Raw genomic sequence first — 54,034 nt, 5'->3', positions numbered from 1 at the left:
CAGGCCGGTCCACAGGACCGTCGGACGGGCGCGCTGATCGGCCCGCTCGGCCATCCAGTCCATGGTGCCGTGGGCGCCCTCGGCGAGCCAGGCCGAGAGCCGGCCCGGGAGATCCGGCAGGCGGTCGGGCCGGGTGACGCGCAGGCCGCAGAAGCCCAAGGCTTGGGCCCGGGTCTCGACAAGGCGGCGCAGATCGGCGCCGCTATGGATCCGCCGGGGCTTCAGAAATCCAGATCCGCGTAGTGGGCCGATGGCGGCATGCCGGGCACCCGGTCGGCCAGCAGGCCCCGGAAGGAGGGCCGCGACTTGACCCGGGCATACCAGTTCCGGGCCATCTCGTCCTCGTCCCAGGGCACGTCGCCGAGATAGTCGACGCAGGAGAGATGGGCGGCCGCGGCGAGGTCGGCATAGGTAAGGTTGTCGCCCGCGATCCAGCGCCGCCGGGCGATCAGGTAGCCGATATACTTGAGGTGGTATCGGACATTCGTGCGCGCGGCCCGGATCGCGTTCATGTCCGGTGGCCCCCCGCCCTCCTGGGCGGACATGAAGCGCTTCGAGATCTTCTCGTTGACGAGGTAGCCGGTCACCTCGGATTCGAACTTGACCAGGAACCAGTCGAGCAGGCGCCGCACCTCGACCCGGTCCACCGTGTCGTCCGGCATCATCCGCCGCCCCGAAAGGCCGAGCCCGCGGGTCTCGTCGAGATACTCGGCGATCACCCCGGCCCCGGGGACCACGAGACCGGCCTGCTCCAGCAGCACGGGGGTGATGCCCGCCGGGTTGATCAGCAGGAAGTCGTCGCGCCGCTCCCAGGGCCGCTCCTCGAACAGAGTCGGCTCCATGCCCATCTCGGCGAGCACGAGACGGATGAATCGGGAATTCGCGCAGAAGGGAAAGTGGTAGAGGGTTGCCATCGCGGCCGTGAGAGCGCTTCGGTCTGCCGGCGCGGCCGGTCCCGCGTCGTCGGCCCTGCACCGCGGGTCTTCAGCGCGCAGGACTTCGAGACGAGCGTTATTGCCCGACCGTTGCTGAGCCCTTAACACGCGCAGCCGGCCCCGGTAACCGCCCGTCAACCCTGACGCGCGAAGCCTCCGGCACAACGCATCAGATGGTTCGCGGCGTGCCCTGCCTGGGCCGGCGCGCGCCCGTGGCACGAGGCGCGACGATGGATCCGGCAAGCATCGGCAAGGCAATCATCCTCGCCGTGGTGGAGGGCGCGACCGAGTTCATCCCGGTCTCGTCCACGGGGCACCAGCTCCTGGTGGGCCATTTCATCGGCTTTCACTCACCCAACAACACCTTCGAGGTGCTGATTCAGCTCGGCGCGATCCTGGCGATCCTGGCGGTGTATTTCCGCCGCCTGGTCGGCATCGCCACCGCCCTGCCGAACGATCCCAAGGCGCGCCGCTTCGTGCTCGGCATCCTGGTGGCGTTCCTGCCGGCGGCGATCATCGGCGGCATCTTCTCCAAGATGATCAAGGCGTATCTGTTCAACCCCTGGATCGTCTGCGCGACCTTGGTCGCAGGCGGGCTGGTGCTGCTCGTCGTCGACGATACCGACCTCGATGTGCGCAAGACCGACGTCTACGACTACTCGCTGCCGATGGACCTGAAGATCGGCATCTTCCAGTGCCTCGCCATGATCCCCGGCGTGTCGCGCTCCGGGGCCACCATCGTCGGTGCGATGCTGATGGGCGCCGACAAGCGCTCGGCCACCGAGTTCTCCTTCTACCTCGCCATGCCGACCATGGCGGGTGCCTTCGCCAAGGACTTGCTCGACAATTACAAATTCCTGTCCGCCGACGATGTCGGCCTGATCGCGATCGGCTTCGTCGTCTCGTTCATCTCGGCCCTGTTCGTGGTGCGGGTCCTCCTCGACTACGTCTCCCGGCACGGCTTCTGGCTGTTCGCCTGGTGGCGGATCATCGTGGGCGCGCTGGGTTTCGCGGGATTGATTATTTTTGGCTGACGCGGGCCACCGTCGGGTGATTGCCACCGGCGAGGCGGTGTGCGACGCAATCCGGTGAAAGCGGCGCACAAGATGCCGCGCCCTGGGACGTTCCGATGGAAGACAGACCGCTCGCCGAACTGTTCGAGCCCGCCGACCGGGCCCGTTGGCTCGGCCTCGTCGAGGGCGTGCTGAAGGGCGCCGATTTCGAGAAACGGCTGGTCTCCCGGACGGCCGACGGGCTGCGGATCGAACCGCTCTACGGCGCAGCGGAGCCGGCCGATCAGCCGATGCGTGCGCCGGGACCCTGGCGGATCGCCCAGCGGGTCGACCATCCGGACATCACCGCCGCCAACACGCAGGCCTTGGCCGACCTGGAAGGCGGCGCCGACGCCCTGGTCCTGGCCTTTGCCGGCGCGCCCGGCGCCCGCGGCTACGGCCTGACGGCGGCGAGCGTCGAGGACCTCGATACCGCCCTCAAGGGCGTGATGCTGCCGCTGATCGCCCTGCGCCTCGATGCCGGCAGCCAGGGGCTCGAAGCCGCCCGGCTCGTGAAGGCCCTGGCCGAGCGGCGGGGCGAGGACCTGTCGGACTACGATCTCGACCTCGGGATCGATCCCGTGGGTGTGCTGGCGGCGACCGGCAGCCTCGGCGCCGTCTGGAGCGAGATCGCCCCGCGCCTGGCCGAAACCGCGTCGGAGCTTGAAGCGGCGGGTTTCAGGGGCCGGGCCTTCCTCGCCGATGGCCGCCCCTATCACGAGGCGGGGGCGGGCGAGGCGGCCGAACTCGCAGCCGTGCTCGCCACCGCGCTCACCTATCTCCGGGCCCTCGAAGCCGCCGGCCACGACCTCGCCACCGCCCGGGACCGGATCGCGGTGCTCCTGGCCGCCGATGCCGACGAGTTCGTCACCGTCGCGAAGTTCCGGGCGATGCGCCGCCTCTGGGCGCGGGTCGAGCAGGCCTGCGGCCTGGATCCGAAGCCCCTGCGGCTGCACGCGGAGACCGCGTGGCGGATGATGACGAAGCGCGACCCGTTCGTGAACCTCCTGCGCACCGGCCTGGCGGCGGCGGCGGCCGGCATGGGCGGCGCCGACAGCGTCGCCGTGCTGCCCTACACGCAGGCGCTCGGGCTTCCCGACGCCTTCGCCAGGCGGGTGGGGCGCAACAGCCAGGTCGTGCTGATCGAGGAGTCGCACCTCGCCCGGGTCGGCGATCCGGCGGCCGGCGCGGGCGGATTCGAGGCCCTGACGGCGGATATCGCCGAGGCGGCCTGGGCGGCGTTCCAGGCGATCGAGGCGGAGGGCGGCATCGTCGCCTCCCTCAGCGTCGGCAAGCTGCAGCGGCGGATCGAGCTGACCCGTGAGGCCCGGGCGAAGGACGTGGCGACCCGCCGCGCAACGCTCACCGGCGCGAGCGAATTCCCGAACCTCGCGGAGAAGCCGGTCACCGTGCTCGACGTGCCGCCCCCCGCCGCCCCCGGGGGCACGAATTTCGGCGCGGGTTCGGCGGTCGCCTGCGATGCCCTGCCGTCCCAGCGGCTGGCCGAACCCTACGAAGCGCTGCGTGACGCCTCCGATGCGTGGCTCGCCAAGACCGGGCGCCGGCCGGCGGTGTTCCTCGCCAACCTGGGTGCGGTGGCGGCGTTCAACGCCCGGGCGACCTTCGCGGCCAATGCCTTCGCGGCGGGCGGCATCGAGGCGGTGTCCAACGACGGCTTCACCGAAGCCGCCGCCGTGGCGACCGCATTCCGCGAGTCCGGTGCCACGCTCGCCTGCATCTGCTCCACCGATGCACTTTATGCCGAGCGCGCCGTCGAGACCGCACAGGCCCTCGCGGAGGCGGGCGCCGGGGCGATCTACCTCGCTGGAAAGCCGACGGAGCCGAGCGAGCCGCTGAAACAGGCGGGCGTCCACGCCTTCCTGCACGTCGGCTGCGACATGCTGGCGCTGCTCAACGGGGCGCTGCGCGCGGCCGTGCGGGCCCCGTCGCCGCAGCAGACCGCCTGACGCCGCAAAGCCCCCGAGTCGAACCGAAGCCGATGACGCGCCTCGTCGCCGCCCTTCTGATCCTCGCCTGCACCGGCCCAGCCCGGGCGCTTCCGCGCGGAGCCGCCGTTCCGGACCGGTTCGACGGCACGTGGAGCGTCGAGATCGTCACCGAATCGGGCGCCTGCGATCGGGCCTACCGCTATCCCGTCCGCATCGAGCGCGGGCGGGCGCGGTTCGTGGGAACGGCCTTCACGATCCAGGGGAGCGTCGCTGGGAACGGTATCGTCCGTGGCTCGATCTCGGGCGGTGCGGCCACGGCCGACGTGCGCGGGCGACTCGGCCGAAACGGATTCGGGGCCGGCACCTGGGTCTCCTCCGGCGCGCTGGAATGCCGCGGGCGCTGGAACGCCGAGCGTCGCGGCTGAGGCCGGGCGCAGAAAGGGCGTCCGCTCGGATTTCCCCTGAAATCGGGCACCTCCGCGGCATCGTCAGCCCCGTTCCCGACGCATTCCTGAGCGAATCCTGAACGCGGTTCGGATACCCGACGAGGCCGCCCGCATGAAAACTTCGATCCTCGCCTCCCTCTCCGTCCTGGTGCTCGTCTCGACGGCGCAGGCGCGGCCGCATCGGCACCCCACGGGCCCGACGGTCAACCCGGTGGAGGCCGAGACGGTGCTGGAGCCGCTCCGGCAGGCGGCCACCGCGTGCTTCGCCGATACCGTGCTGTCAAACCCGAAGGCCACCGCCGAGGCCCGGGCCGGCCGCTGGTACGAGGCGGTGGGCATCACCGGCTTCCTGTGCCGCCCCGAGGTCGCCGCGATGATCCAGGCGCACGATCGGCTCTACGGTCCGAAGACCGGCGAGCGTTATTTTAAGGGCGCCTACGCCAAGCACCTCGACCAGCAGCTGGCCGAACGGCTCCAGCCGATGCTGGCCCGCAAGGCCGTCGCCAGCGCCGAGCCGCCGGCCGACAAGGGCGCCGAGGACACCGCGTCGGGCAACTGACGGGGGCCGCGGCGCCTCGTTCTGGAGGAAGCCCGCATGCCCTACGAACTCCATTACTGGCCGATGATCCAGGGGCGCGGCGAGTTCGTCCGCCTCGCCCTGGAGGAGGCCGGCGCCGACTACGTCGACATCGCCCGCCGGGACGACGATTCGGGCGGCATCGCCCCGATGCTCGAACGGCTCTCGGACCCCACGAACCCGCGGCCACCCTTCGCGCCGCCCTTCCTGCGCGACGGCGATCTCGTGATCGGACAGACCGCCGCGATCCTCCTCCATCTCGGGCCCCGTCTCGGGCTGGTCGGTGCCTCGGACCCGGACCGCATCTGGACGCACCAGCTCCAGCTCACCATCGCGGACGCGGTCGATGAGGTGCACGACACGCACCACCCGCTCGGTGTCGACCTGTACTATGCGGAGCAGAAGCCGGAGGCCCTTCGTCGGGCCACGGCGTTCCGAGTGACCCGCATCCCAAAATTCCTCGGCTATTTCGAGCGCATCCTGACGGCCAATCACGGCACGCGCCTGGTCGGTGCGGACCTGACCTATGCCGACCTGTCGCTGTTCCAGCTGGTCGACGGGTTGCTCTACGCCTTCCCGAAGGCCGCCGCGGCGGCTCTGCGCGATGCGCCCCATGTGAAGCGGCTGCACCAGGCCGTGTCGCAACGCCCTCGGATCGCGGCCTATCTGGCGAGTGAGCGGCGCATCTCGTTCAACGAGGACGGGATCTTCCGCCGCTACCCGGAACTCGACGTTTAGGGGGGGCGGGCGCTCCGCGAGACCGTGCCGGACGGGGGTGACGGGTCCCTCTCCCGCCCGGGCTACCGGATTGGCACGTCTCAGCCTGACGCCAACACTCTAAAAACAGAGCGCTTTTCCCCTCCCCCTTGCGGGGCTTGGTCAGGGGTGGGGGTGGCTCAGAAGGCACCGCCGAACTCAATCCTGCACCACCGCCACCGCCAATGCCTCCCGCACGGGGGAGGAGAGAACGTGTCGGCCAGCGATGGGTGAACATCGCCGTCACCACCGGGGAGGCTAACGCGCAGGTCCGATCCCTTGGCCGGTCCTCGCACCGGCGGAGTATGGTCCTGTTCCCGCGGGACGGGCGATCGGGAGCCTTCAGAACGGCAGCTTCATGCCGGGCGGCAGCGGCAGACCCTTGGTCAGCTCGGCCATGTGCTCCTGCATGGTCGCCTCCGCCTTGCCGCGGGCGTCATTGCAGGCGGCGACGATCAGATCCTCGAGGATCTCGCGCTCATCCGACACCATCAAGGACGGGTCGATGCTGACCCCCTTCATCTGACCCTTGGCGGTCATCGTGACCCGCACCGAGCCGCCGCCGGAGGCACCGGTGACCTCGATCTGGTCCATCTCGACCTGCAGGTTGGCCATCTTCTCCTGCATGGCCTGGGCCTGCTTCATGATGCCCATCAGGTCGCGCATGCGAGTCTCTCCCCGTCGTCTGATGGTGTGATCTGGGTCCATATCGGCCGGCGCGCTCCGGGGCGCCGAACCGACCTTCAAGGATCATCGTCCTCGACCTCGTCCACCCGCGCGGCGTCACCCTCCCCCAGGATATGCTGCTCGGCGGTCGGAAGCGCCTCGGCGGCGGTCTCGCGGACATCCACGATCTCGGCGCCGGGGAAGCGCGTCAGCACCTCGCGGACGAATGGGTCGGCGGCGGCGTTCTCGCGGCGCGTCTCGGTCACCGCCCGGGCGGCGGCGTCGCGAGTCGGAGCGCCCTCTTCCTTCGAGAGGGCTACGGCCCAGCGCCGGCCGGTCCAGCGCTCGATGGCGGCTGCGAGGTCGGTGGCGAGGCTCGGCCTTCCGCCTTCCGCGAGGCGGAACTCGATCCGCCCCTCCTCGAAGCGCACCAGATGGATGTCCCGCTCCAGGGCCGTCCGCAGCAGGATGTCCCGGTTGGCATCCGCCAGGGCAATCAAATCCTCGAACCGGCCCAGGCGCGGCGTGGGCGGCGCGACGGGGGCCGGCCGCGCGGCCGGGGCGGCCAGCGCCACCGGGGCGGCGGCCGGGAGCGGCTCGGCCGACACCGTGCGGGGTGCCGCAGCCAGGGCGGCCGAGCCGCCGCCGCGCAGGTCGGGGATTGGCGGCAGGGCCGGACGCCCCGGCGGAGGCGGTTCGTCGGCAGGCGCGCCGGCCGCCTCGGCCCTTAAGTGGCGCAACGCCTCGTCGGGGGTCGGCAGGTCGGCCGCGTAGGCCAGGCGCACGATCGCCATTTCGGCCGCCGCCAACGGGCGCGGCGCGGCCTGGACCTCGGGGATCGCCTTCAGCAGGATCTGCCAGGCGCGCGACAGGGCGCGGATCGAGAGCTTGTCCGCGAACTGGCCGCCGCGGACGCGTTCGGCCTCGCTGAGCGTCGGGTCGGCGGCGGTCTCCGGCACCGCCTTCAGCCGGGTCACGAGATGCGTGAAGGCCGCGAGATCCGAGAGAACCACCGACGGATCGGCGCCCGAATCGTACTGCGCCCGCAGCTCCGCGAAGGCCGCCGGCACCGAGCCGCGCATCACCGCCTCGAACAGGTCGAGGATCCGGGCGCGGTCGGCGAGCCCGAGCATGTCGCGCACGCTCTGTGCTGAGACCGTCCCGGCGCCGTGGGCGATGGCCTGATCGAGGAGGGAGAGCGCGTCGCGGACCGAGCCCTCGGCGGCGCGGACGATCGCGCCCAGGGCCTCGTCCTCGGCCTCGACCCTTTCCGCCGCGCAGACCTTGGCGAGGTGCGCGTGCAGGACCGGCGCCTCGACCCGGCGCAGGTCGAACCGCTGGCACCGGGACAGGATCGTCACCGGGACCTTGCGGATCTCCGTAGTGGCGAAGACGAACTTGGCGTGGGGCGGCGGCTCCTCAAGCGTCTTCAGGAAGGCGTTGAACGCCTTCTCGGAGAGCATGTGGACCTCGTCGACGATGTAGACCTTGTAGCGCGCCGAGACCGGTCCGTAGCGGATCCCGTCGATGATCGCCCGCACGTCGTCGATGCCGGTATGCGAAGCGGCATCCATCTCCAGCACGTCCATGTGCCGGGATTCCATGATCGCCGCGCAGTGGAGGCCAAGGTCCGGCATCGACACGGTCGGGCCGGTATCGGGCTGGCCGGCGCGGGCGTAGTTCAGGCCCCGGGCCAGGATGCGGGCGGTGGTGGTCTTGCCGACCCCGCGCACGCCCGTGAGCATCCACGCCTGCGGGATGCGGTTGGCCGCGAACCCGTTGGCGAGGGTACGCACCATCGCGTCCTGGCCGATCAGGTCGCCGAAATTGGTGGGGCGGTATTTGCGCGCGAGCACCCGATAGGGCGTCGCCGCGGCCGGGGGCGCTGGAAACCCGGGCAGGCCCGGCTCGTCGTCAGGCGTGCCGGTCGAAGCGTCCATGCCGGGTCGGGATCGGGCTGCCGCGCGCGGGAAAGAGGTGGGAGGCTGGACGAAGACCCGCTCGGTCTCGTTAGGGCTGCTTCCTTCCGGACCTGACCCGGTTGGCGAGTGAAACGTCCCTCGCCAACCCCCCGCCGGCTATATGGCCGGGGCCCGGCCCGAACGCAAGCGCCGCCTACTCGGCCTCCCGCTTCACCACGGCGAGCGTGTTCGGATCGAGCTTCAGGTCGACATGCCGGCCGTTGGCGTCCATCGCGTCGTCGACCGCGATCATCCCGTCATCGAGCTCGATCTCTTTCCACTCGGTGATGCCCTGCTGGCGGAGGACGGCCTCGACCTTCGCGAGTTGATCGGGTGGCAGCTTGGCGTCTGCCCGGGCGGCGGCGGCGAGGCCGAGGAGGAGCGTGAGGGCGAGGAGGGGCGTGGCGCGACGCATGGCTGTCTCCGATCGGTCGGCGGTTTCCGGCTGTGAACAGGAATGCGCGACCCCGGGTTGCGTCGCTGGGGCGGTCCTCTTGAGGGCCATGCGATTCTCCCGCACATCTGAGGGGGCCCGGCCCGATGCCGCGAGGAATGTTCACCGATGGTCATCCGCGTCGCCACCGTCGCCTTCGAGGGCATCGAGGCGCGGGCGGTGGACGTTCAGGTCCAGATCATCCCGGGTTCGGTGGTGTTCAACGTGGTCGGCCTGCCCGACAAGGCGGTGGGGGAATCCCGGGAGCGGGTGCGCGGCGCGCTGATCGCCTCCGGGCTGGCGCTGCCGGCCAAGCGGATCACCGTCAATCTCGCCCCGGCCGACCTGCCCAAGGAAGGGTCGCACTACGACCTGCCGATCGCGCTGGGCGTCATGGCGGCGATTGGGGCGATCCCGGCCGATGCGCTGGCCGGCTATTGCGTCCTCGGGGAATTGGCCCTCGACGGGGGCATCACCGCGGTCAACGGCGTGCTGCCGGCCGCCATCGCGGCGGGGGCCCGCGGCCTTGGGCTGGTCTGTCCGGCCGCCACCGGGCCTGAGGCGGCCTGGGCCGGGGGCGATCTCGACGTGCTCGCCCCGCGCTCGCTTATCCAGCTCGCCAACCACTTCAAGGGCAGCCAAGTCATGGCCCGGCCGGAGCCCTCCGTGGCGAGCCCAGCCGGGCCGCTGCCGGACCTGGCCGACATCAAGGGCCAGGAGGGGGCCAAGCGCGCCATCGAGGTCGCGGCGGCCGGCGGCCACAATCTGCTGATGAACGGGCCGCCCGGGTCCGGCAAGTCGATGCTGGCCGCCCGGCTCCCCTCGATCCTGCCGCCGCTCGGGCCCCGCGAGCTGCTCGACATCTCGATGATCCAGTCGGTGGCCGGCGAGCTGAAGGAGGGGGCGCTCTCGGACCGACGGCCGTTCCGTCAGCCGCACCATTCCGCCTCGATGGCGGCCCTGGTCGGCGGCGGCCTCGGCGCCCGCCCGGGGGAGGTCTCCCTCGCCCATGGCGGGGTGCTGTTCCTGGACGAGCTGCCGGAATTCACCCCCCAGGTGCTCGACAGCCTGCGCCAGCCCATGGAGACCGGCGAGGTGATGATCGCCCGGGCAAACCACCGGGTGACCTATCCGGCCCGGTTCCAGCTGGTCGCGGCCATGAACCCGTGCCGCTGCGGACAGGGGCTGGAGCCGGGCTACACCTGCCGGCGGGGCCCGAACGAGCGCTGCATGGCGCAGTACCAGGGGCGGATCTCCGGCCCGCTGATCGACCGGATCGACCTGCGCATCGAGGTGCCGGCGGTCACGGCGGCCGACCTGATCCTGCCGTCGCCCGCCGAGGGCTCGCGCGAGGCGGCCTCCCGGGTGGCGTCGGCGCGCGCGCTCCAGACGGCGCGCTACGCCGGGCGCGGCCTGCCGGCGGCCACCACCAACGCCACCTGTCCGGCGAACCTGATCACCGAGGTGGCGAGCCCCGACGCGGACGGGGCTGCCCTGATCCGGCAGGCGGCCGAGACCATGCGGCTCTCCGCCCGGGGCTTCCACCGGATCCTCCGCGTCGCCCGGACACTCGCCGACCTCGACGGCGAGGCGCAGGTGCGCCGGCTGCATCTCGCCGAGGCGCTGTCCTACCGGGGCCGGGGCGACAATGCGGCGGCGGCCGCTTGAGCGGGGTTTCGAGCGGCCCTCACCGCGACCTGGCGGTCTCGGTCGGCCAGCACAGTGCCGCCGGCCGCAAGGACGTGAACCAGGATTTCCACGGCCTGCTGGTTCCGACGCCGCCGGCGCTCGGCCTGAAGGGCATCGCGGTGGCGCTCGCCGACGGGATCAGCAGCAGCGCGGCCGGCGCGGCGGCGAGTGAGACCGCGGTCAAGAGCTTCCTCAGCGACTACTACGCCACCCCCGACACGTGGTCCGTGAAGAACGCCGCGCAGCGGGTCATCGCGGCGGCCGATTCCTGGCTCTACGCCCAGACGCGGCGCGGCCGCGATCCCCACGATGCCGACCGGGGCTACGTCACCACTTTCGATGCCCTGATCCTGAAAGCCCGCACCGCCCATCTCTTCCATGTCGGCGATGCCCGGATCTGGCGCGTGTCCGGCCGCTCCCTGGAACAGCTCACCGAGGATCACCGCGTGGTGGTCTCTGCGGCGGAATCCTATCTCGGCCGGGCCCTCGGCGTGACCGGCCGCGCGGAGATCGACTATCAGACGCTCGCCATCGCGGGCGGCGACATCTTCGTGCTCACCACGGACGGCGTCCACGACTATGTCCGGCCCCGGGAGATCGCCGCCGCGATCGCGGCCGCCGGCGACCTCGATGCGGCGGCGGCAGCCATCATCGCGGCCGCGCTCGCGTCCGGCAGCCCGGACAACCTGACGATCCAGATCGTGCGGGTCGATTCCGTGCCGGAGGGCGCGCCGGCCGACCTGCTCGGGGATGCCGAGGGGCTCGATCCCGCGCCGCTGCTCGATCCGCCGGCCGAGTTCGACGGCTACCGGCTCCTGCGGATCCTCCACTCGGGCCCCCGGAGCCGCGTCTACCTCGCCGTCGAGGCGGAGACCGGGGTGCGGGTGGCGCTGAAGGTCCTGTCGCTCGATCTGCGCGATGATCCCGCCCAGCGCCGCCGCTTCGTGATGGAAGAGTGGATCGCGCGGCGCATCGACCACCCGCACGTCCTCAAGGCCCAGCCGCCGGCACGCCGCCGCAGCCACCTCTACACGGTCATGCGTTATGTCGAGGGTCAGACGCTTACCCAGTGGATGCACGATCACGCATCACCCGAATTGGAGGCGGTGCGCCGTCTGGTCGAGCAGCTCGCCCGGGGCGTCCAGGCCTTCCACCGCCTGGAGATGATCCATCAGGACCTTCGGCCCGACAACGTCCTGATCGACGCGGCGGGAATCGTGCAGGTGATCGATTTCGGCGCCGCCAAGGTCGCCGGGGTCGTCGAGGGCGATCCCCGGATCGACCCGGGCGAGATCCTCGGGACGGTGCAGTACACCGCGCCGGAATGCTTCCTCGGTGCGCCCTCCACCGCCGCGTCCGACGTGTTCGCGGTCGGCGTCATCGCCTATCAGATGCTGACCGGGCGGCTCCCCTACGGCGATGCGGTGCCGCGGGCACGGACCCCGGCAGCCCAGCGCCGGCTGCGCTACGCCTCGGCGCTCGGGGTGCGGCCGCTGCTTCCGGCCTGGGTCGACGGTGCGCTGCGGAAGTCCGTGCACCCGAACCCGCTGCGGCGCTATCAGGCCCTGTCGGAATTCGTCCACGATCTCCGGTATCCGAACCCGGCCTTCACGGATGCCCGGCCGCCCGCCCTGCTGGAGCGCGATCCGCTCGCGTTCTGGCGGTTGCTGTCGCTGATCCTCGGGATTGTCGCCCTCACCCTGGCAGGCATCCTGATCGCGCAGTCGCCGCGGTGACGGGCGGCCGCTCAGGCCGCCCGTCAGCGGGGATCAGGCCGCGATCGCCTGGGCGGTCGGTCCGGCCGCGCGCACATCGGAATCGACATGCGTCTCGAACCGCTTGAAGTTGTCGTCGAACATCTTCACCAGGCGTGCCGCCGTCTCCACGAAGGCGCCCTTGTTGCCCCAAGTCTTCACCGGGGTCAGGATATGCGGCTCGACGCCCGGGACCGAAACCGGCACCGCGAAGCCGAAATACGGATCGCGGCGGAACTCGGCCTGCGACAGCGAGCCGTCGAGGGCTGCGCTCAGCAGGCGCCGGGTGACGCGGATCGGCATCCGCCGTCCGGTGCCGACGCCGCCGCCGGTCCAGCCGGTGTTGACCAGCCAGCAATCGACGCTGTGCTTGGCGATCAATTCGCGCAGCAGGTTGCCGTAGGTGCTCGGGTGCCGGGGCATGAACGGGGCGCCGAAGCAGGTGGAGAAGGTCGCCTCGGGACCTGTGAGGCCGCGCTCGGTGCCGGCGACCTTGGCGGTGTAGCCCGACAGGAAGTGGTACATCGCCTCGGCGCCGGTCAGCTTGGCGATCGGCGGCATCACCCCAAAGGCGTCGCAGGTCAGCATCACGATGTTCTTCGGATGCCCGGCCCGGCCGGTGGCGCTGGCATTGGCGATGAAGTCGAGCGGGTAGGCGCAGCGGGTGTTCTCGGTGAGCGAGGCATCGTCGAAGTCCGGCGCACGGGTGACGGGATCGATCACCACGTTCTCCATCACCGTGCCGAAGCGCTCGGTGGTGGCGTAGATCTCCGGCTCGGCGTTGCGCGACAGGCGGATGGTCTTGGCGTAGCAGCCGCCCTCGAAGTTGAAGATGCCCTCGTTCGACCAGCCGTGCTCGTCGTCGCCGAGCAGCTGGCGGGAGGAATCGTTCGACAGGGTGGTCTTGCCGGTGCCGGAGAGGCCGAAGAAGATCGCCGAGCCGCCCTCGGCGTCGAGCGCCGCATTGGCCGAGCAGTGCATCGGCATCACGCCCTGACCGGGCAGGATGTAGTTGAGGTAGGTGAAGACCGATTTCTTCATCTCGCCCGCGTAGGCCGAGCCGCCGATCAGCACGAGCTTCTTGGCGAAGTCGATGGCGATCACGGTCTTGGACCGGCAGCCGTGCCGGGCGGGATCCGCCTGGAAGCTCGGCAGGTCGATGATGGTCATGTCCGGCACGTAGGCCGCGATCTCGGAGCGGTCCGGCCGGATCAGCAGGTTGCGGATGAACAGCGAGTGCCACGCGAACTCGGTGAACACCCGGGCCTTGACCCGGTAGGCGGGATCGGCGCCGCCATAGAGGTCCTGGGCGAACAGCTCCCGGCCCGCGGCATGCGTCAGGAAATCCTGGCGCAGGGTCTCGAACTGCCCCGGCGTGATCGCGCCGTTGTTGTCCCACCAGACCTCGCTCTCGGTGCTGGCGTCGCGCACGACGAACTTGTCCTTGGGCGAGCGGCCGGTATGGCTACCGGTGGTCGCCACGAAGGCGCCGCCGCGGGCGAGCTGGCCCTCCTTGCGGGCGAGCGCCTCCTCGTAGAGGCGTGGCGCCTCGAAGTTCCAGTGGACGGCCTTGAGGTCGCGGAAGCCGGCGGCCTCCGCGCCATGGGCCGCGTTGTGATCACCGATGTTGGTCAAGAGCGTATCTCCCGGGCCCCTGTTCGACCGTCGACGCGACTGAGCCGGACGGCTTCACCGTCCGGAATTGCCGGGGAGACGTCCGCGCGGTCGTACAGGTCCGCCGCGCGCAGGATCTCCGTTCCCCGGTCGCTTCCCGTCTCTCCACTGAGTAGGCGGCGAAGCTTCGCTGTCATTATGGGCTTCATCTGCGGCCCGCAACGTGTCGGACCTGGCTCGATCACAGTTGCGGGCGCAGGAACCCCCGTCTGTAAGCAGTCACCCGCATCGACTTGCCGGCCCGAACGCGCGGATGCGCTCTGGAATACCCACATGCCAGGTCGCCGCTCGGGGTGGGCGCTCATGCACCCTTGCATGAGGGCCGGCGCGGGCTAAGCCCGTGCCGGACAACTTCCATGCGGCGCGCCCGATCCGCGCCTGTCGATACCCGCCGAGAGGCACGATGCCCCAAGCCGTCGCTGGCCCCGAAATCGAACGCCTGATCCAGCTCCTCGCCCGCATGCCCGGTCTCGGACCGCGCTCGGCCCGGCGCGCCGCGCTGCAGCTCATCAAGCGGCGCGACACGCTGCTCGGGCCGCTCGCCGACGCGATGCGGGTCGCGGCCGAGCGCATCGTCGTCTGCACCAGTTGCGGCAACGTCGATACGTCGGAGCCCTGCACGATCTGCCGGGACGCCGAGCGCGATCCCACGACCCTGGTGGTGGTGGAGGACGTCTCCGACCTCTGGGCGCTCGAACGCTCCGGAGCCGTCAAGGCCCGCTACCACGTGCTCGGTGGCGTCCTCTCGGCGCTCGACGGGGTGCGGCCGGAACACCTGAACCTCGCGAGCCTGGTGGAGCGCGTGGCCCGGCCCGAGGTCACGGAGGTCATCCTGGCGCTCAACGCCACCGTCGACGGTCAGACCACCGCCCATTACGTCACGGAATCGATCCGGCATTGCGACGCGAAGGTCACGCGCCTTGCCCACGGCGTCCCGGTCGGCGGCGAGCTGGATTATCTCGACGAGGGGACGCTGACGGCCGCGATCCGGAGCCGGACGGCATTCTAGCGGCGGCGCCGGCCGAACCGCCTGTCCCCGCGGCGGTATTTGACCGGTCTTCACCCGCATCCTATTCGACGCTCGGCCCGGATCCGACCCGGCGCTGTCCCTGCCGGTTTCCGAAATGACCATCCGCCCGCTCGTCATCCTCCCCGATCCCGTCCTGCGCCGCATCTCCGATCCGGTGGGTCCGATCACCGGCGAGATCCGGACCCTCGTGGCCGACATGTTCGAGACCATGTACGACGCGCCGGGCGTCGGGCTCGCGGCGATCCAGGTCGGGGTGGCGAGGCGCGTCGTGACCATCGACACGTCGAAGGAAGAGGGTGTCCGCAAACCGCAGGTGTTCATCGATCCCGCGATCGTCTGGTCCTCGGCGGAGATGCGCGTCTACGACGAGGGCTGCCTGTCGATCCCCGAATATTACGGCGAGGTCGAGCGGCCCGACCGGGTCCGCGTGCGGTTCCGCGGCCTCGATGGGGCCGAGCAGGAGATCGAGGCCGAGGGGCTGCTCGCCACCTGCATCCAGCACGAGATCGACCACCTCAACGGCGTTCTGTTCATCGACCATCTCTCGAAGCTGAAGCGGGACCGGGTGATCAAGAAGTTCACCAAAGCGGCCAAGCGCGACGCGGCCTGAGCCGGCCATGCGCGTCGTCTTCATGGGCACCCCGGACTTCGCCGTGCCGACGCTCGCGCGGCTCGCGCAGGACGGGCACACCGTCGTCGCCGTCTATACCCGCGCGCCCGCCAAGGCGGGCCGCGGCATGAGCCTGCGCCCCTCCCCGGTCCATACCCTGGCCGAGACGCTCGGCGTGCCGGTGCTCACGCCCGTCACCCTGCGCACGCCGGAGGCCGCGGCGGCGTTCGCCGCGCACCGGTCCGAGGTCGCGGTGGTGGTGGCCTACGGGATGCTGCTCCCGCAGGTTATTCTCGACGCGCCGACACACGGCTGCCTGAACCTGCACGGATCGCTGCTGCCGCGCTGGCGCGGGGCGGCGCCGATCCAGCGGGCCGTGATGGCGGGGGATGCCGAGAGCGGCGTCGGCGTGATGCGGATGGAGGCCGGGCTCGATACCGGGCCGGTCGCCCTGGAGGCGCGGCTCCCGATCACCTCCGGCATGACCGCCGGCGCGCTGCACGACGCGCTGATGCCGGTGGGCGCCGACCTGATGGCCCGGGCCCTCGTCCTCCTGGAACGGGGCCAGCTGACCTACACGCCGCAGCCGGACGACGGCGTGGTCTACGCGCACAAGATCACCAACGACGAGGCGCGGATCGACTGGACGCGTCCAGCCGATGAGGTCGCCAACCGGATCAATGGTCTCTCGCCGGCCCCGGGCGCGTTCTTCGAGGCCGATCTCGGCAAGGGATCAGAGCGGGTGAAGGTGCTCCGCGCCACTTCGACCGAGGGCGCGGGCGAACCCGGGACCCTGCGCGATCCCGATGGCACCGTCGCGTGCGGCGTCGGCGCAGTGCGGCTGCTGGAGCTGCGCCGGGCCGGGAAGGGCAACAGCGCCAGCGGGCCGGAGTTCGTCCGCGGCGCCCGCCTGGCGCCCGGCGCCCGCCTCGGCTGATGCCCCGCTATAAGCTCGTCATCGAGTATGACGGCGGCCCGTTCTGCGGCTGGCAGCGGCAGGCCGAGGATCCCACGGTCCAGGGAGCGATCGAGGCCGCGATCCTGCGCTTCTCCGGGGAGCAGGGCCGGCTCACCTGCGCCGGCCGGACCGATGCCGGCGTGCACGCGATCCACCAAGTGGCCCATCTCGACCTCGCCAAGGACTGGCGGACCGACACGGTCCGCGACGCGCTCAACGCCCATCTGCGGCCGCAGCCGGTGGCGATCCTCGCGGCCGAGCGGGTTCCGGACGGCTTCGACGCCCGCCATTCGGCGATCCGACGGCACTATCGCTACCGGATCCTGAACCGGCGCAGTCCCGCGGCCCTCACCCGGTCCCAGGTCTGGCACGTGCCCTGGCCCCTCGACGCCGATCTCATGCACGCGGCAGCCCAGCGCCTCGTCGGCCATCACGACTTCTCGGCCTTCCGCGCCGCCGAGTGCCAGGCCAACAGCCCGATCCGCACACTGGAGCAGCTCGATGTCGTCCGCGGGCCGATGGCGCTGCACGACGAGATCGTAGTCGCGACCTCGGCGCGCTCCTTCCTGCACCATCAGGTCCGGGCGATGGTCGGAACGCTGATGCTCGTGGGCTGCGGGCGGCTCTCGGCCGACGACGTGGCCGACATCCTCGCCTCCGGCGAGAAGCGCCGGTGCGGGCCGCTGGCGCCGGCCGCCGGACTGACCTTCGTGGGTGTGGATTACGAGATCGGGAAATAGGCCTCCAGCACCCGCCCGTAGATCGCCGTCAGCCGCTCCAGATCGGCGACCGCCACGCACTCGTCGGCCTGGTGCATCGTCTCGCCGACGAGGCCGAACTCGATCACCGGGCAGGCATCCTTGATGAAGCGGGCATCCGACGTGCCCCCCGTGGTCGACAGCGCGGGCGTCAGGCCGGTCTCCGCCCGGATCGCCTCGGAGACGAGGGTCACGAAGGAATCCGGCCGGGTGAGGAAGGCCGGCGCGTTCGAGGGCTGAAGGTCGAGGCTGAAGCGGACCGCATTCCCGGCCGCCTGCTCCAGGCGCCTGCGTATCTCAGCGCCCAGGCTCTCCGCCGTCCAGTCGTCGTTGAAGCGCACGTTGAACGTCGCCCGCGCGGTCGCAGGGATCACGTTGGTGGCGGGATTGCCCACGTCGAGGGTGGTGAATTCGAGGTTCGAGGCATCGAAATGCGCCGTCCCCCCGTCCAGGGGTTCGGCGATCAGCGCCGAGGCGAGGCGGAGGAGGCCCGGTATCGGATTCTCGGCCTTGTGCGGATAGGCGACATGCCCCTGCCGGCCGAGCACCACGAGCTTGCCGGTGAGCGAGCCGCGGCGGCCGATCTTGATCATCTCGCCGAGCCGGCCCGGATTGGTCGGCTCGCCGAGCAGGCAATGGTCGAAGCGCTCGCCCCGGTCGCGCGCCCAATCGAGCAGCTTGACGGTGCCGTTGACCGCCGGCCCCTCCTCGTCGCCGGTGATCAGGAAGGCGATGGAGCCGGCAAAGTCGGGTCCGCGGCGCTCCAGGAGGGCCAGCGCCGCCGCGAGCATGCAGGCGATGCCGCCCTTCATGTCGGCGGCGCCCCGTCCGTACAGCATGCCGTCGGCCACCGCCCCGTCGAACGGGCCGTGGCGCCAGGGGACATCGCCCGCCGGGACCACATCGGTGTGGCCGGCAAAGACCAGGCACGGGCCGCCCCGGCCGATCCGCGCATAGAGGTTCGGCGTGTCGGGATAACCCGGCTCACCGAAGACCGGCCGCTCAATCGCGAAGCCCGCGGGCCGGAGCGCGTCGGCGACCACGTCGAGGGCACCGCGATCCTCCGGGGTCACGGAGGGGCAGCGGATCAGGGCCTGCGCGAGGCGCAACGCGGCGTGCGGGGCGTCGTGATCAGCCGGCATGGACCCGTCCTCGGCGGCCGAGAATGCCGCGCGGACCGCTTACCCCGAAGCGGGCCGCGCCGGGAATCCCGGGCGGAACTCCTACTTGGTGACGACCACATGTGCATCGCCGTGGCGGCGCTGCACCGAGACGGTGACGTCGTCGTCGTAGCGCTGGAACCGCAAGTCGAGGCGTGAGTCCCCGAGCCTGACGTTGAAGAGCGTCACGCCGTCGAGGAAGGCCGGGAGGATCGGGTTCTTCAGCCCGACGCGGTTGCGCGCGTGGTCGAGTTCCAGGCCGAGGCAGGCGGCCAGGAACGCGAAGGGCGCGGCGGCCGCCCAAGCCTGCGGGCTGCAGGCGACGGGGTAGGCCACGGGTCCGCGCTGCTTGCGGCGCATGAAACCGCAGAACAGTTCCGGCAGGCGCTTCTGATCCTGATAGAGCGAGGTGTCGAACATCCCCTGGAAGATGCGCGCGGCCTCGTGCTTGCGGTCGTAGCGCGCCAGACCCATCGCGATCAGAGCGTTGTCGTGCGGCCAGATCGAGCCGTTGTGGTACGACATCGGGTTGTAGCGCGCCTCGCCCCTGGCGATGGTCCGCACGCCCCAGCCATTAAACCCATCCTTGCACAGCAGCGTCTCGGCGACCCGCGCCGCCCGCTCGGGCTTGGCGATGCCGGTGAACAGGGCGTGGCCGGCATTGGACGAGCGCACCGCGCATTGCGTCTTCGCCCCGTCGAGGGCGAGGGCGTAGGTACCGATCTCCTCGTTCCAGAACGCCGCGTCGAATGCCTCGCGCAACGCCGCCGCCTCCCGGGTCAGGCGCTCGGCCATCGGATCGTGCCCGAGCAGGGCCGCGAGCTTCGCCATGCCGTGCTTGGCCGCGTAGACGTAGCCCTGCACCTCGCACAGCGCGATCGGGCCCTTGGCGAGTTGCCCATCGGCGTGGAAGATCGAATCGTGGCTGTCCTTCCAGCCCTGGTTCTCGAGGCCCTTGTCGGTGTCGCGGGCGTATTCCACGAAGCCATCGCCGTCGCGGTCGCCGTAGCGGTCCATCCATTCGAGCGCGAGTTCGAGCGCCGGCCAGATCGACCGGACGGTCTCCAGGTCTCCGGTGACAGCGTAATACTCCCAGGCCAGCATCACGAATAGCGGCGTGCCGTCGATCGTGCCGTAATAGTGCCGGAACGGCACCTCCCCGAGCATCGCCATCTCACCGCGGCGTGTCTCGTGCAGCACCTTGCCTGGCTGGGCGTCGGCGGTGGGGTCCACGGCCTTGGCCTGGGTGGAGGCGAGATAGCGCAGGACGCCGCGAGCGAATTTCGGGTCGATCCACAGGGCCATCATCGCCGTGATGATGCCGTCGCGGCCGAACACCGTGGAGTACCAGGGGATGCCGGCGAACGGGTAGATCCCCTCCGGCGTGCGGCTCGCCAGCATGTAGAGATCGGCCGTGGCCCGGCACAGGCCCTCGTTGAACTGGTCGTTCGAGGTGATGATCGTGGTGATCCCTGCGGTGAGGGTGCGCAGGTCGCGGCGGGAATCCCGGTAGGCGCGGGCGAAGATCATGCCTTCGCCAAGGTCCTTCGGCTCCCGTCGGGCGCCGCCGGCATTGGCCGCCAGCGTCAGCTTGGCGGCCGCATCCTCACCGACCATGGTGTCGCTGGGCGGCTTGGTGAAGGCACGGTGGGCCTCGAACGTGACGCGGATGAACAGCGAGGTCTTGCCGCCCGGGGGCAGCGCCACCTCGAAGGCGACGCGGCCGGGCTCGATCAGGTCCGGCTTCGGGCCGAAATGCAGGCCTGTGGTCCGGACGATCTCGTCGAGCCCGACGTAGCGGAACTGGACTTCCCGGTCGCTCGCCACGAGGACGCCGCGCTTGCCGCGCTCCTTGCGGTCGGTGCCGCGGACCTCGAACAGGTCCCGGTAATCCGCGTCGAAGCTGACGGCGATGCGCAGGCGGCGATGCTTGGAATCGAAGGAGCGCAGGCCGATCCGGTCGTAGCAGGCCCCGCGGAACAGGAACTTGGTGCGCTCGATGGCGATCGTCTCGCGGGGGATCGCGGTCTCGTCATGGGCGTCGAGGCGGATGTCGGGCGTCGTCATGTCGACGCTGAGTGCGCCGTTGTCGTCCTGCATCACCGAGGAGAGCATCAACGGACGCTGCCCCTCCACCGTCAGTTCGAGACGGGACAGGTAGCGCGTATCCTGGAAATACAGGCCCTCCGGGCCGGGCTGGACGCCGATATCGCCGTAGGAATCCAGGACGCCGAACGCTTCGCCGAACTTCAACGACCGCAGGGGCCGTTCCACCAGGGAGGTCTGGGCCTCGATGTGATAGGGCGGGAGCACGTCGTCCGCGTCCTGGAAGCCCTGCGCCACGCGTCCGGCGCTCGCCGCCGTCCGAACCGTCGCATCGTGGGCTGCCGCGCTGTTGTCCGCCGCCATGCAGGGCATCTCCGGTGTCGTGAGGGTGTGAATCGAGAAGGCCGCCGCATCACTCCTGATGCGGCGGCCCTCGTTCACCTAACGGATGAGTCGCCTGAAAGATGCTAGGCCGGCCCGGGGGGAACCCGCAAGCCCGATGCCGCCAATCAGGCCGGCATCGCGGCGACCGCGATGGCCGGCCGCGCGGACCCGTTCACCTCAGCGTATTGCGGCCTGAACCCCGAGGTCGGCAGCTTGATCACGTCCGCACCGCGGGCGGCGAGCTCCTGGTAGGCGGCCACGTACTTGTTGACCATGCATTCGGCGGTGAAGTGACCCTCGAAGTGGCGACGCACGCCGGCGCGGCTCATGGCCTTTGCCTTGTCGACCGCCGCCACCGCCTCGTCCATCGAGGTGCAGAGCACACCGCTCACGCCGTCCTTGATCACCTCCGGAACAGACCCGTTGCGGAAGGCGATCACCGGCGTGCCGGCCGACATCGCCTCGATCATCACGAGGCCGAAGGGCTCCGGCCAGTCGATCGGGAAGGCGAGGGCCAGGGCGTTGCCGAGGAAGTCCTTCTTCTGCTCCTCGTTGATCTCGCCGATGAACTCGATCAGCGGGTGATGGATCATCGGCTCGATGACCTCGTCCCAGTAATCCTGGTCGGCCTTGTCGACTTTGGCGGCGATCTTGAGGGGTGTGCCGGAGCGGATCGCCATCTCGATGGCGCGATCGGGCCGCTTCTCGGGGGAAATCCGGCCCAGGAACGCGAGATAGCCGCCCTTGGCCTCGGGGTAGAACGGGCAGTTCTGGGCCGGGAGGCCGTGATGGATCGTCGCCAGCCAGTTCGAGGTCGGCGGCATCGGCAGACGCTGGTTGTCGGAGATCGACACCAGGGGCATCCCAGTGAAGGTCCGGTAAACCGGCATGAAATCCGGCACGTCGAGGCGACCGTGCATCGTCGTGAGGCACTTATGGTTCAAGTCCTCGAACATCGGATATTGCAACAGATCGATGTGGAAATGGAGGATATCGAATTCGTGGGCACGCCGGTGCACCTGATGCAGCATCGCCAGGTGGCTGGCGGTATGGTCTCGATAGCCGAGCAGGCGCAGGCCCTCGGGCGTGCAGGCGGCGAGCTTGGCGCCCGTCTGGGAGTCGCCACTGGCGAACAGCGTGACCTCATGGCCCTGGCGGACCAGTTCTTCCGTAATCCAGCTGACGACGCGCTCGGTGCCGCCGTAGAACTTCGGAGGAACGGCCTCCGACAACGGAGCGATCTGGGCAATGCGCACGAAGTGTCTCCTGAATGGCCGAATTTGACGGGGAGGCTAACCCTGCCGGCCTGAGCGGGACATGAATGAAACAGACGGCCAAGGTTATGGTTCCTGGCCGCCCGCCTGTCGCCTCCTCTTTTGTGCGGTGCGGGCGCTGTCCCCGCATTCCCCGAATCACGAGGACGAAAACCGATCTCCGCACGTGGCGGGCGCCCGCGCGCCCAGGGTGCGCGTGGCCGCCCGCTCCGCTCCGCTGCTGAGACGTTGCCGACGCGTCGGCTTTCTGTCATAAGCCGCCCCGCGTCGAACCGCCCGGCCGATTAGGGCTGCCGTGGCGGCTCGTGCTGCTCCACCAGAAGCATCAACGCGCGATCCTCATCCGACCCTCACGGGTCGGCCCCGGGGAATTTTTGCGCAACGGAGAGCCAAATGCCCAAGCTGAAGACCAAGTCGGGCGCGAAGAAGCGCTTCAAGATCACCGGCACCGGCAAGGTGATGTACGCCCAGGCCGGCAAGCGCCACGGGATGATCAAGCGGACGACCAAGCAGATCCGCAACCTGCGCGGCACCACGACCCTGTTCGAGGGCGATGCCGCCAACGTGAAGAAGTACTTCCTGCCGAACGCGCGGTAAGTCTTCGATACAAGTTGCCACTGTCTTTCGTCGAAACCAGGAGATAACCGATGGCCCGCGTCAAGCGCGGCGTGACCAGTCACGCGAAGCACAAGAAAGTTCTGAAGGCCGCCAAGGGCTATTATGGCCGGCGCAAGAATACCATCCGCATCGCCAAGCAGGCGGTCGAGAAGGGCATGCAGTATGCCTACCGTGACCGCAAGAACAAGAAGCGCACGTTCCGCGCCCTCTGGATCCAGCGCCTCAACGCGGCAGTCCGCGAGCACGGCCTGACCTATTCGCGCTTCATCGACGGCCTGGCGAAGTCCGGAATCATCGTCGACCGCAAGGCGCTGTCGGAACTCGCGATCCACGAGCCGGCGAGCTTTGCCGCCGTCGTCGAGAAGGCGAAGGCCGCGCTGCCGCAGACCACCGCCAAGGCCGCCTGATCCAGGCCCGGGGCGAGACGGACGGAAGGCGCGGTTCCCCCGGGGGCCGCGCCTTCGTCGTTTGTGTGGTCCCGCCCCGCGCTTGCGCCCGGGCGCGCAACGCGCGAGAGCACGCCGCGACGGCAGACTCCGCCAACCCTGCTCGAAGACAGCAATGACCGATCTCGACACCCTCGAACGCGACCTCCTGGCCCAGGTGAGCGCGGCGTCCGACGAGGCCGCCCTCGACGCGGTTCGCGTCGCGGCACTCGGCAAGAAGGGCAGCGTCTCGGAACTGCTGAAGACCCTCGGTGCCATGACGCCCGAGGAACGCAAGGCGCGCGGCCCCCTGATCAACGGCCTGCGCGACCGGGTGCAGGCCGCCGTCACGGCGCGCAGGGCGGCACTGGCGGAGGCGGCCCTGGAGGCGCGCCTCGCCTCCGAGCGGATCGACGTGACCCTGCCGGTCCGCGAGGCGCCGGAGGTGCGCGGCCGGATCCACCCGATCTCCCAGGTCATCGACGAGATCACCGCAATCTTCGCCGATATGGGATTCGCGGTGGCGGAGGGGCCCGATATCGAGACGGATGAGCTGAACTTCACGGCGCTCAACTTCCCGCCCGGCCATCCGGCCCGGGAGATGCACGACACCTTCTTCCTGGCCCCGGACGCCGCGGGCAAGCGCAAGGTCCTGCGCACCCACACCTCCCCGGTGCAGATCCGGACGATGCGGTCGCAGACGCCGCCGATCCGGGTGATCATCCCGGGCCGGACCTACCGGCACGATTCCGACCAGACCCACACCCCGATGTTCCATCAGGTCGAGGGGCTGGTGATCGACACCAGCGCCAACATCGCCAACCTGAAATGGGTGCTGGAGGAGTTCTGCAAAGCGTTCTTCGAAGTCGACAGCGTGAAGATGCGCTTCCGGCCGTCGTTCTTTCCCTTCACCGAGCCGTCTGCCGAGGTCGACATCCAGTGCTCCCGCAAGGGCGGCGAGATCCGCTTCGGCGAGGGCGAGGATTGGCTCGAGATCCTGGGCTGCGGGATGGTCCATCCGAACGTGCTGCGCAATTGCGGCCTCGATCCGGATGCCGTGCAGGGTTTCGCCTTCGGCGTCGGCCTCGACCGCATCGCCATGCTCAAATACGGCATGCCGGACCTGCGCCCGTTCTTCGACGCGGATGTCCGCTGGCTCGACCATTACGGATTCAGGCCGCTCGACGTGCCGAGTCTGGTCGGCGGGCTGACGGGGTAAGCTACAAGATACGCTCCGGTCCGGGAGACAACCGATGCTGAAGGACACCGACGTCCGGTCCGTCGCTAACGAGATCTTCTCGCGCGCCCTCGGGCCGGACCGCTTCGATCACCTCGATGTAGAAGTCGGCTCCGACCATTACGGTGATCCGTCCTTGTTCGTGGCGTTATACTTCCGTCCGGGCGTCGATCCGCGCGATGTCACCGACATATCGAATGCGCATGCTGATCTGCGACGGCGCCTTCTCGATCTCGACGAGGAGCGCTTTCCCTATCTGCGCAAACATTTCGCCAACGACGAAATCCTCGGAGATGACGGGCTGGAAGCGATCTGATGGCGCGTTCGAGGAACACGCTGGTAGCGGATCTGCTCGAAGTCGCCGATACGCTGGCCGCTCAGAAGGGTCGGCAGAATCTGCGCAAGGCTGCGATGCGCCGAGCGGTGAGCAGTGCCTATTATGCGGCGTTTCACGAACTTTGCTATGTCTGCGCGGATCAGATCGGCGTGTGGACCAAGGGGAACGATCTCCGCGATCCGGTCTATCGTATGCTTGACCATGGGATCGCGCGCTCGCGCCTGACGGGCAAGGAAGCAGCTGCGATCTCGTCCGACATCCTTCGGATCGGTACGCTCTTCAAGGATCTTCAGGAAGCGCGACACAGCGCCGACTACAAATCTTCTGCCATGACGGTCAGCGAGGACTGGACGCTCACGCAGATCGCGGAGGCCCGGCGGATCGTCGAACTTATCGAAACGCTCACACCGGAAGACCGATTGAAACTTGCGATCCTTCTCATCGTGAAGGCGCGCTGACGCATGCAACAAGAACAGACACCATGAAATTCACCCTCTCCTGGCTCAAGGATCACCTCGACACCGAGGCGTCCCTCGACACCATCGCCGAGACGCTGACGCGCATCGGGCTCGAGGTGGAGGGGCTCGACGACAAGGCGGCCGCGCTGAAGCCCTACGTCGTGGCGAAGATCCTCACGGCCGAGCAGCACCCCAATGCCGACCGGCTGCGGGTCTGCGCCGTGGATGCGGGCGCCGGCGCTCCCGTGCAGGTGGTCTGCGGCGCGCCGAACGCCCGCGCCGGCCTCGTCTCGGTCTTCGCGCCGCCGGGCACCTACGTGCCGGGCAAGAACATCACCCTGTCGGTGGGCACGATCCGCGGCGTCGAGAGTCACGGCATGCTCTGTTCGGGGGCCGAACTCGGGCTGGGTGAGGATCATGACGGCATCCTGGAACTCCCCGCCGACGCGCCGGTGGGCCAGGGTTACGCCCTCTATGCCGGCCTCGACGATCCGGTGATCGAGATCAACCTGACGCCGAACCGGCCGGACTGCACCTCGGTCCACGGCATCGCCCGCGACCTCGCCGCCGCGGGGATCGGCACGCTCAAGCGCAAGACCCTGCCCGCGCTGCGCGGTGAAGGCCCCTGCCCGGTGGAGGTCGAACTGGCCTTCGAGCCGGCCGACCGGCATCTGTGCTCCCTCTTCGCCCTGCGGCTGGTGCGCGGCGTGAAGAACGGCCCCTCGCCCGCCTGGATGCAGGCGCGGCTGCGGGCGATCGGGCTGCGCCCGATCAACGCGCTCGTTGACATCACCAACTACATCACCTTCGACCGCGGCCGGCCGCTGCACGTCTTCGACGCCGCCAAGGTGTCGGGTGCCCTGACGGTGCGCCGGGCCCGCGAGGGGGAAAGCCTGCGCGCCCTCGACGGCCGCACCCACGCCCTCACCGGCGAGACCGTGGTGATCGCCGACCGGCGCGGCGTGGAATCGATCGCGGGCATCATGGGCGGCCAGGACTCGGGCTGCGACGAGACCACCACGGACGTGCTGATCGAATCGGCGCTTTGGGATCCGGCCAACATCGCGCAGTCGGGCCGGCGCCTGGGAATCATCACTGACGCCCGCTACCGGTTCGAGCGCGGCGTCGATCCGGCCTCCACCCTGCCCGGGCTCGATCTGGCGACCCGCCTCGTGGTGGATCTGTGCGGCGGTACGCCGAGTGAGGCGCGGGTCGCCGGCGAGGCGCCCGAATCCGAGAGGATCATCGATTTCCCCTGGACCGAGGTCCGCCGCCTCGCCGGCCTCGATGTGCCGCGCACCGAGGCGAAGCTGATTTTGGAGACGCTGGGCTTCCACGTCTCCGGCACCGGCGACCGGGTGAAGGTTCTCACCCCGTCCTGGCGTCCGGACGTGGAGGGCAAGGCGGATCTAGTCGAAGAGATCGTGCGGATCGCCGGGCTCGACCGGATCGTGCCGAAGCCCCTGCCACGTCTCGCCGGAGTCGGCGGATCGCTTCTCACCGTGATGCAGAAGCGCACGCGGACCGCCAAGCGTGCTCTGGCGAGCCGCGGCTTGATGGAGGCCGTGACCTGGTCCTTCGTCCCGCACACCGATGCCGTGCTGTTCGGCGGCGGCGGTGCCGATCTGGCGCTGGCCAATCCCATTGCCTCGGAACTGTCGGACATGCGCCCTAGCCTGCTGCCCGGCCTGCTCCGCGCGGCGCAGCGCAACGCCGACCGCGGCCACCCGGATGCCGCTTTGTTCGAAGTCGGTCAGTGCTTCGCCTCCGATGAGCCGGAGGGTCAGACGATCCGCGCCGCGGCGGTCCGCCGGGGCAGTGCCACCCTGCAGGGCGCCGGGCGCCACTGGGACGGATCGGCCAAGACGGTGGATGCCTTCGACGCCAAGGCCGACGCCCTGGCGCTGCTCGGCAGCCTCGGCGTGCCCACGGGCGGACTCCAGGTCACCGCCGGGGGACCGTCCTGGCTGCATCCCGGCCGCTCCGGGACGCTTCGCTTCGGCCCCAAGACCGAGATCGGCTGGTTCGGCGAGGTGCATCCGCGGACGCTGCAGGAACTCGACCTCAAGGGCAGCCTCGTGACCTTCGAGATCGTCCTGGACGCGCTGCCCCCGCCCAAGCACAGGCCGACCAAGACCAAGCCCGCTCTGGTGCTGTCCGAGTTCCAGCCCCTGTCGCGGGACTTCGCCTTCGTGGTCGGCCGCGACGTGCCCGCCGGCGACATCGTCAAGGCCGCCCAGGGCGCAGAGCGCAAGCTGGTCACCGGGGTCGACGTGTTCGACCTCTACGAGGGCCCGGGCGTCCCGGCGGGATCGAAATCCGTGGCCCTCGCGGTGCGTCTGCAGCCCGTGGAACGGACCTTGACCGATGCCGAGATCGAGGCGGTGAGCGCGAAGATCGTGGCCGAGGTCGTGCGCCGGACCGGCGCCACGCTCCGGAGCTGAGGAGCGCCGGATGGATCGGATCGCCCTGCTCATCGCGGATCTCGCGGCGGCCGAACACCGGCCGACCGCGGCGCTGCGGGAAGCCCTGACTCATCCGGAGGCGGTCGCCGAGGCGACTTTGCCGTTGCTCGAGGCGGCAGCCGATGAACGCGAACTCACCCCGGAGGAGACCAACCTCGTCTTCTGGGGCCTGCACGTCATGGCCCAGGCCCGGGACGTGCGCGCCCTCGGACCCCTCCTGCGCCTGCTGCGCCAGGACGAGGAAAGCCTCGACGCGGTGCTCGGCGACGCCCTCACGGCGACCCTGGCGAAGGTCCTGACAAGCCTGTTCGATGGCGATCCCGCGCCGCTGTTCCGCCTGATCCTCGACAGCACCGTCGATGATTACGCCCGGATGGCGCTCCTCTCGGCCTGCACCTTCCTGACACTGGAAGGTCGGATCGACCGCGCCGCAATGCACAACCTCTTGGTCCGCTTCGACGACGCCCAGGCGGCCGTCGAAGCGGCGCCGGTCTGGGTCGGCTGGGAGGAGACGATCGCGCATCTCGGCTTCCGGGACCTCGCACCCCGGGTCGCGGCAGCCCGCGCGGACGGACGTATCACCGACGAAGTCAGTGACGCCGACTGGTTCAAGGAGGCCCTGCGCAAGGCCGAGGCAAAGCCCCAGGACCGGGACCGGCTGGGCCCTTACCAGTACGGTTATCTGGACGATGCGATCGAAGCGCTCGACTGGACCGTCGAGGGGGCGGGAGAACCGCAGCGCAACCCGTTCAAGGATGTCGGGCGCAACGATCCGTGCCCCTGCGGCTCGGGCAAGAAGTTCAAGAAATGCTGCCTCGGCAAGGAGGAGGCCGAAGGGCCCTGGATGCCGCCGGGGCCGTTATTCGGCTGAACGACCCGTACCGCTGAGCGGATTGTCCGGATCCCAGCCGTAGCGCAGGGTCTCGAACCGCATGGAGCGGGCATCGACCATCAGCAGACGCCCGACCAGCGGTTCGCCGAACCCCGCCACGGCCCGGATCACCTCCATGGCCATCAGCGAACCCATGACCCCGGCGAGCGCGCCCAGAACCCCGGCCTCGGCGCAGGCGGGCACGCTGCCGGGCGGTGGCGGGTTTGGAAACAGGCAGCGATAGGTCGGGTTCGGTGTCCCGTCGGGGCCGGTCTCGTGTGCCCGGATGGTGGTGAGCGTGCCGTCGAACCGGCCGAGCGCCGCCGTGACAAGCGGGCGCCCTGCCTGGAAGCAGGCATTCGAGACGGCGTAGCGGGTGGCGAAATTGTCGGACCCGTCGGCGACGAGGTCGTAGCCGGCGATCAGCTCGACGGCGTTGTCCGGCCCGATGCGAAGCGGGTGCGGCACGACCGTCACGTGCGGGTTGAGCCGTGCGACCGCATCGGCAGCGCTCTGGACCTTCGGCCGGCCGAGATCCGGCGTGCCGTGGATCACCTGCCGCTGGAGGTTCGACAGCGAGACCGTGTCGTCGTCGACGATGCCGATCGTGCCGATGCCGGCGGCGGCGAGGTATTGGATCAGCGGTGCGCCGAGCCCTCCGGCCCCGATGACCAACACCCGGGCTGCCTTCAGGCGCCCCTGGCCGGGCCCACCGACCTCGGCCAGGACGAGGTGACGGGCGTAGCGTTCGATTTCGTCGGGAGCCAGGGCCATGGGCAGGAGATAGGCGGTCGCGTCGCCCCACGGAAGCGCCACATGAAAACGCCGCCCCGGTCAGGAGGCGGCGCTGGGCATCGGTATTTGCGGACGAATCAGCGCGGTGCCAGGATCATGATCATCTGGCGGCCTTCGAGCATCGGCTCGCTCTCGACCTTGGCGATCTCGGCCGTCTCGTTCTTGACGCGCTCCAGGAGGCGCAGGCCGATATCCTGGTGAGCCATCTCACGGCCACGGAAGCGCAGGGTCACCTTGACCTTGTCGCCCTCCTCGAAGAAGCGGTGCACCGACTTCATCTTGGTGTCGTAGTCGTGCTTGTCGATGCCGGGGCGGAGCTTGATCTCCTTGACCTCGACCGTCTTCTGCCGCTTGCGGGCCTCATTCTGCTTCTTCTGCTCGTTGAAGCGGAAGCGCCCGTAATCGAGCAGCTTGCAGACGGGCGGCACGGAGTTCGGCGCGATCTCCACGAGATCGAGGCCTGCCTCCTCGGCGAGCGTCAGGGCATCGAAGAAGGCGACGACGCCACGGTTCTGCCCGGTATCGTCGATCAGCTGCACTTCCCGCACCCCGCGAATATCGCGGTTGGCGCGCGGCCCGTCCTTCTGCGGGGCCGGCATGGCTCTCATCGGTCTACGAATGGCTTCGGTCTCCTGCTGCAACGACGAAACAGCGGACCGGACGACCCAATCCGAGGATCTCCCGACCGCCAGCCGCTCCGGTTCCGCCCGGACACTACGTTGGCGGAAGCACGGCCAGAGTCAACGGCCGACCGGCACGGCACGCGAAATAATCGCCCGGGCGCCGGCCCGATCCGCAGAGTGGGCGCCCTTGACTTGGAGTGCGCTCGAAGCGGTACCTGTTCCGGCGTCGTCACGAGACCAGGCGTCCATGAAGATCGGGGATCTCGCCAAGCGGTCCGGTCTGTCGGCCCATACGCTCCGCTACTACGCGCGAATCGGCCTGCTGCCCTACGCCGACCGGGACCGGTCCGGACGGCGAGACTACGACGCATCGATCCTGACCTGGATCGCCTTCCTCGGCCGCCTGAAAGCAACCGGGATGCCGATCAGCGAGATGCTGCGCTACGCGACGTTGCGGGCGCAGGGCGATCTCACCGGCCCGGCACGCCGGACGCTGCTCGAACGGCATCGCGAACAGGTCCGGCACCGGATCGACGCGTTCCAGGCCTGCCTTCTCGTCCTCGACTCCAAGATCGCCGGATATGCCGGCACCGACACGGAGACGCAGGATGACGCACACCCAACCCGCCCCCGACGAGAGCCGCTACGACCGCGGGCAGCAGGCCCTCGCCCAGATTGACGGACAGGCCGGCGCACAGGTCGTCGCGTCGCTGGCCGACATCGCCCCGGACTTCCCCCGCTACCTGATCGAGTTCCCGTTCGGCGACATCTACTCCCGCCCCGGCCTCGATCTGCGCAGCCGCGAGATCGCCACCATTGCAGCGCTGGCAGCCCTCGGCAACGCGGCGCCGCAGCTCAAGGTGCATATCGCGGCCGGCCTCAATGTCGGGCTGACCCGCGCCGAGATCGTCGAGATCCTGATGCAGATGGCGGTCTATGCCGGCTTCCCGGCGGCCCTGAACGGATTGTTCGCCGCCCGGGAGGTGTTCGCGGCCGATCCGAAGACCACCGACGCGCCGGAATGAGGCCCGTCGCTCAACCCTTGCGGCCGAGCAGCGCGGCGTAGACCGCCAGGGTGTCGCCGACCATGCGCTCCATCGAGAAATGCGCCTCGACATGGGCGCGGCCCCGGCGCGCCAGGGCATCCCGGGCGCTGGCGCCGAGCGACAGCGCCTCGGTGAGCGCCCCGGCGAGCGCGGAGGCGTCCCCCGGCGGGACGCGCCAGCCGGTGCGCTGGCCGGCGGGAACATCCGGCGGCGCCAGGACGGTCTCCGGTACGGCGCCGAGGTCCGAGACCACCACCGGCGTGCCGAGGGCCTGCGCCTCGACGGCGGAGCGCCCGAAGGCCTCGGGCTCGACGGAGGGCACCGCCACGACAGACGCGGCCCGGAAGGCGGCGGGCATGTCGGTGCAATGGCCGACCCGGCGCACGACAGCGCCGAGGCCCCGGGCGGCGATCAGCGCGTCGAGTTCCCGCTCGTAGGCGGTCCGCCCCTGGGGATCGCCGGCCAGGACCACCGCGAGGTCCGGGACGCCCCGGTCGCGCATCTGCGCAGCCGCCTCGATCAGCACGCGCTGCCCCTTCCAGGCGGTGAGGCGGGCGGCGAGGAGGATCACGCGCTCGTGGGGCGCCACCGACCAGGCCCGACGCAGGGCCTCGACGCGGCCGGCTCCGACCGCGACCGGATTGAACACCGCGAGGTCGGTGCCGCGGTGGATCACCCGCACCTTCTCCCCGGCCTGCTCGGCATGCATCCTGTGGATCAGGTCGGCGGTGTAGCGCGAATTCGCGATCACCACGTCGCCCCGGGCCATCACCGAATTGTACAGCACCTTGACGCCGGTCCGGCCGGAATAGCTGCCGTGATAGGTCGTCACGAATGGCAGGCCGAGGCGGCGCGCGGCCCCGAGCGCCACCCAGGCGGGGGCACGGGACCGGGCATGGATGACCTGCACACCCTCGCGGCGGCAGAGCGCCATGAGCCGCAGCATGTTGACCGCCATGGCGGCCGGATTCTTCGACGCCGCCGGGAAACGGAGCCAATGCCCGCCCTTGGCCTGCAGTTCGCCGACCAGGCGTCCGCCCTCCGTCGCCACGAGGGCGCGCGCGCCGACCGCCGCCAGGGCGCCGGCGACGTCGACCGTCGTGCGCTCGGCGCCCCCGGCCTCAAGCTCGGGGATGATCTGGAGGATCCGCGCCCCCGCCAGCACCCCGATCTCGCCGGGGAAGCCCGACAGGCCGTGCGGGCCGTGACCCGCCCGCGGACCGTCGGCAAGGACCCGCAGGCCCCCGGCCGGTATCTGCCAAATGCTCGTTGCCATTGCTTGAGCATCGCCGCCGCGCTTTACGGTCCGGTAAACGGAGTTTGAACCGGACCGGCTCACGGACCGCGTTCTCCCGTGCATGCACAGGGATATTGGAGTTCAGCATGGCCGATCCGGAGCTCAGCTACCTCACGGTCGGTGCGGGCGCCGCCACGCGCCGCATCGCGGTGCGCGTGCGCCCCGGCTCGGGCCCGCCCGTGGTCTGGCTCGGTGGCTTCCGGTCGGACATGAAGGCCACCAAGGCGACCGCCCTGGATGATTGGGCGGCTCAGGCCGGGCGTAGGTTCGTCCGGTTCGATTACGCGGCCCACGGCGAGTCCGGAGGCACGTTCACGAATTGCACGATCACGTCGTGGCTGGAGGACGCGCAGGCGGTGCTCGGCGCCCATGTCGAGGCAGCGCCGATCCTGGTCGGCTCCTCGATGGGGGGTTGGATCGCCTGTCTGGCAGCCCGGGATCGGGCGCTCCGAGGCGACAAGACCGCTGGCCTCGTGCTGATCGCGCCGGCCCTGGACTTCACGGAGGATCTGATCTGGAATCGTCTCGCCGAGCCGGCCCGCACGGCCCTTGTCCGGGACGGGATCCTCAAGCGACCGAGCGACTACGCGCCGGAACCGGACCCGATCACGCTGACCCTGATCGAGGATGGCCGCAGGAACTGCCTCCTCGGCGATCCGCTCGATCCCGGCTGCCCGATCCACATCCTGCAGGGAATGCGCGATGCGGACGTGCCGTACACCCACGCTTTGAAGATCCTCGGGCGTCTTCCCGCCGAGGGGACGGTGCTCACGCTGATCGCCGATGGCGACCACCGCCTGTCGCGGCCGCAGGATATCGCGCGGCTCGTGGCGGCGGTGGCCGAGATGGCCTGACGGGTCCGATCCCGGCAGTCTCAGTGCAGGCTGACCGGCTGCAGGTCGTTCGCGACGGCATTGGCCAGGACCACATCGCGGGAATCGGCCAGCATGATCGGCGCGCCGCTCGCCGAGAGCAGCGCGAACAGATCGAGGCCCGGCGTCAGCTCGGGGGCCTGCGGGAAGAAGCGGCGCACCTCGTCGGACCGGATCGGCCGGACATAGGCGATATGCCCCTCACCGAGCGCCGCGAGATCGGCCGGCTGGAAATCGGCCGGGTCGAGGTCGGCGGGCGTGAAGGGAGACGGATTCAAAGCGGTCATCAAGGCCCTCCTGGGGTGGCAGAGCGTCCTCCACCAGTCCCGTAGGCACCGGTGGCACGTCGTTGATGTGGGGATTATTGACGTTCGATCAATCCGGCTCAGTCGCGCGCACCGATATCGATCTTGCGCACGATCCGATCCGGCTCCGGCCGGACCAGGTCGATCGACAGCAGGCCGTTGGCGAGATCGGCACCCAGAACCTCCATGCCGTCGGCCAGCAGGAAGGTCCGCTGGAACTGGCGCGCCGCAATGCCGCGGTGGAGGAAATGCCGCTCGCGCTCGTCCACCTGCCGGCCGCGCACCACGAGCTGGCTCTCCTCCAGCATCACATCGAGCTGCTCGCGGGTGAAGCCGGCGACGGCAAGGGTTATGCGCAGCCGTTCAGGTTCGCTCTCGGTGCGCGGCAGGCGCTCGATATTGTAGGGCGGATAGCCATCGTTGGCGGCTTTGGAGACCCGGTCGAGGGCCTGCTCGATCTCGTCGAAGCCGAGCAGGAACGGGTGCCCGAAGGGCGAGTTGCGCGTCATCGCGGCCGTCATCCAGAAGGCGAAGCCTCCGACCCCAGGGCTTGCCGCCGCTCCGGGATGCCTGAGCACCTCGTTGACAGGGAGCCCGCCGAGGCAGCGCTCCGCCGGACGAGACGACGCCGGCAAGAGAACGATATGGCCGCCGTCCCGCGGGCCATCAAGAGAGACGGTCGGTTTCCTTCGCCGGACGGTGGGATGAGCAGAAGTCCGGGCCAAGACGTGTATCGGGACCATTCGGCAATTCGGACCAGGAAAGTATGGCAGGTTCGGAAAAGGTCACGCTCGCCCCTAACAATTTGGAACTGCTCTGATATTCGCGTCGGGCCTTGATCCATAGGCCGTGCGTGGCTTACTGCGCCCCTTGGTGATCGGCCCGCCCACCGGGACGATCGCCTTGGATTTCGCCTGCGAGCCGAGGCACCGGAGCCCATGAACGCCCCCCAGATCCCGGCGAACGGTGCGGCGTTGCGGCGCGTTGCAGATGTGTGCGGCGACGAGGCCGAGATCCTGGCGTTGTCGGTGGCCCGTTTCGTCGCGGCCGGATACATGACCAGCGACGTGGCCTGCTGGAACGCGGCGTTCGACGGGGCCGAGCAATTGCTGGGACCCGCGGAAGGCTGCCGTTTCGTGGCCAGCGTCGTGGCGATCATCCGAGCCCTGCGCGCCGAGCGGGACGCAGACTGGTCGTTCATGCCGGCGAGCTGCTGCCGCGTCACCGGACACGAATGCGCGCTGGTCGATCTGATCAACCGGGGCCGCCGCCGGCTCCGGGCGGATCTGGAGGCGGCGGCGGCGGAGATCACCGGGCGCACGGCGGCGCCCCGTCTCGTGGAGGCGGTCCGCGCGGCCGTCGAACCGCTGGAGGCAGCGGCCGCGCGTCTGGCGCCGCCGGCCTGCCGCGGTGGCGTGGTGCTTCATTGATCCTCCGGGGATCGGTCACACCGGCGGGCGCCGCGTCGCCCGACCGGATCAGAAAGGACGACGGTTCGGTGCTAGCCCTGCGTGTTCCCCTGTACCGTCGCCGGATCGGGCGCCTCGCCCTGGACACCGCGGCCTGCGTCGCGATCTCGGCGCTCCTGATCGCCTCCGCTCTCGCTCAGGACGGGGCCGAGAAGGCAGCGCCGCTGAAGCTGCAGCTCAACAAGGTGGAGACCGCCGGTGAGGCGTGCCGGATCACGATGGTGATCGACAACACCAAGGGCGCGGGCCTCAAATCCTACAAGGTCGATCTCTTCGCCTTCGACACGGACGGGGTGGCGCAGAAGCGCGTGGCCGTCGAGCTCGGTCCGCTTCCGCCGCGGAAGACGGTGGTGAAAATCTTCGATTTCCCCGGGATCGCTTGCAACAAGGTCGGGCGGGTCCTCTTGAACGATGTTCTGTCCTGCGACGGTGGCGACGCGGCCCGCGAGGCCTGCCTCGAACGGACCGAGACCGAGACCAAGGCCGGGTTGCCGTTCGACCGCTGATCGCATCGGTCCGACGGATGACGCGACGAAACCGCCCGGCGCCACGGATCGCCGGGCGGTGAGCGGCACGCGCCGCACCCGATACGGCGGCGGCGGACAGCCGCGTGAGATCTAGGACGCCAGGAGCCCGCGATGGACCCGACACAAGCCCCGATCGAGGCGGCCCACGACTTCTCGTTCCTCGGCCTGTTCCTGCAGGCCGACCCGATCGTGAAGGGCGTGATGATCCTCCTGGTGGTCGCCTCCATCGCCTGCTGGACGGTGGTCTTCGAGAAGATCATCCGCCTCGTCGCCGCCCGGCGCCAGGCGAGGGAATTCGCCACGCTGGTTCAGTCCGGCGGGAATCTCGACGGCGAACTCGACGGCATAGCCGGCCACGTCGTGCGCGCCGCCATCGACGCCTGGCGCGACCAGGACGCCTCCGAGACGCGGGCGGAGCGCCGGGAGCGGATCGAGCGGGCGATGAAGGGTGCCCTCACCCTCGAGATGAAGCGCCTGCGCACCGGCCTCTCCTTGCTGGCGACGTCCGGCTCGACCGCTCCGTTCGTCGGCCTGTTCGGCACGGTCTGGGGCATCATGAACTCGTTCTCGTCGATCGCGCGGAGCCAGGACACGTCGCTCGCCGTGGTCGCACCGGGTATCGCGGAGGCCCTGTTCGCCACCGCCATCGGCCTCGTCGTCGCCATCCCGGCCGTCATGGCCTACAACAAGCTGTCGGGCGACGTCGGCGCCGTCCAGAGCATGTTCTCCTCCTACATCTCGATGCTGGGCAACCGCCTCGCCCGCGACCGTGCCGGCGCGAAGCACCGCGCCGCGGCCGAATAAGCCCCCTCCGCGCCCGCACGCTCGGGCCGAACGCACCGGAACCGGAGACGCCCGATGGCGATGGGATCCATTCGCGCGAGCGACGAGGACGACCTCGACGACGTGCCGATGTCCGACATCAACGTGACCCCGATGGTCGACGTGATGCTCGTGCTGCTGATCATCTTCATGATCGCCGCCCCGCTGATGACCACCGGTGTGCCCGTGCAATTGCCGAAGACCGCGGCCCCCAAGGTGGCGCAATCAAAGAAGCCCCAGGAGGTGACGGTGGACAAGGACGGCAATCCGTCCATCGCCAAGGAGGTGTTCACGATGGACAGCCTCGTGCCGCGGCTTCGGGAGATGGCCGCCGCCGACAAGAACCAGGTGATCCTGGTACGCGGTGACCGGGACGTGCCCTACGGCAAGGTCATGGAGGTGATGGGTCTCGTGGGCCAGGCCGGCTTCACCAAGGTGTCGCTGATCGCGCAATCGCCCGGTGGCGCCGCGCCGGCGGCACCCGCTGTCCCGGCAGGGGCCCCGCGCTGAGCCGATGAACCGCTTCGTGTCGACGGATCTGTCGGATGATCTCGGGGCGCGCCGGCCGTCCGGACTGGTCGCGGCGTTCCTGGTCGCGCTGGGCCTGCACGCCCTCGCGCTGGCAGCCGCGATGTTCCTGCAGCTCGCGCCGCCCACCCCCCCGGGCGAACAGCAGGTCACCGTGGATCTCGCGCCGATTATGACCGATGCGCCGACGGAAGCCCCGTCCGAGCAGCAGATGAGCCAGGCGGCGCCCCCGGAGACGAAGCCGGTCGAACTACCCCCCGACGAGGCGGTCCAGCCCCCACCGCCGGCCGAGACCGCCGAAGTGAAGCCGGAGGAGAGTCCCGCGGTCGAGCCACCGCCGGAGGCCGTACCGGTCGAGCCGCCGAGCCAGGTGATCACCTCCACCTCCGAGGCGGCCGAGCCCGAGGCGCCCCCGCCCGCCGAGGTGGCGAAGACCGAAGAACCGCCGAAGCCGACGCCTGATCCCGCCAAGCTGAAGGCCGAGCGGGAGGCGAAGCTGCGCAAGATCCGGGAGGAGAAACTTCGCGAGCAGAAGCGCGAGGAGGCCCGCCAGGAGCGCCTGGAGGAGATCCGCGAAGCCAAGGCGAAGGCCGCGCGGGAGGCCAAGGCGCGTCAGGCGAAGGCACAGGACGGCGCCGAGGCGCGCAACTCCGCCTCGGCGTCGCGCCAGAACGCGGCCGGCCGCGCAGCGGCGGGCAACGATCCGAGCGCGCTGCGGCAATGGACCGGGGCGATCAGCGCGGCGATCCACGGGCGGATGAATGCCGGTGCCGCCAACGGCACCGGTGGCGGGACGGCGGTGGTCCGCTTCACCGTCCTGCGCTCGGGCCAGGTCACGGCTGCCGGCGTCGCCCGATCCAGCGGGGTCGGCCAGATCGACAGCGCAGCGCTCTCGGCGGTGCGCGGCAGCCTCCCGCCGGCCCCCAGCGGCGTGGCCCAGCCGAGCCTGTCCGTGTCCATTCCCCTCAACTTCCGGGTGCGGTAAACTCAGCGTCACAACGCTTGGCTAAGCGCGGTGCAGTCTGCACTGATCAAAACTTCCGCCGATCTCAGCGAATATTGTGCGCTGATCGGACGGACCCCCACGGCGGATTCGCCATCGGCTGGGCGAGCATGCTAAAGCGTCACCGGACACGCTCCCGTGTGCCTCCGGTTACGGAACACGGGAGCGCGTCATCCGGCCTTGCCCTCCCCCCTCGAACAGGCCGGACCCGCCCAGTCGCCGCCCAGCGCAGAGTGCGCAGGGCTGGACTCCCTGGGCCGGGGCGAAAGGCACAGGATGAGCGACGAGACTGAGTTCGACCTCGACGAGGCGAATGCCATCCGCGACGCGGAAGCGGAGGCGAAGACGCGCGCTGAAAACCGCGCCGAACGTGCGGAGCGCGCCGAGCGGATGGCTCGCGAGGGCGCGCAGGCGATGGCGGAACATCACGCGGCCATCAAGGCGGTCGATGAGCGGACCGTCAAGCTGCGCTCCCTCCGGCTCGCCAAGGAGGCTGCGGAGGCGCAGGCCAAGGCGGCTGAGAAGGAAGCCAAATCGGCCGCGAAAAGCGCGGGCAAGGGTGCCGCCAAGAAGGCTGCGCCGAAAAAGACCGCGGCAAAGGATTAGAGGCCGATGGCCGAAGATCGCAACCGCCGCCGCTTCACCGATCCCCGCGCGGCGGCCGAAGCGGCCTTCCGGGCCGCCACGTCTCCCAAGCCGGAGGCACCGCCACCGCCACCGCAGCAGCCAGCGGCCCCCCGTGCCATCGTGCCCCCCGGGGCGCGGGAGATGGTCAGCCTGCGCCTCGACAGCGCGGTTCTGGCCCATTTCCAGAAGGATGGTCCCGGCTGGCAGGACCGTATCAACGCAGCACTCAAGGCACTCGTCCCGGCCACGCAGGACTGACCCGGCACGGGAACGTCCGGCCTCCGATCCTCAGGCGTTGCGCGGACGTTCGCGCAGGATCCGGTTCACCGCGCGGTCCAGGGCCGACAGGTAGGCCGACCGATCGGCGCGGGAGAACGGCTTCGGGCCGCCGGTGATCGTCCCAGCCTCGCGCAGGGATTGCATCAGATCGCGGGTCGCCAGCGCCATGCCGATCGAAGACTCGCTGAACGGCTTGCCGGTGAAGGCCAGGACGGTCGCGCCGACCTTCACGCACCGGGCGGCGAGCGGCACGTCGGCGGTGAGAACGATGCTCCCGGGCCCTGCCCGCTCGGCGATCCAATCGTCGGCGGCATCGAGGGCGGAACCGACCACGACGCGCACGATCCAGGGTTCCCGCGGCAGGTTCAGGACACTGTTGGCGACCACGTGAACGGTGAGCCCGTAGCGGGCGGCGACCCGGTAGGTTTCGTCCTTCACCGGGCAGGCATCGGCGTCGAGGTAGATCGGCGGTCCCGCCGGCTCCGTGCTCACGACCGCGGAACGAGCTTGGAGGTGAAGCCCGCCAGGATCAGGAGGACACCGAGGGCGAATTGCCAGCGCTCGATGTCGCCGCCGACCGAGATCAGGACGGCGTGCCCGAAGACCAGCAACCCGATCAGCGGCAGACCGAAGCGCAGCGACATCTTTATAGCCATGAGCAGCGCGGAGGGCGGGGCATCGGCGGAGGCCATCAGCGGGCGGCCGCCAGGCGGCGCGGTTCGAGGCCGGTTAGGGGCACGGCCTCGCCATCCCCGCGCTCGAGCGTGGCCACCGCGAGCGGGGCACCGCGCCCCCGAAGGGCGTGGGCCCCCAGCGAACGTGCACGGACCCCTTCCGGCAGCCGCGCCAGGCGATCGAGGAGATCCTGCGAGATCAGGATCCCGACGCCCAGCGGGCGGCACAGGGCCTCGATCCGCGACGTCACGTTCACGGCGTCGCCGAAATACGCGATCTTGTGCCGGTCGACACCGACTTCGGCCGTCACCACCGAGCCGCCGTGCAGCGCCGCCCGGAGCCGCGGCACCGTCCCGAACCGGGTCGTCCAGGCCGCCGCATCCGCCTCGATCCGGTCGATCACGTCGAACAGGCAGGTGACGCAGCGCGCATCCTTGAGACCGCGGGCCATCGGCCACGTGATGATGGCGAGGTCCCCGACATAATCGTCGACGGAGCCGCCGTTGCGGCGGACCGGCTCGGCCAGGGTCGCGAAGACGGCTCCGAGATAATCCTGCGCCCGGAGATCGCCATGCGCCTCCGCGAAGGCCGTCGAGCCGACCACATCGAGGAACAGGAAGATCCGCTCCTCCGCCACCGGCCGGTGGTAGCGGCCGATCATGAAGTTCACGAACACCTCGCCCCCGATCAGATCGCGCATCCGGATCACGAAGACCAGGAGGCCGGAGACCGCCAGGGCATAGGCGAGGACCCGCGCGGTCATCCGGGTCGCCGATGCGAGGTCGTCGGGGGTGAGCGCGAAGGCCCAGACGAGGAGACCGCCCAGGGCGTTGCCGGCCATGATCATCAGAACGTAGGCGAGTTCGGCCGCCACGACGTAGAGCCAGGCCGGGAAACGCCGGATCCGCGCCTGCAGGCCCGCCAGGATCAGGCCGCGATCGAAGGCCAGCACCGTCGCGCCCATGCAGAGCCCGTAGGTGAACCCGGCGAGCGGCGAGGCGCCCGCCGCGAAGATGATGTTGTAGAGCAGTCCGGCACCCGCGGCCGCCAGCAGGATCAGGACCCAGAAGACGCGGTGGGCGGGCAGCATCGGCGCAACTCCAGCATGGCCAACCGACCGGCCGCAGCCCGATCCCGGTCCCACGCGACCGGCGCGAGGGCGCAGCGGCACCGGCCTGGCGGGCCCGGGCCTCCGGACGTCAGGCCATGGCCTAAAGTGCAGCGCCGCCGTCACGCGACCCCCATTGCTCAACAATCCAAGATGGCGCGAGTAAGGCGTGTCGGTCAGCGGAATCGCGAAACCGTCGCGGCTCCTGCGGGGTCCGGGTCCTTCGGGGTCCGCGGCCACCGCAGAGCCGCCGAGACAGGGAAGGAAACGATGCCATGCATGCCAGGAGCTTCGGTGCGACCCGCGTCCAGGTGCCGGTGATCGGCCAGGGCACCTGGCACATCGACCGATCGGACCGCGGCGATGCGATCGCCGCGCTTCGCGCCGGCATCGATGCCGGGATGACCCATATCGATACGGCCGAGATGTACGGCGATGCCGAGGCCATCGTCGCCGAGGCGATCGTGGATTGCCGCGAGGAGGTGTTCCTGGTCTCGAAGGTGGTTCCGGGGAACGCGACCCGCCGCGGCGTCGCGCGGGCCTGCGAGGACTCCCTCCGGCGGCTGCGCACCGACCGCCTCGACAGCTACCTGCTGCACTGGCCCGGCCAGCACCCCCTGGAGGAGACGATCGCCGGATTCGAGGATCTGCGGCGGGCTGGGAAGATTCTGTCCTGGGGCGTCAGCAACTTCGATGTCGCGGATCTCGACCGGGCGCTCGCCATCGCCGGGCCGGATCGGATCGCTTGCAATCAGGTCCTGTACCATCTGAACGAACGGGCGATCGAGCATGCCGTGCTGCCCTGGTGCGAAAAGAACGGCGTCGCCCTGATCGGGTATTCGCCCTTCGGCAGCGGCGACTTCCCCGATCCCGCGAGTCCCGGCGGGCAGGCCCTGGCGGGGATCGCTGGGACGCACGGGACGACGCCCCACGCCGTGGCCCTGGCCTTCCTGACCCGCATGACCGGGACGTTCACGATTCCCAAGACCGGGCGCCGGGCCCGCGCCATCGAGAATGCCGGCGCGGCCGACCTGCGGCTGGCGCCAGCCGAGATCGCTTCGATCGACGCGCATTTCCCGAGAGGCCCGCGTCCGCGGATGCTGCCGATGCTGTGAGCATCAGCGGCGTCCGACCCGGCTACGGCCGGCGGTGCTGGTGGCGGAGAACGCCGCAACCGGCGACACGAACAGGGCGTCCGGCGTGTGCACAGCGATCGAGCGGGGTCCAGGACAGTGCGGCCGGCTATCGGAGGAGGACGCTGCCCCCGCCTAGCCAGATGCTTGTCGACGGTCAGTCCCCGATCCCGAACAGCTTCTCGATGAAGTTGCGGTCATCCTTCGGCGCACGCCGCGACGCCGCCGCCGGACGCGGTGCGGGGGCCTCCGGCTCGCCAAAGATCTGTCCGAGGATCCCGGCCGGCGTTCCCGGGGCGGCATTGGCCACCGAGGCGGTCGTCTCCGGCGCTTTGCGCCAGCGGTTCAGGCCGGGCAGCGGCACCGGCGTCTGACCCTTGAGCGCCTGGGTCATGTAGGCCTTCCAGATCTCTGCCGGCAGGTTTCCGCCGGAGACCTTCTTGGTGAGTTCGCCATCGTCGTTGCCGAGCCAGACCCCGGTCACGAGGCTGCCCGAGAAGCCGATGAACCACGCGTCGCGGTAATCCTGGGTGGTCCCGCTCTTGCCCGCGAGGTCCCAGCCCGGAATGTCGGCCTTCTTGCCGGTGCCCGAGACGAAGGTCTCGTGCATCATGGCGTTCATCATGCCGTCGGCGTTGGGGTCGATCACCCGGCCCAGCCCGTTCTCGGAGCGCTTGTAGAGCACGGTGCCGCCCTGGCCCTTCACGGCGGTGACCACATAGGGGATGACGCCGGTGCCGCCGTTGGCGAAGGCGCCGTAGGCGCCGACCATCTCTAGCAGGGTCACCTCGGAGGTGCCGAGCGCGATCGAGCCGTTGGCCTGGAGCGGCGAGGTGATGCCGAGCCGCTGCGCCGTCTGCACGACCGCCTTCGGGCCGACCTCCTGGCCCAGCCGCACCGCCACGGTGTTGAGCGACTGGGCCAGCGCGGTGCGCAGGGTCACCGGACCCTCGTAGCGGTGCGAGTAGTTCTCCGGCGCCCAGGTGCCGATCCGGATCGGCGCGTCCTCCCGCACCGTGTCGGGGGTGGCCCCGTGCTCCACGGCGGCGAGATACACGAACGGCTTGAACGACGAGCCCGGCTGGCGCTTGGCCGTGGTGGCGCGGTTGAACTGGCTCTGTGCGTAGTCGCGGCCGCCGATCAGCGCGCGGATCGCCCCGTCGGGGCGCATCGACACCATCGCCCCCTGGCCGACATTGTAGCGCGCGCCCTTGGCGTTGAGCTCATCCGTCAGCGCCTTCTCGGCGGTGGCCTGAAGAGCCGTATCGACGGTGGTCTGGACGGTGATGTCGGTGTCGAACTTGCCGACGTAGTCGTCGAGCACGTCCATCACGAGGTCGGCGACGTAGTTGGCCGAGCCGCCGCCGCGGGCGTTGGCGGGCTTGGCCGGCTGGGCGAGCGCCACGCGCACGTCCTGCGCCGAGGCGAAGCCGAGTTCCTGCATGGCGGCGAGCACCTGCGCGGCGCGGGCCTGGGCCGCCGGCAGGTTGCGGTTCGGGGCCAGCCGCGAGGGCGCTTGGACGAGGCCGCCGAGCATCGCCGCCTGCGCCAGGGAGACCTCCTTGGCGGGCTTGCCGAAATAGCGCTGCGCCGCCGCCTCGACCCCGTAGGCGCCGGCGCCGAAATAGACACGATTGAGGTACAGTTCGAGAATCTCGTCCTTGCTGTACTTGTGCTCCAGCCAGAGGGCGAGGATCGCCTCCTGGATCTTTCGCGATGCCGACCGCTCGGGGGTCAGAAACAGGTTCTTGGCGAGTTGCTGCGTCAGCGTCGAGCCGCCCTGCGCGACGCCGCGCCGGGTCAGATTCTGGCCGATGGCCCGGAGGATACCGACCGGGTCGACGCCGAAATGCTGATAGAACCGCCGGTCCTCGATCGCCACGAAGGCACGCGGCAGGTAGGGCGGCAGCTCCTTGATCGAGACCACCCGGCCGCCGGTCTCGCCGCGGTTGGCCAGCAGCGTGCCGTCGCTCGCCAGGATGGCGATGTTGGGCGGGCGCTTCGGCACTGCGAGCTGGTCGATCGGCGGCAACTGCGAGGCGTGGTAGGCGATGAGCCCGGCGAGCCCGATCACCGCCCAGAGGCCGAGCACCACGGTCGCGTAGACGAGCCGGCCCAGCCACGAGCGCCGCCGCCGGCCCGAGGCCTTCGGACGCGCCGCCGCCCTGCCCGGCTTGCGTGCCGGACCACCCGCTCGCTTGCCCACGCCGTCTCCTGCCTTGGGACGATCGTCCCGGGACAGGCGCAGATCGAGTTCGCCGCGATCCCGGACGCGCCCCTCGGGCACGTCGAAATTCGGCTCAATCCTGCCTCGACCCTTGGCCATGCATCCCGTCTGTGACTGATCGGACCGGCGCGCGTCGCCCGAAACGCGTCTCGGTTTCGGCACGCTAAATGCGGCGGTTTAAGGGGCCGTTATCGAACCGTTCGTCACCCGTTCTTCGCGACCGGACGGATGCGCCTTCGCTCAGGCGGACGGATCGACCGACGGCGCCGCGCCGAGCACGCGCCGGGCCTCGGCGAGCAGAACCGCGTGCCGCGCTGCCTCAGGACCCGAATCCGGCGTCTGCCGGCCGAGCCGGACGATGCGGGCGCGGAACAGGCGACGGCGCAGGCCGAACCGCCGGAGGCTCATCACCGCGGCGGAGAGCACCAGGCGGACCGCCTCGGTCCGCTCCCGTTCGAGAACGACTTCGGCCGCGAGCGCCTCCGCGCGCCGGAGGGCGTCATCGAGCTCGCGTCGCATGACGGCGCGGCTCGCCTCGTCCCGCTGCGCCGCCTCGAGCTGAATCCGGCATTCCTGCAGCGCGCTGAGGAGCAGCAGTTCCTGCGCGGACGTATCCCTCATCAGGCCCTCCCAAGGCGGCTTTCGGCGGGCACCGGGGCGCCGCGTGACGTCCTGACGTCGGTGGATCCGCGCCTGTGCGTGAAATCGAACGCCCGGCCACGCCATAACGAGCGCTGTCGCTGGCCGGAAGCCGTCGGCCGGTTTAAGCGGCACCGTCATCACGCACCATGGGGGAATCGGGGACGTGTGGAATCGGATCGCTTTGGCCGTCGCGGCCGGCTCGCTGGGGGCGAGCCTGATGGGGCTCGCCGCGGCGCATGCCTATCAGCTCGACACGGTGAACCTGGTGGGCTGCGCCCAGGAGGGCGGCGTCTGCCGGATGCCCTACCCCACCAACGTCTATTACGGGGTCCCCGGCCGGACCAACGGCCGCCCGTTTCCGCAGGGCGGCATGGTCCCCTGCAACACGCAGACCTTCGGCGACCCGGCCCCGGGCCAGCCGAAGAGCTGCTGGTATGCGCCGCGCATCGCCGCGGGCCGGAACAGCGACCGCGACCGGGACGACGGTTACGATGACCGTCGCCGCGACCCGGACCGCTACGGCCGGGACTACGATCGCCCGCCGATGCGTCGCCGTTACGACGAGGATTACGGGCCGGCGCCGCGGCGCTACCGGGGTGACCCGGACGATTATTGATCACCGGCATCCAGAAACGCCTAGTCTGCCGTATCCGGCCTGTTAACCGGCATCCGACATCATCCCGTGCCGCGGAGCCCGGCTCCGCGGGGTCGCGAGGCCGAGGGAGAGGCGCATGACGGAGGACCGCCGCGGCACGTTCCGCAGGAATGCCTTCACCTTCGGCTCTCTTCTGCTCGCCTGCGGCGAGGTCGCCTGCCTGGTCTGGGACGCGACCGAGACGGGCGCGCAGATCGAGGTCGAGACCGACCAGCCGGTGCCGGATCGTTTCCCGGTGCGGCTCACGGAAGGCAGCGATCCGCGGCCGGCCGCCGTGGCGTGGCGGCGCAGCCGCCGGATCGGCATCGCCTTCGAGGGTTGAAATCCCCGGTCAGGTCGCCGGCAGGGCCGGCCTCACCGGCGCGCCGCCCGCCGCGAGGTGGAAGCAGGCGGGCCGGACGAAGAGCAGGCCGAGCGGCGTGTTGCGCACGAGCCGCTCCAGCCCCAGCGGCAGCAGCACCGCGACCAGGATGACGATCAGGCTGACGACGCCGATATCGGTGATCATCCCGGTCCGGACCAGAATCTCCCGCGTCGCGGCCATCGGCAGCGAGAAGGCGAGGTAGATCACGATCGAGCGCTGCCCGCAGGTCCGGATCGCCTCGGCGACGGGGCCGCCCGCCCGGCCGATCAGCGCGGCCGCCACCACGATGGCCAGCGCACCGGCCGCACCCAGGGCGAGGCCGACCACCGGCATGCTGGCCAGGGTCGGATGCGCGGGATCGGCCGACGGCGTCAGGGCGAGCCAGGCCTCCAGGACGGCCCAGATGCCGAGGCCGGCCAGCGCCGGGCCGACCCGCCGACGCGCCGCGTTGGCGAGGCCGAAGATCCGGTCGGCGAACAGGTACCCGGCGACGAAGTAGACGTAGCGCGCGCAGAATTCCTCGATCAGGGTCGAGTCGCTGCGGATGTCGGCGATCTGCAGCAGCGCCGCCCCCGCCAGCAGCACGCCGCCCGGGACGCGGCGCAGGGCCTTGGTCGCCACCGAGAACGCCGCCAGCAGGTAGATGAACCACAAGGTGGAATAGGGCTCGACCAGGGCATGGGCCAGATGGGCCGCGAAGGCCGCCGGACCGTCGTCGCCGACGATCTTCCCGTACCGGGCCGCCGACTGGATCACGAGCCACAGCAGGTAGAAATAGGCGAAGTGGACCACGCGCCGGTCGGAGAACAGGCGCCAGTCGCGGTCGATCACCCGGCCCACGAACAGGCCCGACAGCAGGAAGAAATCCGGGATCCGGAACGGCTTCGCGAAGGCGACCACCGGGTGAAGGAAGCCCTCGCCGCCCATGGCCTCGCCGGTGCCCGTCACGGCGTGCATCATCACCACCAGGAGGATGCAGATCCCCTTGGCGATGTCGACCCAGGCCAGTCGATCCCGCGCGTCCCCTGCCCCAGCCATCACCGCATCCCTCGAGACAGGGGTGATCCTGGACCAAGCGAGGTTGACGGCAATGCTCGTCGCGCACGACTTCTGCGGACGTGGCGAAGACCGGGTAAACACCCGCCGCTCAGGTCCGGCGCTTGGCCCCCTTCCGGTCGCGGGTCATGCGCGTGGCGGCGTGGAAGTCGTCGGGCTTGCCGCGGACCCAGACGAGGAACCGCGCGATTTCCGGATCCAGCCGCAGCGCCGCCACGTCGGCGAGCCGCTTGGCGATCTCGGCCTCGCTGTAGCGGGCGTGGATGGCCGAGTGGCAGATCTGGTGCAGCCGCACGGTGCCCCGGTGCGTGCCGCCCTTCAGCTTGGGGGTCAGGTGATGGAGGCTGGAACGGGCGCGCGGCGGGATCGGCCTCTCGCAGAGCGGGCAGATCGGATCGGCCCCGGGGACGCCGTCCTGATGATCGGGATCATCGGCGCTCCAGCGCCGGGATCGCCGTCCGACCACGCGTCCCCTCCCTCACTCCGGCTCTCACCGCACGGTCCCTGACGCGGGCATGCAGGCCGGGCCGACGCGCGCGCCGAAGAGCGCTTCGGCCTCCCGATCCCGGACACCGTAGATGGAGACATGATCGCCCGGGACCACCGCGATCCGCGCCCGCGGCCCGGCCGCCGCGGCGAGCGCCCGGGCGAGCTTGGCCGGCACCACAGGATCGTCGCGGCCCTGGACGATCAGGATCGGCTCGGTACCGCTCCGGATGCGCAGATCCGAGCGATAGGTGTCGCGCAGGAGCCAGGACGGTGCCAGCGGGACATGGAGCCGCACGGCATGAACCATCGAGTCGAACGGCGCCTCGAGGTAAAGCCCGATCGGCGGCACGCGCTCGGCCACCGCCACCGCCACGGCTGCGCCCAGGGAATGGCCATGCAGCAGGATCGGCGCGCCGGGCGCCCGTGCCGCCGCAGTCGCCACCGCCGCCAGACCGTCCTGGATCAGGCCGTCCTCGGTCGGGTGGCCGGTCGAGCCCGGATAGCCGCGATAGGTCGCGGTGAGCAGGCCCCATCCGGCCGCGCGCCAGGGATTTGCGGAGAAGCGGGCCGCGTGGGGCTCGGGGCGGGAGCCGTTGCCGTGGAAGCTCACCACGATCCCGCAACCCGGAAGCGGCGGCCGCCAGAGGGCATGGAGCGTCTCGCCGTCCGCGGTGGTGACCGTGATCGCCCCGACCCCCGGGGGGAGCGGAAAAGACGCTGACGGCCGATAGGCACCCGGATAGAGGAACCGGCGTTGACCGAGCGCGAGCGCAGCAAGAGCCAGCCCGTAGAGCAGCAGAAGGGTGAGCGCGAGGCCGGCGAGAAGGCGCAAGGGGACCGGCTGGCGTGGGCGGTGCGCGGCGGGAGACTTCCCTAAATCGGTCTCCCGACGTCCGGCAAGACGCGCGCCTGCACCGCCCCGGCTGACGGGAACGGGATCCTCGCTGCAAACCCTTCCGGTCTTCGGAGCGGGTTTCGCGGACGAATGTTCCAGCGCCCGGGCAGCATTGACAAAGTCGTCCGTAGTTGTGAGTCTCGAACCGTTCCGAGGGGGGCCCCGCAGGGGGCTGAGATTGGGCACGCTGCCCTGACCCTTGAACCTGATCCGGCTCATACCGGCGGAGGGACGGGAACCTGCGGTCGCGCCCGTGCGCCCGCCTCTCTCATCTCAGCCATCGCGTGGACCGGACCGCTCCAGCACGAGGAGAGGCCCACGATGAACGCACCCGTTCTTCCCAAGGACGTGAAAGGCAGCCCCGAGGCCGTGACCACCGGTCCGGTCACCGGATCGCGCAAGGTCTACGCCAGTCCGATCGGCCGGCCCGACATCCGCGTGCCCTACCGAGAGATCGCCCTGTCGGACCCGAAGGAGGCGCCGGTGCGGGTCTACGATCCCTCGGGTCCCTATACCGAGACCGACGCGCGCATCGACCTCAGCGCCGGCTTGCCCGGCGTGCGCGAGCCCTGGATCGCGGCGCGCGGCTACACGTCCGTCGCGCCCCGGGCGGTCAAGCCCGAGGATAACGGCTTTGCCGGCGACAAGCTCGTGGCCCCCTGCCCCGCCACCCGCACGATCCGCAAGGCGGCGCCGGGCCAGGCGGTGACGCAGTACGAATTCGCCCGCGCCGGGATTATCACCGAGGAGATGATCTACGTCGCCCACCGCGAGAACGCCTGCCGGGAGCAGATGCTGGAGGGCGCGGAAGCCACCCTCGCCGACGGCCAGAGCTTCGGTGCCGCGGTGCCGCCGTTCATCACCCCGGAATTCGTGCGGGACGAGATCGCCCGCGGCCGGGCGATCATTCCGGCCAACATCAACCATACCGAGCTGGAGCCGATGGCGATCGGCCGGAATTTTCTGGTGAAGATCAACGCCAACATCGGCAACTCGGCGGTGACGTCGTCGGCCGCCGAGGAGGTCGAGAAGCTGGTCTGGTCGATCCGCTGGGGCGCCGACACGGTCATGGACCTGTCCACCGGCCGCAACATCCACAACATCCGCTCGTGGATCATCCGCAATTCACCCGTGCCGATCGGGACGGTGCCGATCTACCAGGCGCTGGAGAAGGTTGGCGGCGACCCGCTCAAGCTCGACTGGGAGGTGTTCAAGGACACCCTGATCGAGCAGGCCGAGCAGGGGATCGACTACTTCACCATCCATGCCGGCGTGCGCCTCGCCCACGTGCCGCTCACCGCCCGGCGGGTCACCGGCATCGTCTCCCGCGGCGGCTCGATCATGGCCCGCTGGTGCCTCGCCGGGCACCGGGAATCGTTCCTCTACGAGCGGTTCGACGAGATCTGCGACATCATGCGGGCCTACGACGTGTCGTTCTCCCTGGGGGACGGCCTGCGCCCCGGCTCGATCGCCGACGCCAACGACGCCGCGCAGTTCGGCGAGCTGGAGACGCTGGGCGAACTCACCAAGGTCGCCTGGGACAAGGGCTGCCAGGTGATGATCGAGGGCCCCGGCCATGTGCCGATGCACAAGATCAAGGTGAACATGGAGAAGCAGCTGAAGGAGTGCGGCGAGGCGCCGTTCTACACCCTCGGCCCGCTGACCACCGACATCGCGCCGGGCTACGACCACATCACGTCGGGTATCGGAGCCGCCATGATCGGCTGGTTCGGCACCGCGATGCTCTGCTACGTCACCCCGAAGGAGCATCTCGGCCTGCCCGACCGGGACGACGTGAAGACCGGGGTGATCACCTACAAGATCGCCGCCCATGCCGCCGACCTCGCCAAGGGCCACCCCGCCGCGCAGCTGCGCGACGACGCGCTCAGCCGCGCCCGGTTCGACTTCCGCTGGGAGGACCAGTTCAACCTGGGGCTCGATCCGGACACGGCCCGCCGCTACCACGACGAGACTCTGCCCAAGGACGCCCACAAGGTCGCGCATTTCTGCTCGATGTGCGGGCCGAAATTCTGCTCGATGAAGATCACGCAGGATCTGCGCGCCGAGGTGCTGGCGATGGAGGAGGCCGGGGAAGTCGTGGGCGCCGCGCCCGCGATGTCCAAGGCCGAGGCCGAGGCCGGCATGCGAGCGAAGTCGCAGGAATTCCTCGCCGAGGGTGGGAAGCTCTACGTGGACGCCGCCGAATGAGCCGGCGGCACGCCCGGTCCGGTCAGGAACGGGCGTGCCGCAGCGTGTTTCCGGATCGCCCGCCATCTGCACCTTGACCGGGAGCGGGGATCCGGGACCAGAGCCATAGTGCAGGGCCGAGAGCCTCAGATCCGCGCGTTGTCGGTTGGGTCGCCTCAACGGTGCGGCCATGCGGGCGCGGCGGACCGCGATGGGTCGATGCCGGCGGATGGCTTCGCGCGGTGTCGCGGTCACCAGCGGGACGTCCCTATGCAACCGGGCTCGCGCATCCCACTGCGACGCCGAAAACAGCATGGATTTGTGCCGCTGCGGTAACCGGATGTTCATCCCATACCCGGACGGCGCGCGACATTCGGTGGATCAAGGCCAAGCGTTAAGGGACGCTTAGGCGCGCTCGTCCCTGAATCCCTGATCACAGGATTGCAGGAGATCGACCATGGAGATCCGCCCGCTGACGACGCCGACGCAGGGCCCCCAGGGCCTCGACGCGCTCGGGGCCACAGCCGCCTCCGCCAGCACGCAAGACACGCCGGATCCGTCGGCGGGCGCCACGACGCTGGAGCCGGCGGTGAAGCTCGATATCGCCGCCACCAGCAGCAAGGCGCGCTTCATCCAGGACCCGGACACCAGCGCGATCGTATTCCAGGTCATGGACCCCGCCTCGGGTGACGTGATCGACCAGTTGCCCAGCGAGACGGCCCTCCGCAATCGCGCCTACGAGTCCGCGCGGGATACGCACGCGACGCAATCCGGGAGCCTGTCGCGGGTCGCCTGAGCTGCGCTGATGCCTTTGCCGATCACATAGGCGCGCTCCGACGCAGGGAGGTTTTGCCCCGCACGCGCCTTCTGAACGCGCACAACGGCCAAGATGTCGGCGTCCCACGCCGCGGAGGCGGGGCGGCGCGTGCCGAAGTTCCGTGTGGCGAGCGTGACGAGCGTTGCTCCGTCGGCAGGTATCGTCCGGTTCCGCGTTGCCCGCGACCCTGTGAGCGCGGCCGTTCAATGTCTGGATGTGGCGGAAAGCTATCCGTCTGGTGCGTATAAAAGGAGACGCGCTTCTTCGGATCCGGCTCCGACGTGCTTCCCAAAATGCCGACCGACTCGGCGACCGTTCTAGGACTTACAGCGAAAGATCGAGCAACCGCCCTTCGAACAGGCGGTCCCGCGAGGTGCGGATATGGATGGCCATACAGCTTCGGGCCGCCTCGGCCTCGCCGTCTTGGATCGCGCGGAAGATGCCCTCGTGCTCGTCGAGCACGCCCTTCAGGCCGGAGTTCGGACCGAGAAGGGACAGGCCATGGATCTTCATGCCGACCGCGATGTGCGAGCGCAGCGCCTGAAGAGAGGCCGCATAGTAGTGGTTGTTCGAAGCTTCCGCGATCGCGTGGTGGAACATGAAGTCGGCATCCTCGCGGTGCTGTTCCTGGCGCGTCGCCGTCGCGAGAAGGTCCAGGGCTGCCGCGATGCTGTGGAGGGCTGATTCGTCCCGCCGGAGGGCCGCGTGGAAGGCGGCATCCGGCTCGATGGTGAGCCGGAACTCGTAGCAGCGCTGGATGTCGGCGATGCTCTCGACCGGGGCGAAGCCCAGCGTCTGCTTCGCCTCGCTCGCCCGGACGAAGCTGCCCGCGCCGCGCCGGGACACGATGGCTCCCTCGCGCCGCAACCGGTCGAGGGCGGAGCGGACCACGGGGCGCGAGACCCCGAACTGGCCCGCGAGATCGTGCTCGCTCGGCAGGCGGTCGTTCGGTGCGTAGGTGCCGTCCGCCACGCTGGTGAGGATCGCCCGGTAGACGATATCCACCAGACTCGTCGGGCGAGGCGTCGATGCCTCCGATGATAGGGCCAAAGGTGCCGTCACTGGCTGTCCGTTCCCGCACGACCACATAGGCAGGGTGTCGGTTCGAGGAAGCGCCAACCTGACACATCTGGGCGCCCCCGTCACGCAACTTGTAAAAAAGATGTCAGGTGCGGCGTGGCTCTCGACACGCCCCGTGTCGCCTCCGCGCCGTCGCAAATTCGCCATTCGGAAGAATGGTTGTCGCCGGAACCTGTCTGGAATTAGGCGGCCAAAGCCCCTTGACCTGTCCTATAGCCCCGCGTAATTGACTGACAACTTTATAACAAATTTGATGCCGGGGCGGGACCCCGCTATATGGGAGGTTGCCGTGAGTGATGCTCAAGGCTTCATCGAACTCTTGGCCGCCATCGTCGGCCCTCGGAACGTGATTGGTCCGAGCGACGATCTCGCCCCCTACGTGACCGACTGGCGCGAGCGCTACCACGGCCAAGCCGACGCGGTCGTGAAGCCCGCCAATGTCTCCGAGGTGTCGCAGGTCGTTGCCCTGGCGCATCGCGAAGGCGTGGCCATCGTCCCGCAGGGCGGCAATACCGGCCTGTGCGGTGGCGCCACCCCCACCGCGCCCGGCCGCAACCTCGTGATCCGGCTGGATCGGATGCGAGCGATCCGCGCCGTCAGCCCGCTGGCCAACACCATCACCGTCGAGGCCGGCTGCGTGCTGGCCGACATCCAGGCCGCGGCCGAGGCGGCGGATCGGTACTTCCCCCTGAGCCTCGGGGCGGAGGGCTCCTGCCAGATCGGGGGCAACATTGCCACCAATGCGGGCGGGACCGCCGTGTTGCGCTACGGCCCGACGCGCGACCTCGTCCTCGGCATCGAGGCGGTGCTCCCCGACGGTCGGATCTTCGACGGCCTGCGCGCCCTGCGGAAGGACAACACCGGCTACGACCTGAAGCAGCTCTTCATCGGCGCCGAGGGCACGCTCGGCATCATCACCGGGGCGGTGCTGAAGCTCTTCGCCAAGCCGCGGGTGTCGCTCACGGCGCTCGCGATGCTGCCCGGCGTCGAGCAGGCGCTGGAGGTGATGGGCCTGCTGCGCTCCCATGTTGGCGACCGGCTGGGCTCGCTGGAGATCATGAATCGCAGCCAGATCGAGGCCATTCGCGATCACGTGCCGGATACGGCGATCCCGTTCAGCCTCGACACGCCGTGGTACCTTATCGTCGAGCTCACCGACACAATGGCCGGCACCGACCTCGCGACGCCTCTCGAAGCCGCGCTCGGTGAGGCCTTGGAGCGCGAGCTGATCTCGGACGCGTTGATCGCATCGAGCGAGGCGCAGGCCAAGGCCATCTGGAAGGTCCGCCACAGCGTGTCGGAGGGCAACAAACGCTCCGGCCTCGTCGTCTCCCACGACAGCGCCGTGCCGCTCGATCGTCAGGCCGCCTTCGCCGTGAACGTCGAGACGAGGATCCGGGCGGCGGCGCAGCACGCCGTCGTGGCGATGCACGGCCATATCGGCGACGGCAACATCCACGTCTGCGCGCTGATCGACCGGGCGAGGCTCACGGAGAGCGGCGAGGCCGACCGTGTCGTCGCCCTCATCAACGGCATCGTCGATGACGAGACGCGGCTGCAGCGCGGCGCCATCAGTGCCGAGCACGGGATCGGCCTGTCCAACCGCGGCCGGCTCGCCCGGGTCACCGATCCGCTGGAACTCGATGTGATGCGCGCGATCAAGCGGGTGCTCGACCCAGCCGGCCTAATGAATCCCGGCAAGGTCCTGATGGACTGAAGAAGCACAAAAGGGAGGATCGCGCCGTGACGGGACAGAAAACACGACCGCTGCCGAAGCAACGCTGGTTCATCGTTCTGATGTGCTTCCTCGCCGTGGCGATCAACTATATCGACCGCGCCAACCTCGGCGTCGCCGTGCCGATGATCCAGAAGGAATACGGCATCGATCCGGCCCTGATGGGCCTGATCCTGTCGGCATTCTTCTGGTCCTACGTGCTGATGCAACTGCCGGGCGGCTGGCTGATCGACAAGTTCGGCTCGCGCCTGACCT

At 69.8% G+C, this 54,034-nt stretch carries 58 protein-coding genes, 1 other RNA gene and 1 riboswitch (2 of these 60 cut by a window edge); of the genes, 35 read left to right on the top strand and 24 right to left on the bottom strand.

From position 1 onward, the window contains the following. Together queG and AC3IF3_RS17440 are read right to left on the bottom strand one after the other, a co-directional pair. A protein-coding gene (gene queG, locus AC3IF3_RS17445) for a tRNA epoxyqueuosine(34) reductase QueG (RefSeq protein ID WP_489231324.1) crosses the window boundary here: on the bottom strand, positions 1 to 192 show its start. Its footprint begins 954 nt before the window's first position; only the first 192 of its 1,146 coding nucleotides appear in the window; its start codon is at positions 190 to 192; its stop codon lies off the left edge, out of view. Positions 193 to 221: 29 nt separating this feature from the next. Next, positions 222 to 914: a glutathione S-transferase family protein gene (locus tag AC3IF3_RS17440; RefSeq protein WP_243967207.1), complete on the bottom strand. Its 693-nt coding sequence runs from the start codon at positions 912 to 914 to the stop codon at positions 222 to 224. A gap of 251 nt (positions 915 to 1,165) precedes the next feature. On the opposite strand from AC3IF3_RS17440, the gene AC3IF3_RS17435 reads away from it, so the two are divergent. The 5 genes from AC3IF3_RS17435 (at position 1,166) to AC3IF3_RS17415 (ending at position 5,697) form a co-directional block, all read left to right on the top strand. Next, on the top strand, positions 1,166 to 1,969 hold the full coding sequence (locus tag AC3IF3_RS17435) for an undecaprenyl-diphosphate phosphatase (RefSeq protein WP_243967208.1): 804 nt from the start codon (positions 1,166 to 1,168) through the stop codon (positions 1,967 to 1,969). A 95-nt stretch (positions 1,970 to 2,064) separates the two neighbouring features. Beyond that, positions 2,065 to 3,954 carry a methylmalonyl-CoA mutase family protein gene (locus AC3IF3_RS17430; RefSeq protein WP_489229674.1) on the top strand — a complete coding sequence of 630 codons (1,890 nt, stop codon included), beginning with the start codon at positions 2,065 to 2,067 and terminating at the stop codon, positions 3,952 to 3,954. Between the two features lie 32 nt (positions 3,955 to 3,986). Then, entirely contained in the window at positions 3,987 to 4,361 is a 375-nt protein-coding gene (locus tag AC3IF3_RS17425) for a hypothetical protein (protein ID WP_489229673.1), read from the top strand. A 133-nt stretch (positions 4,362 to 4,494) separates the two neighbouring features. Further along, on the top strand, positions 4,495 to 4,941 hold the full coding sequence (locus AC3IF3_RS17420; RefSeq protein WP_489217463.1) for a hypothetical protein: 447 nt from the start codon (positions 4,495 to 4,497) through the stop codon (positions 4,939 to 4,941). Between the two features lie 36 nt (positions 4,942 to 4,977). Then, positions 4,978 to 5,697 carry a glutathione S-transferase gene (locus AC3IF3_RS17415; protein WP_489229672.1) on the top strand — a complete coding sequence of 240 codons (720 nt, stop codon included), beginning with the start codon at positions 4,978 to 4,980 and terminating at the stop codon, positions 5,695 to 5,697. A gap of 360 nt (positions 5,698 to 6,057) precedes the next feature. On the opposite strand, the gene AC3IF3_RS17410 is transcribed toward AC3IF3_RS17415, so the two are convergent. The 4 genes from AC3IF3_RS17410 to AC3IF3_RS17395 all read right to left on the bottom strand — a co-directional run bounded on the left by AC3IF3_RS17410 (position 6,058) and on the right by AC3IF3_RS17395 (position 8,757). Continuing rightward, positions 6,058 to 6,381: a YbaB/EbfC family nucleoid-associated protein gene (locus tag AC3IF3_RS17410; protein ID WP_243969724.1), complete on the bottom strand. Its 324-nt coding sequence runs from the start codon at positions 6,379 to 6,381 to the stop codon at positions 6,058 to 6,060. 77 nt (positions 6,382 to 6,458) lie between these two features. Further along, positions 6,459 to 8,321 carry a DNA polymerase III subunit gamma/tau gene (locus AC3IF3_RS17405; protein ID WP_489229671.1) on the bottom strand — a complete coding sequence of 621 codons (1,863 nt, stop codon included), beginning with the start codon at positions 8,319 to 8,321 and terminating at the stop codon, positions 6,459 to 6,461. A 35-nt stretch (positions 8,322 to 8,356) separates the two neighbouring features. Beyond that, positions 8,357 to 8,455: signal recognition particle sRNA small type (gene ffs, locus AC3IF3_RS17400), an RNA gene on the bottom strand. Between the two features lie 41 nt (positions 8,456 to 8,496). Beyond that, positions 8,497 to 8,757, bottom strand: a complete 261-nt coding sequence (locus AC3IF3_RS17395; protein WP_243969719.1) for a PepSY domain-containing protein — start codon at positions 8,755 to 8,757, stop codon at positions 8,497 to 8,499. A 147-nt stretch (positions 8,758 to 8,904) separates the two neighbouring features. Here AC3IF3_RS17395 and AC3IF3_RS17390 point away from each other — a divergent pair, with 147 nt between their 5' ends. Further along, positions 8,905 to 10,443, top strand: coding sequence for a YifB family Mg chelatase-like AAA ATPase (locus AC3IF3_RS17390; RefSeq protein WP_489229670.1), 1,539 nt, complete (start codon positions 8,905 to 8,907; stop codon positions 10,441 to 10,443). Beyond that, positions 10,440 to 12,200, top strand: coding sequence for a bifunctional protein-serine/threonine kinase/phosphatase (locus tag AC3IF3_RS17385; protein WP_489229669.1), 1,761 nt, complete (start codon positions 10,440 to 10,442; stop codon positions 12,198 to 12,200). Before AC3IF3_RS17390 ends, AC3IF3_RS17385 begins: the two co-directional genes overlap by 4 nt. A 33-nt stretch (positions 12,201 to 12,233) precedes the next feature. Here AC3IF3_RS17385 and AC3IF3_RS17380 read toward each other — a convergent pair whose 3' ends face one another. Further along, on the bottom strand, positions 12,234 to 13,853 hold the full coding sequence (locus tag AC3IF3_RS17380; protein WP_489229668.1) for a phosphoenolpyruvate carboxykinase: 1,620 nt from the start codon (positions 13,851 to 13,853) through the stop codon (positions 12,234 to 12,236). A gap of 442 nt (positions 13,854 to 14,295) precedes the next feature. On the opposite strand from AC3IF3_RS17380, the gene recR reads away from it, so the two are divergent. The 4 genes from recR (at position 14,296) to truA (ending at position 17,230) form a co-directional block, all read left to right on the top strand. After that, positions 14,296 to 14,901: a recombination mediator RecR gene (gene recR / locus AC3IF3_RS17375; RefSeq protein WP_243969711.1), complete on the top strand. Its 606-nt coding sequence runs from the start codon at positions 14,296 to 14,298 to the stop codon at positions 14,899 to 14,901. A 115-nt stretch (positions 14,902 to 15,016) separates the two neighbouring features. Next, positions 15,017 to 15,532: a peptide deformylase gene (def, locus tag AC3IF3_RS17370; RefSeq protein ID WP_243969709.1), complete on the top strand. Its 516-nt coding sequence runs from the start codon at positions 15,017 to 15,019 to the stop codon at positions 15,530 to 15,532. Between the two features lie 7 nt (positions 15,533 to 15,539). After that, positions 15,540 to 16,469 carry a methionyl-tRNA formyltransferase gene (gene fmt / locus AC3IF3_RS17365; protein WP_489229667.1) on the top strand — a complete coding sequence of 310 codons (930 nt, stop codon included), beginning with the start codon at positions 15,540 to 15,542 and terminating at the stop codon, positions 16,467 to 16,469. Further along, the gene (gene truA / locus AC3IF3_RS17360; RefSeq protein ID WP_489229666.1) at positions 16,469 to 17,230 is read left to right on the top strand and encodes a tRNA pseudouridine(38-40) synthase TruA; all 762 of its coding nucleotides are present in this window, start codon (positions 16,469 to 16,471) and stop codon (positions 17,228 to 17,230) included. Before fmt ends, truA begins: the two co-directional genes overlap by 1 nt. On the opposite strand, the gene dapE is transcribed toward truA, so the two are convergent. The 3 genes from dapE to AC3IF3_RS17345 all read right to left on the bottom strand — a co-directional run bounded on the left by dapE (position 17,212) and on the right by AC3IF3_RS17345 (position 22,094). After that, positions 17,212 to 18,390 carry a succinyl-diaminopimelate desuccinylase gene (gene dapE, locus AC3IF3_RS17355; RefSeq protein ID WP_489229665.1) on the bottom strand — a complete coding sequence of 393 codons (1,179 nt, stop codon included), beginning with the start codon at positions 18,388 to 18,390 and terminating at the stop codon, positions 17,212 to 17,214. The two genes, truA and dapE, sit on opposite strands and share 19 nt — an antisense overlap. A gap of 81 nt (positions 18,391 to 18,471) precedes the next feature. Next, the gene (locus AC3IF3_RS17350; protein ID WP_489229664.1) at positions 18,472 to 20,817 is read right to left on the bottom strand and encodes an amylo-alpha-1,6-glucosidase; all 2,346 of its coding nucleotides are present in this window, start codon (positions 20,815 to 20,817) and stop codon (positions 18,472 to 18,474) included. A 146-nt stretch (positions 20,818 to 20,963) separates the two neighbouring features. Continuing rightward, a complete protein-coding gene (locus tag AC3IF3_RS17345; RefSeq protein ID WP_489217421.1) occupies positions 20,964 to 22,094 on the bottom strand; it encodes a glycosyltransferase family 4 protein in 1,131 nt (376 codons plus the stop codon). 411 nt (positions 22,095 to 22,505) lie between these two features. Between AC3IF3_RS17345 and rpmI the strand changes: the two genes are divergently transcribed. The 7 genes from rpmI (at position 22,506) to AC3IF3_RS17310 (ending at position 28,523) form a co-directional block, all read left to right on the top strand. Beyond that, entirely contained in the window at positions 22,506 to 22,709 is a 204-nt protein-coding gene (gene rpmI, locus AC3IF3_RS17340) for a 50S ribosomal protein L35 (RefSeq protein ID WP_007561407.1), read from the top strand. A 50-nt stretch (positions 22,710 to 22,759) separates the two neighbouring features. Continuing rightward, entirely contained in the window at positions 22,760 to 23,137 is a 378-nt protein-coding gene (rplT, locus tag AC3IF3_RS17335; RefSeq protein ID WP_160534568.1) for a 50S ribosomal protein L20, read from the top strand. A gap of 154 nt (positions 23,138 to 23,291) precedes the next feature. Next, a complete protein-coding gene (gene pheS / locus AC3IF3_RS17330; RefSeq protein WP_489229663.1) occupies positions 23,292 to 24,374 on the top strand; it encodes a phenylalanine--tRNA ligase subunit alpha in 1,083 nt (360 codons plus the stop codon). Positions 24,375 to 24,408: 34 nt separating this feature from the next. Next, complete coding sequence (locus AC3IF3_RS17325; protein WP_489229662.1) at positions 24,409 to 24,708, top strand: hypothetical protein; 300 nt, start codon at positions 24,409 to 24,411, stop codon at positions 24,706 to 24,708. Beyond that, on the top strand, positions 24,708 to 25,187 hold the full coding sequence (locus AC3IF3_RS17320) for a hypothetical protein (protein WP_489229661.1): 480 nt from the start codon (positions 24,708 to 24,710) through the stop codon (positions 25,185 to 25,187). The genes AC3IF3_RS17325 and AC3IF3_RS17320 overlap by 1 nt, the downstream gene beginning before the upstream one ends. A gap of 23 nt (positions 25,188 to 25,210) precedes the next feature. Continuing rightward, positions 25,211 to 27,631 (top strand): phenylalanine--tRNA ligase subunit beta, encoded by a 2,421-nt coding sequence (gene pheT / locus AC3IF3_RS17315; protein WP_489229660.1) that lies wholly within the window; start codon positions 25,211 to 25,213, stop codon positions 27,629 to 27,631. Positions 27,632 to 27,641: 10 nt separating this feature from the next. Continuing rightward, complete coding sequence (locus AC3IF3_RS17310) at positions 27,642 to 28,523, top strand: DUF1186 domain-containing protein (protein WP_489217416.1); 882 nt, start codon at positions 27,642 to 27,644, stop codon at positions 28,521 to 28,523. Here the strand turns inward: AC3IF3_RS17310 and AC3IF3_RS17305 are convergent. Together AC3IF3_RS17305 and infC are read right to left on the bottom strand one after the other, a co-directional pair. Then, entirely contained in the window at positions 28,512 to 29,297 is a 786-nt protein-coding gene (locus AC3IF3_RS17305; protein ID WP_489231323.1) for a HesA/MoeB/ThiF family protein, read from the bottom strand. The genes AC3IF3_RS17310 and AC3IF3_RS17305 overlap by 12 nt on opposite strands. A 98-nt stretch (positions 29,298 to 29,395) precedes the next feature. Continuing rightward, positions 29,396 to 29,917: a translation initiation factor IF-3 gene (infC, locus tag AC3IF3_RS17300; protein WP_243969688.1), complete on the bottom strand. Its 522-nt coding sequence runs from the start codon at positions 29,915 to 29,917 to the stop codon at positions 29,396 to 29,398. A 271-nt stretch (positions 29,918 to 30,188) separates the two neighbouring features. Here infC and AC3IF3_RS17295 point away from each other — a divergent pair, with 271 nt between their 5' ends. Beyond that, positions 30,189 to 30,620 carry a MerR family transcriptional regulator gene (locus AC3IF3_RS17295; RefSeq protein ID WP_489229659.1) on the top strand — a complete coding sequence of 144 codons (432 nt, stop codon included), beginning with the start codon at positions 30,189 to 30,191 and terminating at the stop codon, positions 30,618 to 30,620. Next, the gene (locus AC3IF3_RS17290) at positions 30,550 to 30,966 is read left to right on the top strand and encodes a carboxymuconolactone decarboxylase family protein (protein ID WP_489229658.1); all 417 of its coding nucleotides are present in this window, start codon (positions 30,550 to 30,552) and stop codon (positions 30,964 to 30,966) included. Before AC3IF3_RS17295 ends, AC3IF3_RS17290 begins: the two co-directional genes overlap by 71 nt. A 10-nt stretch (positions 30,967 to 30,976) precedes the next feature. On the opposite strand, the gene AC3IF3_RS17285 is transcribed toward AC3IF3_RS17290, so the two are convergent. Beyond that, the gene (locus AC3IF3_RS17285) at positions 30,977 to 32,263 is read right to left on the bottom strand and encodes a glycosyltransferase family 4 protein (protein ID WP_489229657.1); all 1,287 of its coding nucleotides are present in this window, start codon (positions 32,261 to 32,263) and stop codon (positions 30,977 to 30,979) included. Positions 32,264 to 32,370: 107 nt separating this feature from the next. Between AC3IF3_RS17285 and AC3IF3_RS17280 the strand changes: the two genes are divergently transcribed. Continuing rightward, entirely contained in the window at positions 32,371 to 33,138 is a 768-nt protein-coding gene (locus AC3IF3_RS17280; protein ID WP_489229656.1) for an alpha/beta hydrolase, read from the top strand. A gap of 20 nt (positions 33,139 to 33,158) precedes the next feature. On the opposite strand, the gene AC3IF3_RS17275 is transcribed toward AC3IF3_RS17280, so the two are convergent. Both AC3IF3_RS17275 and AC3IF3_RS17270 read right to left on the bottom strand, forming a co-directional pair. After that, complete coding sequence (locus tag AC3IF3_RS17275; RefSeq protein WP_243973698.1) at positions 33,159 to 33,443, bottom strand: BQ00720 family protein; 285 nt, start codon at positions 33,441 to 33,443, stop codon at positions 33,159 to 33,161. A gap of 98 nt (positions 33,444 to 33,541) precedes the next feature. Continuing rightward, on the bottom strand, positions 33,542 to 33,970 hold the full coding sequence (locus AC3IF3_RS17270) for an Hsp20 family protein (protein WP_243973697.1): 429 nt from the start codon (positions 33,968 to 33,970) through the stop codon (positions 33,542 to 33,544). A 429-nt stretch (positions 33,971 to 34,399) separates the two neighbouring features. On the opposite strand from AC3IF3_RS17270, the gene AC3IF3_RS17265 reads away from it, so the two are divergent. The 7 genes from AC3IF3_RS17265 to AC3IF3_RS17235 all read left to right on the top strand — a co-directional run bounded on the left by AC3IF3_RS17265 (position 34,400) and on the right by AC3IF3_RS17235 (position 38,695). Then, entirely contained in the window at positions 34,400 to 34,891 is a 492-nt protein-coding gene (locus AC3IF3_RS17265) for a hypothetical protein (protein ID WP_489217411.1), read from the top strand. A gap of 68 nt (positions 34,892 to 34,959) precedes the next feature. Then, positions 34,960 to 35,436 (top strand): Tat pathway signal protein, encoded by a 477-nt coding sequence (locus tag AC3IF3_RS17260; RefSeq protein ID WP_489217410.1) that lies wholly within the window; start codon positions 34,960 to 34,962, stop codon positions 35,434 to 35,436. A gap of 132 nt (positions 35,437 to 35,568) precedes the next feature. Next, positions 35,569 to 36,261 (top strand): MotA/TolQ/ExbB proton channel family protein, encoded by a 693-nt coding sequence (locus AC3IF3_RS17255; protein WP_243973694.1) that lies wholly within the window; start codon positions 35,569 to 35,571, stop codon positions 36,259 to 36,261. A 54-nt stretch (positions 36,262 to 36,315) separates the two neighbouring features. Further along, positions 36,316 to 36,789 carry an ExbD/TolR family protein gene (locus AC3IF3_RS17250; protein ID WP_489229655.1) on the top strand — a complete coding sequence of 158 codons (474 nt, stop codon included), beginning with the start codon at positions 36,316 to 36,318 and terminating at the stop codon, positions 36,787 to 36,789. Between the two features lie 4 nt (positions 36,790 to 36,793). Beyond that, positions 36,794 to 37,792, top strand: a complete 999-nt coding sequence (gene tolA, locus AC3IF3_RS17245) for a cell envelope integrity protein TolA (RefSeq protein WP_489229654.1) — start codon at positions 36,794 to 36,796, stop codon at positions 37,790 to 37,792. A 294-nt stretch (positions 37,793 to 38,086) separates the two neighbouring features. Further along, positions 38,087 to 38,416: a hypothetical protein gene (locus AC3IF3_RS17240; protein ID WP_243973691.1), complete on the top strand. Its 330-nt coding sequence runs from the start codon at positions 38,087 to 38,089 to the stop codon at positions 38,414 to 38,416. A gap of 6 nt (positions 38,417 to 38,422) precedes the next feature. Further along, positions 38,423 to 38,695, top strand: coding sequence for a BrnA antitoxin family protein (locus tag AC3IF3_RS17235; protein ID WP_243973690.1), 273 nt, complete (start codon positions 38,423 to 38,425; stop codon positions 38,693 to 38,695). A 30-nt stretch (positions 38,696 to 38,725) separates the two neighbouring features. On the opposite strand, the gene AC3IF3_RS17230 is transcribed toward AC3IF3_RS17235, so the two are convergent. Genes AC3IF3_RS17230 through AC3IF3_RS17220 form a run of 3 tightly spaced genes read right to left on the bottom strand, consistent with a single transcriptional unit; the run spans position 38,726 to position 40,481 of the window. Then, complete coding sequence (locus tag AC3IF3_RS17230) at positions 38,726 to 39,208, bottom strand: YaiI/YqxD family protein (protein ID WP_243973689.1); 483 nt, start codon at positions 39,206 to 39,208, stop codon at positions 38,726 to 38,728. Continuing rightward, positions 39,205 to 39,408, bottom strand: coding sequence for a hypothetical protein (locus AC3IF3_RS17225; protein ID WP_243973688.1), 204 nt, complete (start codon positions 39,406 to 39,408; stop codon positions 39,205 to 39,207). The genes AC3IF3_RS17230 and AC3IF3_RS17225 overlap by 4 nt, the downstream gene beginning before the upstream one ends. Continuing rightward, positions 39,408 to 40,481, bottom strand: a complete 1,074-nt coding sequence (locus tag AC3IF3_RS17220; protein ID WP_489229653.1) for an adenylate/guanylate cyclase domain-containing protein — start codon at positions 40,479 to 40,481, stop codon at positions 39,408 to 39,410. The genes AC3IF3_RS17225 and AC3IF3_RS17220 overlap by 1 nt, the downstream gene beginning before the upstream one ends. Positions 40,482 to 40,774: 293 nt before the next feature. Between AC3IF3_RS17220 and AC3IF3_RS17215 the strand changes: the two genes are divergently transcribed. After that, positions 40,775 to 41,614, top strand: a complete 840-nt coding sequence (locus AC3IF3_RS17215) for an aldo/keto reductase (protein WP_489217405.1) — start codon at positions 40,775 to 40,777, stop codon at positions 41,612 to 41,614. 175 nt (positions 41,615 to 41,789) lie between these two features. Here AC3IF3_RS17215 and AC3IF3_RS17210 read toward each other — a convergent pair whose 3' ends face one another. Then, on the bottom strand, positions 41,790 to 43,958 hold the full coding sequence (locus AC3IF3_RS17210; protein ID WP_489229652.1) for a transglycosylase domain-containing protein: 2,169 nt from the start codon (positions 43,956 to 43,958) through the stop codon (positions 41,790 to 41,792). Between the two features lie 141 nt (positions 43,959 to 44,099). After that, positions 44,100 to 44,480, bottom strand: coding sequence for an ATP-dependent helicase (locus AC3IF3_RS17205; protein WP_489229651.1), 381 nt, complete (start codon positions 44,478 to 44,480; stop codon positions 44,100 to 44,102). Between the two features lie 238 nt (positions 44,481 to 44,718). Between AC3IF3_RS17205 and AC3IF3_RS17200 the strand changes: the two genes are divergently transcribed. Next, positions 44,719 to 45,117, top strand: a complete 399-nt coding sequence (locus AC3IF3_RS17200) for a hypothetical protein (RefSeq protein WP_489220362.1) — start codon at positions 44,719 to 44,721, stop codon at positions 45,115 to 45,117. Between the two features lie 115 nt (positions 45,118 to 45,232). Continuing rightward, the gene (locus AC3IF3_RS17195) at positions 45,233 to 45,478 is read left to right on the top strand and encodes a pilus assembly protein PilZ (RefSeq protein WP_243973682.1); all 246 of its coding nucleotides are present in this window, start codon (positions 45,233 to 45,235) and stop codon (positions 45,476 to 45,478) included. A 9-nt stretch (positions 45,479 to 45,487) separates the two neighbouring features. Here the strand turns inward: AC3IF3_RS17195 and AC3IF3_RS17190 are convergent, their stop codons facing one another. The 3 genes from AC3IF3_RS17190 to AC3IF3_RS17180 form a co-directional block, all read right to left on the bottom strand. Continuing rightward, positions 45,488 to 46,558: an acyltransferase family protein gene (locus AC3IF3_RS17190; protein WP_489229650.1), complete on the bottom strand. Its 1,071-nt coding sequence runs from the start codon at positions 46,556 to 46,558 to the stop codon at positions 45,488 to 45,490. Positions 46,559 to 46,667: 109 nt separating this feature from the next. Then, complete coding sequence (locus tag AC3IF3_RS17185; protein ID WP_489229649.1) at positions 46,668 to 47,042, bottom strand: HNH endonuclease family protein; 375 nt, start codon at positions 47,040 to 47,042, stop codon at positions 46,668 to 46,670. Between the two features lie 24 nt (positions 47,043 to 47,066). After that, complete coding sequence (locus AC3IF3_RS17180) at positions 47,067 to 47,897, bottom strand: alpha/beta hydrolase (protein ID WP_489229648.1); 831 nt, start codon at positions 47,895 to 47,897, stop codon at positions 47,067 to 47,069. A gap of 206 nt (positions 47,898 to 48,103) precedes the next feature. Next, positions 48,104 to 48,209, top strand: a riboswitch (TPP riboswitch). 72 nt (positions 48,210 to 48,281) lie between these two features. Between AC3IF3_RS17180 and thiC the strand changes: the two genes are divergently transcribed. Continuing rightward, positions 48,282 to 50,168 (top strand): phosphomethylpyrimidine synthase ThiC, encoded by a 1,887-nt coding sequence (gene thiC, locus AC3IF3_RS17175; RefSeq protein ID WP_489217400.1) that lies wholly within the window; start codon positions 48,282 to 48,284, stop codon positions 50,166 to 50,168. A 436-nt stretch (positions 50,169 to 50,604) separates the two neighbouring features. After that, positions 50,605 to 50,943: a flagellar protein FlaG gene (locus AC3IF3_RS17170; protein WP_243973223.1), complete on the top strand. Its 339-nt coding sequence runs from the start codon at positions 50,605 to 50,607 to the stop codon at positions 50,941 to 50,943. 345 nt (positions 50,944 to 51,288) lie between these two features. Here AC3IF3_RS17170 and AC3IF3_RS17165 read toward each other — a convergent pair whose 3' ends face one another. Further along, positions 51,289 to 52,053 (bottom strand): FadR/GntR family transcriptional regulator, encoded by a 765-nt coding sequence (locus AC3IF3_RS17165; protein WP_489231322.1) that lies wholly within the window; start codon positions 52,051 to 52,053, stop codon positions 51,289 to 51,291. Positions 52,054 to 52,333: 280 nt separating this feature from the next. Here AC3IF3_RS17165 and AC3IF3_RS17160 point away from each other — a divergent pair, with 280 nt between their 5' ends. Continuing rightward, entirely contained in the window at positions 52,334 to 53,761 is a 1,428-nt protein-coding gene (locus AC3IF3_RS17160) for an FAD-binding oxidoreductase (protein ID WP_489229647.1), read from the top strand. Between the two features lie 26 nt (positions 53,762 to 53,787). Further along, positions 53,788 to 54,034, top strand: the beginning of a protein-coding gene (locus AC3IF3_RS17155) for an MFS transporter (RefSeq protein ID WP_489229646.1). It continues 1,082 nt past the right edge of the window; 247 of the gene's 1,329 nt are visible here — the first part of the coding sequence; it begins with the start codon at positions 53,788 to 53,790; its stop codon lies beyond the right edge, outside the window.

The sequence above is a fragment of the Methylobacterium sp. J-118 genome, assembly GCF_057836565.1.
The sequence above is the reverse complement of the archived record's forward strand: the minus strand, read 5'-3'. Positions and strand labels throughout refer to the sequence as shown.

Coding starts and splice junctions, on each gene's coding strand:
- AC3IF3_RS17290 (WP_489229658.1), top strand. CDS start 30,550: ATGACGCACACCCAACCCGCCCCCGACGAGAGCCGCTACGACCGCGGG.
- pheT (WP_489229660.1), top strand. CDS start 25,211: ATGAAATTCACCCTCTCCTGGCTCAAGGATCACCTCGACACCGAGGCG.
- AC3IF3_RS17390 (WP_489229670.1), top strand. CDS start 8,905: ATGGTCATCCGCGTCGCCACCGTCGCCTTCGAGGGCATCGAGGCGCGG.
- recR (WP_243969711.1), top strand. CDS start 14,296: ATGCCCCAAGCCGTCGCTGGCCCCGAAATCGAACGCCTGATCCAGCTC.
- AC3IF3_RS17270 (WP_243973697.1), bottom strand. CDS start 33,970: ATGACGCGCAACTCGCCCTTCGGGCACCCGTTCCTGCTCGGCTTCGAC.
- AC3IF3_RS17310 (WP_489217416.1), top strand. CDS start 27,642: ATGGATCGGATCGCCCTGCTCATCGCGGATCTCGCGGCGGCCGAACAC.
- AC3IF3_RS17325 (WP_489229662.1), top strand. CDS start 24,409: ATGCTGAAGGACACCGACGTCCGGTCCGTCGCTAACGAGATCTTCTCG.
- AC3IF3_RS17235 (WP_243973690.1), top strand. CDS start 38,423: ATGGCCGAAGATCGCAACCGCCGCCGCTTCACCGATCCCCGCGCGGCG.
- AC3IF3_RS17295 (WP_489229659.1), top strand. CDS start 30,189: ATGAAGATCGGGGATCTCGCCAAGCGGTCCGGTCTGTCGGCCCATACG.
- AC3IF3_RS17440 (WP_243967207.1), bottom strand. CDS start 914: ATGGCAACCCTCTACCACTTTCCCTTCTGCGCGAATTCCCGATTCATC.
- AC3IF3_RS17195 (WP_243973682.1), top strand. CDS start 45,233: ATGACGGAGGACCGCCGCGGCACGTTCCGCAGGAATGCCTTCACCTTC.
- AC3IF3_RS17165 (WP_489231322.1), bottom strand. CDS start 52,053: ATGTGGTCGTGCGGGAACGGACAGCCAGTGACGGCACCTTTGGCCCTA.
- AC3IF3_RS17305 (WP_489231323.1), bottom strand. CDS start 29,297: ATGGCCCTGGCTCCCGACGAAATCGAACGCTACGCCCGTCACCTCGTC.
- thiC (WP_489217400.1), top strand. CDS start 48,282: ATGAACGCACCCGTTCTTCCCAAGGACGTGAAAGGCAGCCCCGAGGCC.
- AC3IF3_RS17225 (WP_243973688.1), bottom strand. CDS start 39,408: ATGGCCTCCGCCGATGCCCCGCCCTCCGCGCTGCTCATGGCTATAAAG.
- AC3IF3_RS17265 (WP_489217411.1), top strand. CDS start 34,400: ATGAACGCCCCCCAGATCCCGGCGAACGGTGCGGCGTTGCGGCGCGTT.
- AC3IF3_RS17280 (WP_489229656.1), top strand. CDS start 32,371: ATGGCCGATCCGGAGCTCAGCTACCTCACGGTCGGTGCGGGCGCCGCC.
- AC3IF3_RS17205 (WP_489229651.1), bottom strand. CDS start 44,480: ATGAGGGATACGTCCGCGCAGGAACTGCTGCTCCTCAGCGCGCTGCAG.
- AC3IF3_RS17430 (WP_489229674.1), top strand. CDS start 2,065: ATGGAAGACAGACCGCTCGCCGAACTGTTCGAGCCCGCCGACCGGGCC.
- AC3IF3_RS17220 (WP_489229653.1), bottom strand. CDS start 40,481: ATGCTGCCCGCCCACCGCGTCTTCTGGGTCCTGATCCTGCTGGCGGCC.
- AC3IF3_RS17410 (WP_243969724.1), bottom strand. CDS start 6,381: ATGCGCGACCTGATGGGCATCATGAAGCAGGCCCAGGCCATGCAGGAG.
- AC3IF3_RS17425 (WP_489229673.1), top strand. CDS start 3,987: ATGACGCGCCTCGTCGCCGCCCTTCTGATCCTCGCCTGCACCGGCCCA.
- AC3IF3_RS17190 (WP_489229650.1), bottom strand. CDS start 46,558: ATGGCTGGGGCAGGGGACGCGCGGGATCGACTGGCCTGGGTCGACATC.
- rplT (WP_160534568.1), top strand. CDS start 22,760: ATGGCCCGCGTCAAGCGCGGCGTGACCAGTCACGCGAAGCACAAGAAA.
- dapE (WP_489229665.1), bottom strand. CDS start 18,390: ATGCCGGCTGATCACGACGCCCCGCACGCCGCGTTGCGCCTCGCGCAG.
- tolA (WP_489229654.1), top strand. CDS start 36,794: ATGAACCGCTTCGTGTCGACGGATCTGTCGGATGATCTCGGGGCGCGC.
- AC3IF3_RS17275 (WP_243973698.1), bottom strand. CDS start 33,443: ATGACCGCTTTGAATCCGTCTCCCTTCACGCCCGCCGACCTCGACCCG.
- AC3IF3_RS17170 (WP_243973223.1), top strand. CDS start 50,605: ATGGAGATCCGCCCGCTGACGACGCCGACGCAGGGCCCCCAGGGCCTC.
- AC3IF3_RS17415 (WP_489229672.1), top strand. CDS start 4,978: ATGCCCTACGAACTCCATTACTGGCCGATGATCCAGGGGCGCGGCGAG.
- AC3IF3_RS17395 (WP_243969719.1), bottom strand. CDS start 8,757: ATGCGTCGCGCCACGCCCCTCCTCGCCCTCACGCTCCTCCTCGGCCTC.
- AC3IF3_RS17350 (WP_489229664.1), bottom strand. CDS start 20,817: ATGGCGGCGGACAACAGCGCGGCAGCCCACGATGCGACGGTTCGGACG.
- AC3IF3_RS17405 (WP_489229671.1), bottom strand. CDS start 8,321: ATGGACGCTTCGACCGGCACGCCTGACGACGAGCCGGGCCTGCCCGGG.
- truA (WP_489229666.1), top strand. CDS start 16,469: ATGCCCCGCTATAAGCTCGTCATCGAGTATGACGGCGGCCCGTTCTGC.
- AC3IF3_RS17320 (WP_489229661.1), top strand. CDS start 24,708: ATGGCGCGTTCGAGGAACACGCTGGTAGCGGATCTGCTCGAAGTCGCC.
- AC3IF3_RS17420 (WP_489217463.1), top strand. CDS start 4,495: ATGAAAACTTCGATCCTCGCCTCCCTCTCCGTCCTGGTGCTCGTCTCG.
- fmt (WP_489229667.1), top strand. CDS start 15,540: ATGCGCGTCGTCTTCATGGGCACCCCGGACTTCGCCGTGCCGACGCTC.
- AC3IF3_RS17250 (WP_489229655.1), top strand. CDS start 36,316: ATGGCGATGGGATCCATTCGCGCGAGCGACGAGGACGACCTCGACGAC.
- AC3IF3_RS17285 (WP_489229657.1), bottom strand. CDS start 32,263: ATGGCAACGAGCATTTGGCAGATACCGGCCGGGGGCCTGCGGGTCCTT.
- def (WP_243969709.1), top strand. CDS start 15,017: ATGACCATCCGCCCGCTCGTCATCCTCCCCGATCCCGTCCTGCGCCGC.
- pheS (WP_489229663.1), top strand. CDS start 23,292: ATGACCGATCTCGACACCCTCGAACGCGACCTCCTGGCCCAGGTGAGC.
- AC3IF3_RS17200 (WP_489220362.1), top strand. CDS start 44,719: ATGGGGCTCGCCGCGGCGCATGCCTATCAGCTCGACACGGTGAACCTG.
- AC3IF3_RS17215 (WP_489217405.1), top strand. CDS start 40,775: ATGCATGCCAGGAGCTTCGGTGCGACCCGCGTCCAGGTGCCGGTGATC.
- rpmI (WP_007561407.1), top strand. CDS start 22,506: ATGCCCAAGCTGAAGACCAAGTCGGGCGCGAAGAAGCGCTTCAAGATC.
- AC3IF3_RS17210 (WP_489229652.1), bottom strand. CDS start 43,958: ATGGCCAAGGGTCGAGGCAGGATTGAGCCGAATTTCGACGTGCCCGAG.
- AC3IF3_RS17240 (WP_243973691.1), top strand. CDS start 38,087: ATGAGCGACGAGACTGAGTTCGACCTCGACGAGGCGAATGCCATCCGC.
- AC3IF3_RS17255 (WP_243973694.1), top strand. CDS start 35,569: ATGGACCCGACACAAGCCCCGATCGAGGCGGCCCACGACTTCTCGTTC.
- AC3IF3_RS17435 (WP_243967208.1), top strand. CDS start 1,166: ATGGATCCGGCAAGCATCGGCAAGGCAATCATCCTCGCCGTGGTGGAG.
- infC (WP_243969688.1), bottom strand. CDS start 29,917: ATGCCGGCCCCGCAGAAGGACGGGCCGCGCGCCAACCGCGATATTCGC.